A 55,000-nucleotide genomic window follows, 5' to 3' on the forward strand; every position below is an offset into this window, starting at 1 on the left:
TTGGTACAACGAAAAACGTATCAAAGTATCTCTGGGACGTTTAAGTCCTGTGGAATACCGGCACAAGCTTGGCCTAGCCGCATAAAACCAGTCCAAGTTTTTATCCGCACCTCCACCGGGGCTAGTGGGTCACTTCTGGGTGGAAATCAACACAAGGTAGAAGCTCGACAGCCCTGAGCCCACGGCTCAGGCGATATTGCGCGAATTTATTTGTGACAGACAGCGCAGGAGCCGTTGCCTTCGTCGACGCCATAAATGTCGTCGATGTCGTCAGGGCATGCCTTCACAGGCCGCAATGGATTGATGGGAATAGCCTTGCGCATGCGTTCACGGCGAATCTTGTATTCCGCCTCAATCTCGGCCACGCGTTCGGGCTGTTCCATATCAACAAGCGATTCGCCCTTGGACCAAGTGAAAGGCGAGCCGTGCTCCAAGGCGTCCTTCTCGAGTGCCTTGGCCGCCTCGTAGGCGTCTGGGTGCTTCTCGCGCAGGCGCACCCACTCGATTTTCTGTTGGAAGAAGCAGAAAGTGCAGCCGCTGCGCGAACGCCATTCGTAATACTTAGGGTAGCCGACGCCGGAGTTCTCCAAGATGTCTATGACGCCAGCCTTGTCGATGCCGGCCTCACGGAAGGGCAGCTTAACGAAGAGGTTGTCGGCCTTTGACGCATAGCCCTCGCGGTAGTCCTCATCGGCGCGGATGGCCACATAGGACGTGACCTTGTCGCCGGCCGCGAGCATTGGTTTGACCCACTCCTCGAACGGGGCGAGCTTCAACTTCCGAGTGCACCAGCGCGAATTGGGGTTGGGCAGGAAGTGGTTGTATTGGCGCAACCAAAACTTGAAGTCGCGGTTGGGGTTTAGCCGCAGGATCGGCTTGTGCAGCTTGCCTTCGAGCTTGGCGAGGAACTCGTAGACCTCAGGCAGCTCTTCGCCGGTGTCGGTGTAGAAGTATTCGATGTCGAGCTCGGGGTGGTTGGCGGCCATGTAGACTGCGAGCGCTGCGCTGTCCTTTCCGCCGGAGATCCCCAGAACATGCCGCTCAGCCATTGGCCGCCTCCTTGTCGATAGACGCCAGCTTCATCCCGGCCTTGGCGAGGATAGCCAGCAATACATCGGTCCCCAAGCCTTGCCCTTCGAGCATCGAGGTGAGCTCGTCGGCCTTGGTCTCCACAGTCTTGCGATGCTTGTCCGGAATCGCGAACGAGCGCGAGATCGTCTTGGTGTCCGAGCCTGCACCGATGATGACCGAGATTGCTTCGCTGTGCGCCTTGCGGCCCTGCACGGCCGCGAAAGCCTCTGACTCGCGGAAGCGCCGGGCGAACTTGGCCAACTCCAACACGGCCGCGTCGATATGGCGGTCCACCCAGTCGCGAGGAGGCCGCTCGGCCGCCAGGGCTAGGATGCCTTCGAGGGAGGCGCGCGATCCGTCGTAGTTGGCCAGGCGCGTGGCGAAGCCATCCATTTGGAAATCGCCCGAGATGCCGGAGACTGACTTCGCGCGCTCGCGCAGCGCTTCGAGGTCGTCGCTGCTCGCGTCGAGGGCGGAGAGCATCTTGCCCTCGACTTCAGAGAGCATCTTGCCGTAGGCGCCGGCGAGCTCCTGCAGCGGCGCGCGCAGCGCCTTCACGTAGGCCTTGCCGTCGGTCGCGCCCAGAAGGGAAGCCAGGTCGACGAACAAGACCTTGTGCGGATCGCTGGCCTTCAAGAGCAGGTCGCGCATGTCCTTGGTAGTCTGCCCCAGCCGCGATGTCCGGCGGGCCCATTCGGGCAGGTTGAAGACCATCGCCACCAGGCCGCGGGCGGCCTCGAGCGGATCGGCTGCGCCGGCGTTCTCGCCGATCTCGGCCAGAAGCTTTGAGATACCTTCGAGGATCCGGTTCTTGTCCTCGTCGATAGCCACCCAACGTAGCGAGAAGCGGTCGGGGTCTTGGAGGCACTCGTCGATGTCGAAGTCAGTAAGCCGTGGCAAGAACATCCCGTCCTTGTAGACGGCGATGTTGGCCTTGTGGGCGAGGAGGAAAGCCGTGAGGACCACAGGCTGGATCCCCAACTTCATGCCGAAGGGGGCCGCGCTCCACAGCGCGTAGATTTCGTGCGCACCCACACGGGCGTCGGAGTCTAAGAAGAGGGCGCGTGTCTCGTCCCACATGGCCTTGAAGCCTGTGGCGAATTGATCGTCCGGCGGCATACAGCGCCAGGCTCCGAAGGCGTCTTGGCGATGCAGCTCTGTGCGTTTGAGCAGCGTTTCGTAGAGGCCGCGCTCAGCCGGGTAGCCCTCGAACCCCAAAGCTTCCTGACCCTCAGTGTTGATCATCGCATGCAGGAGGTCGCGGCGGGCCTTGACGCTATTACTCGACACGCTGTCGCGGTTGACCAGCTCGCTCCATACCAGCGGCGAATCTCCAAATAGCTCTTCGGCCAGCTCCGAGGCCACTGGCGATAGCTTTGCGCCCGGCTCGACGACTTGATCGGATCCGTTGTGCCACTTCGCCAGTGATACTGCAGCTTGCAGCTGATCCTCCAGGTTGGCACGGGTGGCAGCCAATCGAGCGTAGACCTCACGACGGGCGACGGCGTCGCCAGAGAGCTCGTGGCGATCCTTGACTTGCTCCAATGCGACTAGCTCCGCGGAGAGCTCGGCAATGCGGACGTGGTTTTCAGGGATTCCGATCATCACCGGCCAAGGACGAAGCTTGGCGCAGGCCTGAGCGCGTTTTCTCGCGTCCCTAGGCTTCATGCCTTTGCTCGGCAGTGCAAGGATGAAGATACCGAATTCACCCTTCTTGGGGCGGTAGTCTGCAGAAATTTTCTCGGCTTGTTCAATGCTGCACAGCGAGAGTTCCATCCAGCGCATGGAGCCCGTCTCGTGATAGTGGCGCTTGGCCACGACAGGGTGCAGGCCCATGAGCTGTGCGAGCCGGGCGTAGTCGATGCCAGGAGAAGCGGCCAGGGCCTGAGCGATGGCTGCGTCGATGTCGAAGTCGCTGCCTTCGAACACCGACCAAGCGCCGGTGTAGCTCTTGTAAAGGACGACTTTGAGCTCGGAGAGTTTTTGCAGAGCGGCTTCGAGCTCTTCAGCCGGCCTTAGATAGAACAGCGAGGAGATTACAGCAGCATCGGCTGCCAGGCCTGAGCCGTTGCGGAAGAGGTCAATGACCGCGATGTTCTTGATCATCGCCACGAGCAAGTCGTCACCCGTCTTGGCCTCGGCCCGTTCGACCGCTTCGACGGCCTGCGACCAGCGATGTCCATCGGGTGAAGCAAGGATCGCAGGCTCCAAGTTCGAGCGCAGATAGTCCCAATAGTCGCTTGGCCGATACCAACTTGCTTGCTCGACGAGCGTGGAGTTCAAGTAAGAGCGGAAGCCATGGGGCTCCACAGACGACAGGAAGCCGAAGGTGCTACGTTCATTTTGGCCGAACTGCCGCTTGGAGATCGGGCCGAGCAGCGCGGCCATGGCCGGATGCAGTGGCCAGCAGGCCTTCAGGCTATTGGCGAAGTCCTTGCCCACGGCAGGGCGACGCGCGCGGATCGCATCGGCGATAGCATGGGACGCATCGGCTATCCAGTCGGGGTACCGCTTGACCTCGATCGCGCGGCCAATTAGCTCGACTACCTCGTCGCTAGCGGCTACGAAAGGGAGGTCAACATACCGACCCTGAACCTTGGCCCAATCATCGCGGGTGTCGATGCCCAGGCGAGCAGAATATTGCGCGAAGGACTGATGCAGAACGCCCACGACCACTAGGCGGCCCTCGGAGCGCGCGGCCGCTTCGGCCAACTCTTGGAAAAAGTAGACATCGTCGCCAGAGCTTAGGGCGGAGGCCTCCAGAAACTTGCCCATCTCGTCGATGATGACCAACACGCCATCCTGCTGCCGACTCTTGGCTTCTTCAAGAAGCTCAGAAATCAAGGATTGGGAGGAGGGCTTGCTGCGGCCGTCGATGTTGCGGCCCTGCGCACGGCGCAGCGACGCATGGAGTTCGGAGACCACACTTCCGCGCCGGCCCACGGCCGGTACAAGCAGCCATCCCTTGTGCACCGGGAAGGCCTTGTCGAAGGCGGGTTTGGAGTCCAGGTTCAAGGTCTCGCGGGCCTTGATTCTCAGGTTCTTGTCAGAATGCAGCGCGCTTGCCAAGGCGACAGCCAGCGAGCTCTTACCGCCTCCGAAGGGGCCGGTCCACGTAAAGCTGCGTTGGTTGGTGTGGGCAAGCTGCTTACACATGCCATCGATTACGGCGTTGGCCGTCGCATGACAGATGTAGCCGGAGAGGGCATCGGCTCTGCCGATGTCCGCATCAACGCGGATGGAGCGCTGGTAATGCCGCGAAATTTGGACGATGTCGGACAGCGCCAGTTGCTTCTTATCAGTCATAAGCGCGCCTAATCATGTTCTTGATTTCTTCCTTTGAAAGCTCTTTGCGATGGACTTGCCTAAGGCCCGCGGAGTCGGTCCATTCGAGTTTGCGCTCAGTGAAGTCGGAGAGAGCGATGAGTCGTTGGGCGATCGACTCTTCGTCGAGCTTGAAGACCCTACCCGGCGACCCCTCGGCGTAGGCGATGGTTTCGAAGGCGAGCGAGCTTTGACCTTCGGCCTCGCGATCCCAGAAGTCGACGAGGGCATAGGCAAAGATGCCATCGTGTAGTGAGGTCTTCGGGCCACGGCGGAAGATGTATTGGCCTTTATGGGGTTCCTGCAAGAGACCTAACTCACCAAGCAGAGGCTCGGCAAAATCTTCTGGTGAGTTTCCCGCTGCACGAGGTGCATAGCTCCGAAGGCAAGTCTCCAAGTCGCGCGAGATTGTTGAAGCAGAGAGCCTGTGTTTCGGGTTGAGCTCACGGGCATGTCGTGCAAGCGGCTCTTCAAGCTCTTGACGGGTGAACGATGGTGCCGTCACATGGTTGAAAAGCCAATACCATGTGGTTGAGCGAAAGCAATGACCCGCAAGTTGCCAATGGACAAACCACGCTGTCGAAGAGCTCTCTGCGTAAGGGTCAAGACCACTGTCGTCGAAAATTTCACGGGCAATACCACCAACACGGAATTCGCCACTTGCTTCATCTTCATACATAAGACCGCATGCCAAGGCCCAATGTCGGATTGAGGCGACCATGTTTTTGCCGACGCCGAACTCAGCGATTGCATTCGCATCGGTGAAGACGGATTTGTGGATCAAATCACCTTCGATCGCTTGATCAAAGGCCTTCTTGAGCCACATTTGGCGCAGAGGAAATGTCTCGTGCCCCGAAAAGTGGGCGACTCTCCCTCCGCTGACGTTTGATGTGGTTTTCATAGCGGTGATTCTAGCGTGCCATCAGATCTCACTACTCCAACTGGTGAAGATCACCAGTTCAACTTGTTGGATTGTACTGTAAATAATAACAGTATTTTGAGGTGGGTAGTCGTGCGCAGTGAGGTCGTATGTAACTTGAGCTGTGATCTCAGTACGGATTGCCCGCCGTAGGGCACTTGCTGCTCAGCACAGTGCTAGATGAGATGTGGGTGGGAAACGGGTAATTGCACGCACATCGAACTGGTGGGGTAGCATGGCCGGGACTCAGGCATGCCTGCGGGGGCTGCCAATTGATACTGCGAGACTGGTCTCAAGAAGGAGGGTGTTCAGATTCCCACGCCTTCCTGCTGCCAAATTTTTACGGGGGCTGGGCACAGCGCGTTTGGTGATTGCAATGCATATTCGACTATGCCGTTGCTTCATGTCACCTTAGAGGCTGTGAGCTAGGTGTGTCTTTCGGATACCGCGCGGTTCGGTTCGGGGATCTCGGGCTGTAGTTTCGAAGGCATGAGATGTGCGTGAAAGAATTCAAGTGAGCCCGAAATCGAACCATTCATTTCAAAGCAGTCCAGTCTTAGTTGAGCTCAAACGGGGGAACAACATGGGGAACAAAAACATGAGAATTTTTCCTGAAATTGTTGTTTAATGGGCCTTGTGGGAGGTGATTCAATAGACGCCAGCGTTCAATGAAGTTCATTGAACCCCTTTTTCTTTTGAAAAATCAATCACTTAGATTCGATGTTGTCAAGCTGCAGGGGATCGAGGTAGGCAAGCTGGAAAAGCTCTAAATCGACCCGGGTTCAGCAACGTAATCATGTGGTGTGGTGGTTGAGAAAAACAAAAGCCCGCTAGGTTCGCCAGCGGGCTTTGTTGATTTCGCTATGAGCGAGTTGGTTGTGTACTGGATGTGTGTACATGCTGTGAATTTATTCAGATGTGGTAGAATTCGCTTGTCGGGGATAGCAGCAGGCGCCTAGGAATGGTGGCCAGCCCCCCGACGCGAAATATCGCGAGGTGGAGCAGTCTGGTAGCTCGTCGGGCTCATAACCCGAAGGTCGTTGGTTCAAATCCAGCCCTCGCAACCAAAAAGAAGGCCCTGGTCGGAAACGGTCAGGGCTTTTTCATTGTGTTCAGTGTCGAAGTCGCTTTGAGCACTGGAAATTTGCACTACAATCCCGCTCCTCTAGGGGAGTCGCCAAGCTGGTTAAGGCACCGGATTTTGATTCCGGCATGCGAAGGTTCGAATCCTTCTTCCCCTGCCAGTACCGCATACCAAAGCCTCGATTGCTCACGCAGTCGAGGCTTTTGCCATCTGGTTGTCATACTCCGCAGGCAAGATGCAAAGCGCTGGGTCTGGTTGTAGCACTGAAAGATGGCTTAACCCCTGGCGCGAATTTCGAAGCCCTGGCCTAAACTGCCGGGGCTTTTTCGTTGGTCTCCTGTAAGCCGCAAGCTGACCACTGCCGCCCGGGTCCGTTTTTGGCGGCTTTTTTGTTTCTGCCGCCACCGAGCACTCCCGACGATCACAGGTATTGCAACTGGGGCGGATCACTCGGGGCGGCACCTCATTCAAAGCCCCATCTGCCCAAGATCGAGGTGATGCAGCGTCCGGGTGAGGTGAGCAATCCTTCTGTGCCCTAACAAGCCTTGTCTTTATCGTGGCTGCAACACGCTATCGCGTTCGCCGTCGGGGTTCTGCGATGGGTATCAATCCGAAGTCAGTGGGTGGAATCGATGGGGTCGAGGCACTGCCAAAGCGCGGGTCTATGACTATGCTTGGCAAAAAATTCGAGACTGGGTCATGCAGCGAGATTCCGGCTTGTGCTAACCATGCGCTAAGTCAGGCGCTGTGTCAGCGGGCCAAGAGGTCAATCACATCCCAAGTCAAGCGAACGGGCAAGACCCGCGAGTAAATGGATGCAAGAGAAAACCTTCAAGCAATCTGCAGGGCTTGTCACATTGCCAAAACGGCGCGGGAGGCGCGAGGGCTGCTTGCCCGCCTCTGTCCTGATCGCCTCAGCCGTGGACTCAACGCGGGGGCCATGCTTTTACCAAGCGAGGCATTCAGCCTGCAGAGTGCTTCGGAGTGGCGTCGCATTCTGTAAAAACCGTCTTTTGAAGCGAGTCTTCCAACAGTTGAATATCTCTTTGTCAGCTCTCGCTGGCGCGGTAAATGATCATGTTTTTAAACATTGGGTTCACGAAAACGTGATGCCGTTTCAAAGCAGGAGGGTATGTGAATTGGTTTGTCGGTGGAGAAATGGAACATCGACTTACATGTTCTGGTGCTGATAGGACTAGCGTGCGAGGCTCCACTCATTGAAGGAGTTGCTATGAAAGTGCTATTTTTAATTGCTGTAGTTGCTAGTGCGCTGGTGTCGGGATGTGCGATGCCTGCGCGTGATTCAGGGCGTGCACCAGATCAAGGTGCAAGTCAGGCTATGGGCGCAATGGATAGGGATGGCGATCGCTGGATGTATGACGGTCAGGGAGGAATGCGCTCTTGGGCTGGAGGGGATGGTCCCTTTTTCGGTGCCCGCAACAGGTAGGCGCACATCTGCGCAGTCGAGCGGCATGCCACTGCTACATGCTGCAGGCCATCAAGGATTTACCTTGAGGCATTGGACAGCCTTTTCATCCAGCCATTCTGCGTGCATGCCGGGACAAGCAAAGGCATCACGTAGAGTGGTGCGTGTGGGAGCCTGGTCTAAGGCCCGTGGGACTAGGCGCATGGCCCGCTGAGCCAGAGCAACAATAGCGATAAGGTGCTGATTGTCGCCGCGCCTTCAAAATGAGCCTCGTGAGGGCATTTCGTGAAATCGGTGCACATGAGGCGCGTCATCCATTGGTTAGCCGCCGATTCAGTCAGTAGCCCATGCTTCTCGCCACAAGGCAAAGCTCAGCCCGCCGAGCGCTCCGGAGTGGCGTCGCATTCTGTAAAAACCGTCTTTTGCAGCGAATTCTTCTACAACTGCAGATGGCCCTGTTCGCTCTCAGCGATGCATTAAAAGATCATGTTATTAACCATCGGGCCTTCAAAAAAACGAAGCCTGCTTTAAAGCGGGCGGATATGCGAATTGGTTCGTCGGTGGCGGAATAGAACATCGATTTACACACTCCTTCCCCGGTAGGGCTAGCGTGCTTGGCTCCACTCATTGAAGGAGTTGCCATGAAAGCGCTACTTTTAATTGCTGCAGTTGCTGGTGCACTGTCGGGGTGTGCAATGTCATCGCATGATCTTGGGCGCAACACAGATCAAAGTGTCAGCCAGGCTATGAGAAACAACGATATGAGCCGTGAATGGGGACGCGGGGTGTATGAAGGTACAGGTGGTGCGCAGTCCTGGGCTGGCGGAGATGACACTTCTGCAGGTCTTGGCTGGCGCCATGATTAAGAAGGAAGAGTCGCATCTGGTGCAGTTAATTGGTCTGCCGAGATTCCATGCTGCAGGTCCTCAGGGCTTTTCATCTGGGCATTGATCTGCTCTGCCGCGCAGTCATGCGGCATGCATGCTGGATCGGTTCGTTCGGTTTTGGCCCAGGCTGAGATGTCAATTTCACGATCCGTTTTATAACGACAGGCTTGTGTACGGGGCTAAAAGGCGGACAGTCTGAAGCTTTTGAGTCAGTCCAGTTCCTGAACTCCGCCGCCTGAGATGGTGAGGATTTGCCCGCTGACCCAACTCGCAGCGGGGGAGCATAAAAACAGTGCTGCATTGGCAATGTCTTGTGGCTCGCCCAGACGCTGGATGGGGGTGTGCAGCAGCATGGCTTTCAGGATGTCATCGTTGAGCACGGATTCCAATGCATCAGTGCGCGTGGCACCGGGGGCGATGCCGTTGACGCGGATACCCATGGGGCCCAGATCAAACGCGATATTGCGGACCAGGTGGTTGGCCGCAGCTTTCGATGAACCATAGGCCGCCATGCGCCGGTTTTTGTTTTCGCCTGCCATGGAGGTAATGGCCAGCATGGCTCCGCCGCCGGCTTTTTCCATCTCAGGGGCTGCCAATTGGGCCAGCCGGAACAGGGAGAACACGTTCAGATCGAAGGCTCGCCGAAACTCCTGCATAGACATGTCAAATGGCTTGGGTCCACCGCCACCGGCATTGCTGACCAAGAGGGTCAGCTTGCCAAAGCGCTTTGTGGTCTGCGCAATTAGCTGCTCCAGCTCTTCTTCGCGCGTTACATCGCAGGCCATGGCTGCTGCGTGTCCGCCCCGGGCTTCGATGTCTTGGGCAACGGCAGTGGCTGCCTCAAGGTTCAAATCGCTGACCATCACGGCGGAGCCGGCGGCGGCAAAGGTTTCAGCGATGGCCCGGCCTATGCCTGCGCCTGCGCCGGTAATGACGGCGACCTGTTTGTCGAGTTGGAAGTGAGCTGGCTCATACATGGTGAAATCCCTTTCAGCACCTGCCGCCTGGATGGGGCGGCATGACAAACATGCATCTGGCTGAAAGATGGTAAAGCAGTTGGAGCAGACCAGCGTGTTTTCAGCAGGCATGGGCATGACAGAAGTTCCGTGAAAAGGTGCGGAGCTCACTCGTTGAGTGGGGCCATGTGCAATCCCATGGGTGCGGTGGACTCAAACGAGATGTCCGGGTAGTGGGTCCCAGCGACATGCACGCGGTCGCGGCCGGCATTCTTTGCGCCGTAGAGGAGCTCGTCTGCCTCTTTCAACACCTTCTCCAGCTGATCTGAATCGGTAATGGGGGCGATGCCGAAGCTCATGCTCAAATCAGGGCCTTGGGGCAGCACAGTTCTGTCGGCGCTGAGTTCACTGCGGATGCGTTGAGCCACGCTTTCTGCATTTTGCAGATCGATGCGCGTCAGCAGCAGAACAAATTCTTCTCCCCCAAAGCGCGCAACCAGATCATGGGTGCGAAGGCAGCGTTGCAGTGTGGAGGAGACCAGCTGCAAAACCTGATCGCCACGATGGTGGCCCCAAGCGTCGTTGATGCGCTTGAAATGATCAATGTCACCCGCCAAAACGACCATGGGATACAGGCGCTTGTCGGCCATGCGCTGCTGGGCTGCTTCATGAAATGCCCGGCGATTGAGGATCTTCGTCAGCGCGTCATGATCACGTTCTCTGCGCAGCTGATTGATGGTTTCTCTGAGGGTGATGGCGCACATCAACACCGTGAAGAGCAGCGCGAAAAGCAGGATGCTCATCAATGTGATCAGCCAATAAGTGGAGTGCACAAAACCCTTGGGATCGGAAAAGCCCAGGAGCGAGATGAGCAGCGGCCGTGTGAAGGTGTAGGCCGTGAAAATCACGCACAGCCAGAAGAATGCCTGGTCTAGCCGTTCTTTAGAGCGCTGCTTTTGAAGAGCTTCCCAAATGGGCAGCAGCAGCACGAGGCCTGTGCCTATGCTGAATGAATTCACGCGGGCCCACATGTTTTGCTCAACTCGGCTGAAATAAAACAGTGCCGACAGGGTCGCAATGCTCACCATCAGTGCGACCCGAGGGTGTATCGACACATTCCAGCGCTCTGCCCAGCTCCTGGTCAGGCACCATGAGCCCAGCAGGTACAGCGCTCCTACCAGTACTGCGTAGCGCTGGAGCACATCGGCGGAAGCGAAGCTTTGAAAGCCCAAGGGAACAGCCGTCAATGAGTATGCCGAGCACTGCCAGAGAAGGAAGCGCTGTTGGCGTTGGACCAGCCAGCAAGTGCCCAGGAGAGCAGCCAAAAAAAGAATGGCTATGGACGGGGCTAGTACAAAGACATGGTCGTTTTCTATGGGCATGTCGTTATTGATGCAGCTGAAGCGGCGATAGATGTCACGGCTTCAAGAAAGGTGCTTGGCTCTAGTCAGTTCCCCAGAAATGGTAGGTTCAGTCTCTTTTCCTATGACATAACAACTGGATGCAATTGTCAGTGCTTTATATTTTTTTATTCTGCTTTTTTTGCAAAAAGAGGCATCGTCTGACTGAGAGATGGTGGCTCGCTAAGTGCCAACCCTTGCTTGAGCCGAGTGACGCACACCCGAGCAAGTGCCTGTTGCGCATCAGACATCTCTGAGGGCTTTGCCAAAGTAGACGATGGTGGAGGGCGCTTGCCTGGTAGTCAGCGCATGAGCAGCTCGCGGCTGTCTATGAACTCACCGAGGCCGACCGGTGCACCAGCACAGGAATGCGGGTGTGGGTCAACACCCGTTGGGTTTCGCTTCCCAGCAAGATGGCGGCTATGCCTCTGCGGCCGTGGGAGGCCATGTATATCAGATCGCACGCGCTTTCTTCTGCCTGGTCGATGATTGCCTGGTAGATGGAAACGCTGGTTACGCGAACGAATTTGCTGCTCACACCTTCCTGTCTGGCGATCCGCTCCATGTACTGCAACGCATTGTCGGCGTCGGTGTTCACGCTATCGGTGAAGTCGGTGTGATTGGCCGACAGCAAAGCATCTGCACCATAGATGACGGTGCGGTAGTCCGGCATCACATACAGGCCCGTAACCCTGGCATTTTGCTCACGGGCAAAGCAGATGCCGGAGCGCACTGCGGCCTCCGATAGTTTGGAGCCATCTGTGGGGATCAGCAGATGTTTGAACATGTTCAATCTCCTCACGCAATACGGAGAGTGCGTTGCTGTCAATCTATTCCAGTCTTTGCACCTTCGCAATACACAGAACGAAATTCACCCGCTTTGCTGCCTGGCGTTACTCTGTGATCTCTAAGGGAATTCGGGTCAGAATTTCGCCGGTATCCTCAATTTCGAACTGTCGCTCATTGAGCCAGTTGACCTTGAGATGATCTGGTGTCAGAAAGAATAGATCCCCTGGCTTGATGGCCATGCCGTAGGGTGTGATGATCTCATCGAAGTTCTGGTGGGCCAGGATCAGGCGCGGTGCGCCGTGGCCGTCTCGCGCGTAGATGTGCCCCAGGAATTTGCTAGATGCGCACATAAACGCTCCCTTCATGGCGGGTGTGAGCGGATGTTTCCATGGCTGACCGTTGAGGCCAATACCCTGTTTGATAGATCCGGCCATATGGCTGGCAAAATTCAAATTTTTATTTGAATGAAAAGTGCCACTCACAAATACATATCAAGCGTTGACAGCTATCAAAATCAATAAACTGAATCCATATAAAGCTTGCCTAGTGGCTGAAGCGAAGCAGGCTGAAAATGCATGTGAGGCATTACTGAAAAATTGAATCGCCTGTAGTGACTAGCGCTCATCGATGCGATGTGAGACGGATGGCTGGGGCTGAGCAAAAAGGCAACGCGCTTGCATGCGTTGCCTTTTTACATTTTGGAGTGACCTTCAGGCTGGATTGGGCTGGCGGGTATCCATGCCGAGTTGATCCTTAGCGGCATGACACATTGCGCCAGCTGAACTTGCCATCGTTAAAGCATTCCGTCCAGATGGCCATGGCGGGCGCTTTGCGCGACGAGAAGGTGATCTGGTTGGGAATTTTGGGCCCCAGGGCGGCCGGTTGACCTACCTTGTCCAGAACCTGTACCACGCACTGGCTGGCTCCCTCACTGTCTTTAGAGTCCAGCACTACGCAGTAGGCCTTGGCGAAATCTTCCCACGCCTGCAGCTTGGTGACGTAGGTGTGCAGGCGCACGTAGGCTCGGTTGGCGTTATTGGTTGTGAGGTTGGGTTTGTTCATGTGCAGACTCCCAAATGTTTGCAACGATGGACTTCAAAATCATTGATTCACAATGTTTTGCATTCGCAACCTAGTTGTATCAAGTGCTTGTTGTAATAGATGTAGGAGTCTGAATCGTGTGAGGATAGGCTGAGTGGAGCCCGGTTGTGAGCTTGGGTGCCGTTCCCCCGTGGTTGCTGGTTTCCAGTGCTCCATGCTATGGAGCGGAGTGTGGACTCGCTTTCCGACTACAGAGTGTTACGTGCTGTGTGTATCGGGGGCTGGTTTTGCCTGTAGGAGTCGTTGCTATCAGCATGCTGGGCGATGGCGATGGGGTCAGAGCCCATTTCCGAAGGTGTGCTCCAGAAATGGGTTGCTTGAGATGTCGTTGCTGATGACGTCCTATACCTAGTCGGCATCTTCCTCAAATACCACCGAGGGCGTCGCAACCACACGTGCAATATCCGAGGTGGTGAGGATGGCTCCCTTGTTCAGGTAGCTATAGGGTGTATCGGGTTCCAGTGCTGCGGTGGCCAGATGGGCCTTGGCCTGATTGAGCGAGATATAGAAGCTGCCCACAGGGGCTTCAATCGCGCCGCGAGTCAACACAGGGCTACCGCCCGTGTTGACGGCTGGCTGGTAGGAGTCGGCCAGTACCTGACCAGCTTCTGCCACCTGCATCACTTGCACGCCCAGCAGGCGCAGGCGCTCAGCGGCCTGGCTGGAGCTTGTCGACAGCCAGTAGCCGCATGGCCGGGAGCGGGTTTTGCTGTTGTTCAGCTGCAAAGCAGAAGTCCAGTTCACGCGCACCTGCTGTTCGGCACCGGATTGAGCCTGCAGCATGTTGATAGTGCGCTGCTCCTGCATGGGCTGCGCTTCCACGACCAGCTGCTTGCGGCAGGCCTGTGAAGCGATGTCGCGGGCTACAAAATCTTCTACCTGATGGAGGTTCTTGGCCTTTTCCGCCGTCATGCGAAGCGCGCTGGTGGCTGCAGTGACCAGGGTGTGCACACGCCGCTGGATATGGAGGGTGCCCAAATCTGCACCCCGGCTGGCGACCATCAGAGCTGCCGCGTTTTTCAGGCTGCTGGAATTGATCAGGGTGTCCGGATTCACGCTGTCCATGGACAGCGATTTATCGTTCATTTGTTCGCTGGTTTGGTAATACCACTCGTTGCTCAGGCCTGCCTGGGTCAGAGCGCTGCGCAGAGCCTGGGTAAACCATTCGCGCGAAGCCTTGGTCACAAACTCGTGCGTGTTGGCGGTATTGGCGTATTGCAGCAGTGCGTCGTAACGCTGAACGGCTTGGTACTTCTGCAAAAAAATGCCAGCAGCCTGGTATTCGCGCAAGTCGACTACGGCCGCAGGGCGGTAATCACGTATCAAGGTGGCCAGGGCGCGGGCCTCGGGAGTGCTCAGTAGCAAGTGGTCCTTGGCAAGATCGGTGCCATCGGCCGTGAGGCGGCTGGCAGTTTCTGCCCCATCGGGGTTGGCGCGCGGCACGATCACCACATTGATTTTCTGCAGCAAAGGCTCCAGCAGGCCGCGTGGGGCCAGCTCGCGGGCAATGATCAGCAGTGCCTCTGCGCTGGCCGGCTCATCCCCATGCTGTTGGCCCACCAGGAGGACCGTGGGGCGAGCGCTATTGTTGAGTGCCGTGGCCTGAGTACTGGTCGCATGCGTGGCGACCAGTGCCTGGATGGGGGTGCCGCGCTGCGTGGTGCCGATATTGGCGACGGCCAGTAAATTGCCTGAGCCTTGTGACTTGCTGGCCAGTGACTGCAGCCAGTCGGAGACCTCCGCTTGAGTCGTGAAGCCTTGGCGCTGGCCGCTCAGTCCGGGAGTCTCATAGCGCACCGCCGGGTCGGGGAATCGCTCTTCAATGGCCGGGTTATAGGGGAGAGACGTCAACGCAGGGCTGGAAGGTACTGCTTGGGCGGTGGCTGCGCCGGCTGCTGGCTGGACCCCGCTGGTGGGTGCAGGGGGGCTTGCCGTGGCCGGCTTGGCGCCCGGGTCAGGCCAGGTTGAAAGCGTGACGTTGGCGCAGGCGGTAAGCATGACGACGGCACCCACAGCGGTCAGCCGCAACATGCCAGACGGCCAATTGCTGGCAGAACGCAAAGCACGGGGTGACATGTGTGTGGGCAAAAAAGTCATAAGTCAAAAATTAGATGAATCTAAAGAGCTTGCCAGAGAGGGCATGGCCAGAGCTTCTCATACTCTGGCTGCATGTTATTCCTGCAGGCTTGCGGGTCGCTGTCAGCGCGTTGCCATGAAGAGGGTGGAAAAAGCAAAAGGGCCGCAATGGGGTGATTGCAGCCCTTTTTCTAAGAGGTTAAGCGCTTGGCTTTGTGTCAGCTATCAGCGGTTGTAACCGCCGCCAGAGCCACCTCGGTTGCCTCCGCGGTTGCCGCCGAAGCCGCCACCACCGCCACCGCTGCGATTGCCGCCAAAACCGCCACGGCGGCCGCGATCAGCCATGCTGTCTACGCTGGTGCGCATGGGGTCTGGCTGTCCGCCAGCGTTGCCACGCGCAGCATTGCTGCGTGCATGGCCTTGTTGGGTGCCCAGGTGAGCATCTGGACGCGGTGGTTGGTCTTCATAACGGCCGCCTCCACGTTCGCGATCGCCAAATTGGCGGGCGCCACCGCGCTTGGGTGCTGCGCGCTGATCGCCTTGAGGGCGGGGAGCGCGATCGCCCTGGCCAAAGTTGCGGTCTCCACCACGATCACCATGGTCGCGATGGCCCAGGGCCTGTCCTTGGCCGGGTTCGCGGTACTCACGGCCGCCTTGCTGGCCGCCGGCGCTGCTGACGCGTCCGCGGGGCTTGTGGTTGCGTGCCGGACGGGACGTGGCGTCATGGGCTTGTTCGCCAAAGCCTTCACCGGCCTGCTTGGCATCGGCGGAGCGGCCATTGGAGCGGCCGCCACGACCGCCGCGATCACCTTGGGTGGTCTTGGTGGTGCGGATGCGTTCCATCATTTCCTGGCGCGCAGCCTTGGCAGCGGCTTGCATCACATCGCGGCTAGGTGGCTTGCCTGCACCGCCCCAGATGGTCTGGCGGCCCATGGCGATGGGTTCGGCCTTCTCGCCTTCTTCAGGGCCAAAACCTTCGAGCACCTGCACAGGGATTTCCTGCTTGGTAAAGCGCTCGATGTCCATCATGAAGCCTTCTTCATCCATGCACACCAGGCTCACGGCATTGCCTTCACGTCCGGCGCGGCCCGTGCGGCCGATGCGGTGCACGTAGTCCTCGGAAACGTTGGGGATTTCGTAGTTCACCACGTTCGGCAATTCGTCGATGTCGATACCGCGTGCAGCGATATCTGTAGCAACCAGTGCACGCAACTCACCGGTCTTGAAGCCTTCAAGTGCCTGGGTACGGGCGCTCTGGCTCTTGTTGCCGTGCAAGGCCATGGCGGATACGCCATTCTTGGTGAGGTAGTCGGCCACATTGTTGGCGCCGAACTTGGTGCGGGTGAACACCAGCACCTGGCTCCAGTTGTTTTCCTGGATGATGTGCAGCAGAACCTGCTTTTTCTTGCCGCGACCCACGGGGTGGATGATCTGCTTGATGCGCTGCACCGTGGTGTTGCGGGGCGTGACCTGGATGGATTGCGGGTTCTTGAGCAGGCCGTTGGCCAGTTCGCGAATCTCATCGCTGAAGGTAGCGGAGAACAGCAGGCTTTGCTTGTTCTTGGGCACCAGGGCCAAAACCTTCTTCACGTCATGGATGAAACCCATGTCCAGCATGCGATCGGCTTCGTCCAGAATCAGCATTTCGACGGTGGACAAGTCCATAAAGCCTTGCTGCGCCAGATCCAGCAGGCGGCCCGGTGTTGCCACCAGCACGTCCACACCTTTTTCGATGCGGGAAATCTGCGGCTTCATGCCCACGCCGCCAAAGATGACGGTGGAGTTGATGTCCAGATGCTTGGCGTAGTTGCGCACGTTTTCTTCAACCTGCGCAGCCAGTTCGCGGGTTGGGGTCAGCACCAGAGCGCGAATGCCCTTGCCGCCGAATTTGTTGCGAGGTGCCGTGCCGTTGGACAGGCGCTGCAGCATGGGCAGCGTGAAGGCTGCAGTCTTGCCGGTGCCGGTCTGGGCGCCGGCCAGCAGGTCGTGGCCTGCAAGTACCAGAGGAATGGCCTGGGCCTGGATGGGCGTGGGGTTCTCGTAACCCTGCTCTTGCACGGCCTTGAGGATGGCGGGAGCCAGATTCAGTTCTTCAAATGTCATTGTGATCAGTTGCGCCAATCCTGGGCGCGGGGTATCAGCCTGTCATGGCGGCCCGTAGGGGGTCGCCCGACCAGTCTTAGGCAGATAAAGTTGCGTGTTGGGAGCCCGGACCGCAAGCCCTTTGTCCCCAGCTGAAGTGCTGCTGCAATAGGCAACTGGAAGCCTGTTGCGAAGGGTATTGTCGCATGCACCGATAATCATGGCTTGCTTGCTGTCATAAGCAGCACATTTTTTTGCATAAAACCAAGCAACTCTAAGAGTCATACATGGCCCAATACGTCTTTTCGATGAACCATGTCACCAAGACGGTGCCTCCCAAGCGCCAGATCTTGAAGGACATTTCTCTCAGCTTTTTCCCCGGCGCCAAGATCGGCGTGCTGGGCTTGAACGGCTCCGGCAAGTCTTCGCTCTTGAAGATCATGGCTGGCGTCGATAAGGAGTACGAGGGCGAAGCCATTCCCATGGCTGGCCTGTCGATTGGCTACCTGCCCCAGGAGCCCCAGCTCAACCCCGAGCACACGGTGCGCCAAGCGGTGGAAGAAGCCATGGCCGAGGTGAACAACGCCAAGGCACGCCTGGAAGAGGTGTACGCCGCCTACGCGGAAGAGGACGCCGACTTCGATGCCCTGGCTGCCGAGCAAGGCGAGCTGGAGTCCATCATTGCCGCCGCCGGCACCGACTCCGAGCACCAGCTGGAAATTGCCGCCGACGCTCTGCGCCTGCCTGCCTGGGATGCCAAGGTCGGCCTGCTGTCCGGCGGTGAAAAGCGCCGCGTGGCGCTGTGCAAGCTGCTGTTGTCTAAACCCGACATGTTGCTGCTCGACGAACCCACCAATCACTTGGATGCCGAATCCGTGGATTGGCTGGAGCAATTCCTGCACCGTTTCAGCGGCACCGTGGTGGCCATTACCCACGATCGCTATTTCCTCGACAATGCTGCCGAGTGGATTCTGGAACTGGACCGTGGCCACGGCATTCCCTACAAGGGCAATTACTCCGACTGGCTGGTGCAAAAGGGCAACCGCCTGGAAGCCGAACAAAAGGGTGAAGAAGCCCGTGCCAAGGCCTTGAAGAAGGAGCTGGAATGGGTGCGCCAGAACGCCAAGGGCCGCCAGGCCAAGTCCAAGGCCCGTATCGCCCGCTTTGAAGAGCTGAGCGATTACGAATACCAGCAGCGCAACGAAACACAGGAAATCTTTATTCCTGTGGCTGAGCGTCTGGGTAGCAAAGTCATTGAGTTCAACAATGTCTCCAAGGCTTTTGGCGACCGCCTGCTGATCGACAACCTGTCCATGAACGTGCCTGCCGGCGCCATCGTCGGCATCATCGGCCCCAACGGCGCCGGTAAGTCGACACTGTTCAAGCTGATTGCCGGCAGGGAACAACCCGATTCGGGTACTGTGGATATTGGCTCCACCGTGAAGATGGCTTTTGTGGACCAGCACCGCGATGCGCTGGCCGACGAGAAGACCGTGTGGGAAGACATTTCCGGCGGCCTCGACATCATCACCGTGGGCAAGTTCCAGATGGCCTCGCGTGCCTACGCCGGCCGCTTCAACTTCAATGGTCAGGACCAGCAAAAGAAGGTCGGCAACCTCTCCGGTGGTGAGCGTGGCCGTCTGCACCTGGCCAAGACCCTGATCCAGGGCGGCAACGTGCTGATGCTGGACGAACCGTCGAACGACTTGGACGTGGAAACACTGCGTGCCCTGGAAGACGCGCTGCTGGAATACGCCGGCACCGTGATGGTGATCTCCCACGATCGCTGGTTCCTGGACCGTATCGCCACGCACATTCTGGCTGCCGAAGGAGATTCGCAGTGGGTGTTCTTTGACGGTAACTACCAAGAGTACGAAGCCGATAAGAAGAAGCGTCTGGGCGAAGAGGGCGCTGCACCCAAACGCATGCGTTACAAGGCGTTAAAGTAAGCTGGTAAATGTCTCCTGGCTGAGTCAGGAGAGGGTATTCTTGCGGCCATGAATTTCGCAAAAGTACCCGTTTCCGTGTTGCGCACCTGCCTGGTTCAGGCAGTGCGCAATGCGCAAGCGCTCGCTTTGCGGTTCGTGCAGCGTGCACAAGTGGCTTTGCAGCCGCTGGATTCCGTGCCGCAGCTATCTGGCGAAACGGCTTTGCGTGCCGCCGCCTATCAAGACCTGCTGAAGCACCACCACAGCCTCGTCAATGGCTACCCACAGGCCCTGCTTGAGACCTTGCTTCAGGCTGCGCGCCAACCTTTTTCTTCCTTCGCAACGAATGGCGGAGCCGACCACCTGGCTTCTTGTGCCCCGCTTGATGACGCCGCGCACAGACAATCGCTGCTGAGAAGGCAGCTGCAGCAGGAGCTGGCTTCTCAGGTCGAACTGGCCTTGGCCGATCTGGACTCACTGGTCAGTGCCGCACAGGGCATGGCCCGCGTGCAGCCCGAGAGCAACCCCCTCAGACCCGAAAACTATCTGCGCGCTCTGGCTCAGGTCATTGGCTCCATACCGGTCGATGAGGCCGTGGCCGAATGCTGGTTGCAGTGCATGGGGCGTTCGCTGGGGAGCTTGCTGGCTTCCGAATATGCACGGACAGCGGCTTATCTCAGAGAGCAGGGCGTTGTGCCCGCTCTTTATGGCCAACCTACACAGACCACCGATGCTTTGCTGCGCCGCCGCAGCGACAGGACCGCCTTGCAGCGGCCCGGCTGGCAGGCGCCGCCGCAGTATGGCGACGCCATGAGCCAGAGTCGTGCCTATGCTGCCCAGCACGAGGATTTGCTGACTCTGCGCGTCTTGCAGGAGCTGATTTCCGATCCCCGCTGGATAGACGACAACCTGCATTCCATCCCCCAGGCATTGACCGATTCCATGCTGCACGGGTTGGGTGCGCCGTCGCAAGCTGACTGGTTTGGTCTCAACAGAACAGATCTGGGCGTGCTGTCCCCTTTGCTGGCCGAACCCGATGTGCTGCAGGCGGGCTGGACCTCCTATTCCGCGACGGCCCTGGAGACCATACAGCACCATCCCAGCCAGGTCGCTCAGCTATTCAAGGCGGTAGAGCCTGCACCCACGGTATCGCCCCAGGTTCGTACCTTGCTGCGCATGATGGTGCACATGACCGGGGATGTGCGCCTGCAGCCTGCCGTGCAGCGTGTTTTGCGCAGCCTCGAGCCGGTGCTGATACAGCTGGTCGAGTTCGATGGCCGATTTTTCGAAGACAGCCAGCACCCCGCGCGCCTGCTGCTGGACGAGCTGACCGCGCGCAGCTTGTGGTTCCCCAATGAGGCCGCACCGGGCTTTGCCCATTTCATGCAGATCACGCAAGCGGCAGCCGTGCAGCTGGCATCTCTGCCGACGGTGGATGCCCAGGGCTTTGCTTACGTGTTGCAGCATATGCGCGAAGGTTGGAGCCGCGCCGGAGAGCATGTTTCGCTGCGGCAGCCAGGCGCAGCTCCGGCAGCAGCGGCGGCGGCAGGTTTGAACAGAGCCCCGCAGCAGAGCAGCTATCACGGGCCGCTGAGTGCAGCTCTCAAGTTTGCCGATGAGCACCGTCGTTCGGCGCATGAGGCACAAGCCGCCATGCCGGACTCTGCGCATATCGCCCAGGCCATTGCCCGCCTGCCCAGCGCCCAGGGGGTGCCTGAGGACATACTGGATTTTGTGACCGGTCCCTGGGCCCAGGTCATTGCAAGCACACAGCAACAACTGGCCCCGCAAGCAGGCCAGTCCGAAAATGACCCGGGGGGATATATGGCCCTGGTGCCCAGCCTGTTGTGGAGCGTATCCGCCCATGCCTGCACCGATACCCGACGCCTGGCCATGCTCGCGCCCAGGCTGCAGACCCGCCTGGCCAACGGCTTGCGCAGCGTGGGCCGAACCGAAGCCGAGATCCAGGCCTTGGCTGCCCGCTTGGCAGGATTGCATCAGGACGCGCTGGATGCGGGTCTGGCCCAGGCCTCGTCCAGGCCGGATATCACCACTGAAGCCGGCGTGCTGGACATGCTTCCCAGCATGCTTGGCTCGCTGGACGGCGCAGATGAAACCCTGCAGGCACCGTTGCAGGAAGCAGCGGTCTTGAACTTGCCGAGCTCTGGCGCCGGTGTCAAAGAGAGGTTTGACCTCAGCTGGCAAACCAGGCCAATCGGCGTGCTGGAGTCCGCATTTGCTGGCTCGCCTTCTGCGCCTGCTGAATTGCCAGAATCATGGAAGAAAAGTGCTGTAGCCCAATTACATAAAGCGCAAGGTGCTACTGATTTTGGTGTGCGGGCGGTGAGTAATTCAGACCCTCAAACCCTGTTTTCCAGGGCCGAACTGACTTCGCAGCAGTCCGAAGAGGAGTGGGCTTTGGGCTGCTGGGTTGAATTGAGCAACGAACGTCAGCAGTTGCGCACGCGGCTGACCTGGGTGAGTCCCCAGCAAACCCTGTTTCTGTTTACCGCCGCCGACGGCAGCACGCAATCCATGACCCGCCGCATGCGGGACAAGTTGCTGGCGCAAGGGCAGCTGCAGCGGATTAAGCGGTAATGAGTGCCATTGGAAATCGTGCACTCAAAACGACGTTGTTGCAGAAATCCGTTTGAGAGTGGCTTTCTTCTGAACCTGGATTCAGCCATGCCACGGCCGCTGTCTGCAGGCAGCCCGACTCAGTGCATCGATTGAGAATGGGGTTTGCCGCTGGTAGCGGCAAACCCTGGGCATGGTCTTGTTCAGCCGCAGCGTCAATGCCCCAGTACCTTGAATGCAGTGTTGCACTGCTTGCCGTGGTGCGATAGCAGGGCATTGACTACCGGGCCCTGAGTATCAGGGCCGATGAATGTGGTGTTTTAAATCCATGGAACGCCGTAATAGTCATAGACGCGGCGGCCATAGTCTTCTGTATATTCTGGCGCGGTGTCTTGCGCGTACTTTGGCGCATTTTCCAACTGCTCCTTGGATAGTGAAACCACATAGCCGCCCATGCTGGTTTCATATTTGAGCGTGTCCCAGGGCAGTGGATAGCGGTCCGTGCCTATGCCCAGAAAGCCGCCGAACTCCATGACCGCATACCGAACCTTGCCCGATAGCTTGTCGATCATGAGCGAATCTATGGAGCCCAGCTTATCGCCTGCCGGGTTGTATACATGAGTGCCTTCAACTTTCGACGAAGAAATGATGCTGGATGCTGTATTCATGGTGTCCTCCAGGAATGAGTGAATGTGAGAGATGGACGGGCGCTGCGAGTCGGAGCGCGCAGTCGCTGTGGTTGGGTTGCGAATTGATGCCTTGCTTAGCGTCGGCTCAGCATGAAACCCAGGAGTGCGCCCACGGCCAGCGCACCGCCAACTGCCTGCCAGGGCGACTCATGCAGATAGTCATCCGCATCGTGTGCCAGAGCCCTGGATTGCTCGACGGCATGGGTAGATGTATCGCGCACCTTGCACAACGCCGTCTCGATCTTGTGGCATATCTGGGTCAGTGCCGGATCGGCTGTCTTATCCGTCGAGGACAGCAACGCGCGCAAGTCCTCCAGCAGTTGCTCAAGATCTCGTTGAAGATCAGGAGTCTTGTTTTTTCCAAATCTCATGGCAAACCTTTGCTTGAACTCAGGACGACCCAGATTAAGCGCCTGACTCCCTCAACCATGTAGGCCAAGCCCCGTCACGGCCTCTTGAATTGTCACCACACGCTACGCACGTTCACATCGGAGATCGTCAGTTGCACTTTTGACTGCTGGCGTGTTGATGAAAACCGTCTTTCTCCACCTGGGAGGCAGGGTTGCGTGGCGTAAGTAATGGACCGCATCCGGCCCATATACCTGCCATATGGCAAGCGTATTTCGTGATTTCAGTGCCCGATATGGACACAAAAAAACGCCGTATCTCACATACAAAAACAGCGCTGCTCATATGGCCTACAGCGACCTGAGGGTGTGAACCTCAGACTGAATTCACGAAAGGAGGCCTATATGAACGCAAAGACCAAAGCCAAAGACCAGCGCCGCGTGGCCAATCCGGATGAAGTCAAGGTCAACCTGGCCCACAAAAGCGCTGCAAGCGCTCCCGGCAACCAAGCGCAGTTGCCGCATGAGCGCGATCAGTCTCTTCATGCAACCGGCGACCATGTGCACCCCGAGATGCAGCAAGCCCATCAAGACCTCAAGAAAGGCCTGGTCGATACCGATGCGCGGGCCAAGGACGGTCGCCCTCTGGGCAGCAGACGGCGCACAGAGTAGTTCTCACCACCGGCTTACTCTCACTAAAGGAGTCTCCCATGCCCTATATTGAAATTTCTCAATCGAGTGCACCTGCGGTGCAACTGCACTACCAGGATTTTGGCCAGGGGCCGCCGATTGTTCTTATCCACGGCTGGCCGCTGAGTGGGCGAACCTGGGAAGCGCAGGTCGGCCACTTGGTTGATGCCGGCTATCGCGTCATTGCCTATGATCGCCGTGGTTTCGGAGCCTCTTCCCAGCCCTGGAGCGGCTATGACTACGACACTCTGGCCGGCGACCTGCACGAACTGATCACGGTGTTGAAACTTGAGGATGTCACGCTACTGGGTTTCTCCATGGGCGGCGGCGAGGTGGCGCGCTATGTGGGCCTTTACGGCACGAAAACCGTTAGACGAGCCATCTTCGCGGCTGCCGTGACGCCTTATCTGTACCAAACCAAAGACAACCCCGAAGGCGCTGTCACGGACCAGGACATCCGAGCCAAGGAAGATGCTGTGCTGACGGACAGGCTGGCTTTTCTGGAGGGGTTTTCCAAAAAATTCTTCACCGATACCGCAGGTCACCAATGGGTGAGCGAGCCCCAGCGCGAATACGCCAGAATGATTGGCGCGTGGGCTTCGGCCAAAGGCTCGCACGATTGCATAGGCGCTTTCTCCAGAACAGACTTTCGCGCCGATCTGCAGAAGTTCGATATTCCCACCCTGGTCATTCATGGGGACAGCGACCAGATTGTTCCGCTGGAAGTCAGTGGCGCCAGAACCCACAAAGCCATCCAAGGCAGCCGCCTGCATGTGATCAAGAACGGCCCGCACGGCTGCAATCTCTCGCATGCCGAGGAATTCAACAAGGCCGTGCTTGATTTCCTGAAAGCCAGCTGAACCGCGGCACTTTATTGCGCATCCATCGCAGACCTTGAGTTCTTGCGCGCGGTCTTGAGTCTTCAAGCTAGCTGTGCAAATCCCTGGCTGCCGGCAGCGTGGGCTGGTCTGCAATCTCCACGGCGCAGGCCAGCAAGATGGCTCTGGCCGTTGCCACGGCCACAGCTTCTGCGGCCAGGGTGCACAGCGTCATCATGCCCAGGCTTTTTCCGGCTTGGGCTGTGCCCAGTGCAAACAGGCTGTCGCCGTCGCTCATGGTGTGTACGGGATTGATGGCACGGGCCAGGCCGTCATGGGCCACCACGGCCAGTCTATGGGCCTGGGCCTTGGTGATTTGCGCATCGGTGGCTACCACGCCAATCGTGGTGTTGCTGCCTGCCAGCACGGGGCGGGGCTCGGCGCCGGCCAGCACCGCATCGCGGGTATTGAGCAGTGCTGCGCCGTCTTCCGTGCGGGCGCCGGCCAGCAACTGGCCGGTATAAGGGTGGTAGACATCGCCCAAAGCGTTGCAGGCGACGATGGCACCCACAGTCACGCCGTCTACCGTGAAGCTGGCCGTGCCTATGCCGCCTTTCATGGCGCGGTCGTGTCCAAACACCTTGCCGATCACCGCGCCCCTGCCTGCGCCCACGCTGCCCTCGGCGGGGCGCTGCATGCCGGCTGTCTGGCACGCGGCATAGCCTGCGGCGGCATCGGGGCGTATGCGCATATCGCCCATCATCACGTCAAACAGCACGGCGGCAGGCACCAGCGGAATCCTGCCCACGCCTATGTCCAGCCCCGCGCCTTGTTCTTCCAGCCAGCGCACGGCGCCGGTGGCGGAATCCAGTCCCCAGGCGCTGCCGCCCGCCAGCATGATGCCGTGCACCTGCTGCACCAGGTTGCTGGGGTGCAGCAAATCGGTCTCGCGGGTGCCCGGGGCCGCGCCGCGTACGTCCACGCCGGCGACTGCGCCTTCCGGGCAGAGCACGGCGGTGCAGCCTGTCGGGCGGCGCGAATCGGTGAAGTGGCCAATGCTGATGCCCTGCACCTGGGCTATGTGGCCGGTGTGGGCGAGAAGGTCTGGGGCTGAATCGATCAAAGCGGCTCTCTTTTCTTTATATCTATTCGAAGATAAACAGATGGATTTTTATTCTTTGGGGTTAACCCGCAAACAGTTCATACTCGCTGCATTCTGACAGTGACTCGCATGAACGCGACTTGTGCTGTCCACCGTTTTTCAGATTCAGGAGTCTTGATGTCCGCCACTTATTCTTTTGCTGCCAGCCGCCGCGCAGTTCTGGCCACCGCAGCCGCTGCCTTGCTGGTGACGGTGGGCGCTTCAGCCCTGGCGCAAGATTCTGCCAAGAAGAACCTGCTGATCGGTGCCACAGCGGGCTCCAACTATGACCTGCTGCAAAAAGGCATCCTGCCCCAGCTGCAGAAAAAGGGCTACAAGATCAAGCTGATCGAGTTCAATGACTATGTCCAGCCCAATCTGGCCCTGTCCGACGGTTCACTAGATGCCAATTTCTTCCAGCATCGAGCCTATTTCGAACAGTTCACCGCCGACCGCAAGCTGGCGCTGAGCGCCATTGCCCAGGGCCCTGTGGCTCCGATGGGCGTGTACAGCAAAAAGCACAAAAGCCTGACCGACGTGAAGAGCGGCGCCAAGGTTGCCCTGCCCAACGACCCCAGCAATCTGGCCCGTGCGCTGCTGGTGTTGCAGCAGGCCGGCCTTGTCCAGATCAAGGAAGGTGTGAATCCGGCCCGTATCTCCGAACTGGACCTGGCTGCCAATCCCCACAAGCTCAAGTTTGTGGCGCTGGAAGCGGCTCAATTGCCCCGCGTGCTTGAAGATGCCGACTTTGTCGTGGTCAACGGCAACTTTGCCGTTTCCTCGGGGCTGAAGCTGACGGAAGCCGTGGTGCTGGAAAAAACGCCCGATCTGTACCTGAACGTGGTGGCCGTGAAGACCGGCAACGAAAAGTCGCAATGGGCGCAGGATCTGGCGGCAGCCTACCGCTCGCCTGAATTCAAGACCGTGGTGGACACGCAGTTCCCCGGCTATTCCAAGCCTGCATTCCTGAAATAAGCAGGGCTGCGCAAGGCCGTTGGCTTGAAAAAAGGGACCGGATCTGCCGGTCCCTTTTTTTCATGGGCGCTCAGATGGCTCAAGCGTCTGGCTCCTGGTTCAGCGCGGTCTCGAAGCGGGCCAGCTCTTGCGCTAGCGTGCCGCGCTGTCTAAAGCGCTTTGCTGCGCGCTCATACCAGTTTTCGGCATCCTCCAGATCGCCCTCCTGCAAATGCAAAATGCCGTGCAGCCAGGCGGCAAGCAGGCCCTCGAGGTGTTGTACACGGTCGTGTGCGGTATTCCATTGGTCTGCGCGCAGCAGCCCAAGGATGTCTTGCAGCTCGGCGGTGCTGTGGCTCATGGCAGCTTGGGCAGCAGGGCTTGCTGTACCGGATGGCTGTCCACGAACTGTTCCATGCTCACGATTTTTCCGTCTTCAAGATGGTAGAAGTGGGCAAAGCTGGCGGTCATGGCCTTGCCGGTCTGGCGATAGGTTCCCGAGTAGATGCCGAAGGCGGCCACATGCTTGCCATCGGCCAGATAGGTGTGGACGCGGGCCCGGTAGTTTTCCCATTCCGTGGCCAGGCGCTGGAACACGCCGGCCAGGATCTGCTCGGCGCCGACATAGGTGCCCGCATAGGGGAAACCGGCGGCTTCCGTCCAGCGGGTATCCGGGGTCAGCACGGCCAGCAGATGCTTGCCATTTTCCTGCGACGAGCCTTCATAGGTTGCGCGGATGATGTCCAGATTTGTCGTCATGTTCAGCCCCACTTCATCTCGCCCTTGGCAACCTTGGCTCCGATCTGCAGCGCAGCAGCCAGGCCCGCGTTCGGGTAGCGCTGGGTCATGGCAGCAATCAGCGCCTCGCTGTTGACGGTCCGGGCCAGTTCCTGCTCGAAGGCCAGCAGATATTCGCGGGTGTAGTGAATGGCCGAGACATCCAGCGCGCCCTGGGCTGCCATGTGGCCGGGCACGACCACGGCGGGCTGGCGTGCGGCGATGGCGTCCAGATTTTTGATCCAGGCGGCACGAGCGGCTGGAGTCGGCGTATCGGCTGTCCAGACATGCAGACCCGAGAAGATCAGCACGCCGCCGAACACCGCATTCAGCGAGGGCACCCACAGATAGCGGCGGTTGTCCATGCCCTGGGCTTTCACGATCTCTATGGTCTTGCCTTCCAGCGTCAGCGATGGGCCGTCGAAGGCTTCGGGAAAGACGATGTCGGCCAGCTTCTGCGGGCCGTTTTCCTTGAGCTGGGGCGCCCAGGTGTCGATCTTCTTTTGCACATTGGCACGAATGGCGGCCAGCGTGTCGGATGCGGCAATCACGCGGGCCTGCGGAAATGCGGCCTTGACCGGGCCCAGGCTGAAGTAATAGTCGGGGTCGCTCTGGCTGATGTAGATGGTGGTCAGTGTCTTGCCGGAGGATTTGATCGCTTGCACCACGGCATGGCCGTCGGGCAGGGAGAAACCTCCGTCGATCAGCACCGCTTCTCGCTCGCCGGACAGCAGCACCGGGGCGCGGAAAAAGCCTTTTTCACCAGCGGGCAGGTGCTTCCACTGCAGGGGTGCGCTGCCGGTGTTCGATGGGGTGGCACAGCCTGCCAAAGCGGTGGCTGCGCCAGCGGCGGTGGCAGTGAGAACGAAGTGGCGGCGAGTCAGCATGGTGGTTTCCTGTCAAGGTTGAGGAGAGCAGAGGAGAGAGGATCGATTCCAGAACGCGTCACGCAGGATTTGCAGGTGCCGGGCTTGGTTTCAGGCCATGCAGCAATGGTAGGTAGAAGACATTGACAAATAAATAGCGATGAAATAGATAGACCGTATGCAAATAGCAAACAATCTCAAGGAGGCAAGCTCGGGCAACTTCGCCAATCTCAAGCGGCTGGCGTATTTCGCGGCCGTGGTGGAGACGGGCAGCTTTACGGCCGCAGCCGATCGTCTGGGCATCACCAAGGCCGTGGTCAGCCAGCAGGTGGCGCGGCTGGAGCGCGAGTTCAGAGCCACCTTGCTCACGCGCACGACGCGCAAGGTCGCGCCCACGGACGCCGGCAGAGCGTTCTACCAGCGCTGCGCGCTGATCCTCAAGGAGGCGGGCGAGGCCTTTGACGAATTGGCCGAAGTGGCGGCCGAGCCCTCGGGCACGCTGCGGCTGACGGCGGCGCTGGACTATGGCATCACGGCCGTGGTGCCCGCCATCGCAGAGTTCACCCGTCGCTATCCCCAATGCAAGGTGGATGCCGTGCTCAGCGATCAGTCGCTAGATCTGATGTCGGGACAGGTGGAGTTGGCAATTCGTGTGGGCTGGCTGACCGAACTGAATCTGCAAGCCAGGCAGATCGGCAGCTTTCAGCAATTGCTGGTGGCAGCGCCTTCCTGGGCTGCCCAGGTGCTGGGGCTGACGCAGCCCCAGGAGATAGCGGCCCTGCCATTCGTCGCCAATACCGCGCTGCGTGACCCTGTGCACTGGCGTTTTTCCCATCAGACTTTGGGCGTCCAGAGCGTGCTTGTTCATCCTGTGGTCTCGCTGGATGCGACGCTGGCTGTGCGAGAGGCGGTTCGCCAAGGCGCGGGCCTGTCGGTGTTGCCCGACTATGCGGTTGCCGAGGATTTGCAGGCCGGGCGGCTGCTTCAGGTGCTGGCACGGTGGAGTCTGCCGTCGGGCGGCATTCATGCGGTATTTCCGGCGGCTCGCTTTCGGCCGGCCAAGGTAAAGGCTTTTGTGGACTTGCTCATGGAGCGAGAAGAACGGGTACTCGGTCAAATGCAACCTTCTCCCCCGGAATGAGGGGCATTGTCACGGAGGCACGGCATACTTAGTCTTTATATTGTTTTGCAGATAAAGAGATAGATTCTTATTGTTTTGAGAATATTCCAATTGTCTTGATACTGCCTTGAGCCGGTGTTTTTAGCCGTCGTTTTCAAGGCCCAAGCCTCAAGAGATTTCCTTCAAGAAACAACAGGAGCATTTCATGAACTTTCCCTTCTCCGCAGTGCGTGCGCGTCGCGGTTTTCTGGCAGCCGCTGCGCTGGCCGTGGCCGGTAGTGCCGCGCTTGTGACGGCCCTGCCGGCTGCGGCTCAGGACGCCAGCAAAAAGCAGCTGGTGATTGGCGGTACGGCGGGCTCGAACATCGACCAGTTGCAGGCGGGCATTGTCCCCATCCTGCAAAAGAAGGGCTACAAGGTCAAACTGGTAGAGTTCAACGACTATGTGCAGCCCAATCTGGCGCTGGCCGACGGCTCGCTGGATGCGAACTTCTTCCAGCACGAGGTGTACTTCAACCAGTTCAAGGGCGACCGCAAGCTCGATTTGACGGCTTTGGTCCAGGGCCCGATCGCCCCCATGGGCGTGTACAGCAAGCAGCGCAAAAGCCTGGCGGACCTCAAGGAAGGGGATCGCGTGGCCTTGCCCAATGACGCCAGCAATCTGGCGCGCGGCATTTTGCTGCTGCAGCAGGCCGGTCTGGTCAAGCTCAAGGAAGGCGTGAACCCCTTGCGCGTCTCGGAGCTGGATCTGGCCGCCAACCCCAAGAAGATCAAGCTGGTGCCGCTGGATGCCGCTCATCTGCCCCGGGCCCTCGATGATGCGCAGTACGCCATCATCAACGGCAATTTCGCTATCTCCTCGGGCCTGAAACTCTCGGATTCCGTGCTGCTGGAGAAAACACCCGAGCAGTATCTGAACATCGTGGCTGTCAAGACCAAGGACAAGAACGCAGTCTGGGCCAAGGATCTGGCCGAGGCCTACAAATCCCAGGAATTCAAGGCCGTGGTGGACAGCAAGTTTGCCGGCTATGCCAAGCCAGGTTTTCTGCAATAAGGCGCTGGTTCAGGCCATACGGGCCTGAACTTCGGCTTCCAAGTAGCGCAGTGCACGCAGTTCCATCTGCTGCAGCTGCGCTTTTTGCTTGGCTGGCAAATCGTGGAGCAAAGCGGCCGCGCCCAGATCGCTGAGTACCGCATCGCCCGTGGCGGGGTTCCAGAGAATGTTGTGGGCATAGACATCGCCATGCAGCAGGCCGCGTCCATGCAGATGTTGCACTGCAGCGCCAATGCCTTGCAGCATGCGGCTGGCAGCGCCGGGCTGCAGGCACAGCCCGTCGGCATAGACATCGCGGGTGCAGCTTGCCAGGCTGGGCGGCCCGGCCAGCGCCAGCATGCTGGCCGGCAGCAAGGGCAGAGCCATGGCCAGTTGCGCCTGGGGCAGGCCGCGCACGGCGGCAAGTGGCGTGAGCAGCTGGGGATGCTGGCCGGCAGCCAGACCGGCGGCCAGTTCGGACTGAGGCGTGCCGTCGCTGGTCTGCCCGGCCTTGAAGCGCTTGAGCGCCAGCGGCTGACCGGATGCGGTGTGCGCGGCGCGGTAAACATGGCCGCTGGCGCCTTCGCCCAGCAGCTCATGCAGCTCATGCAGCTCATGCAGCTGCAGATCTTGATAGAAATAGGCCTTTTCCCCATGCTCCGCAAGCGCTAGCTGCTCGCTTTTTTGCGTCATGGGGTTGCCGGCCAGCGCCAGCCAGGCCAGCTGGGGCAAGTCCAGCACCGGCTCTGGAAGCGCTTCGAACTGGTTGCTGGCAATGCGCAGCAGCTCCAGGCGCTGGCATTGGGCCAGACTGGCAGGTAGCGTGCGCAGCTGGTTGCAGGCCAGCATCAGCTTTTGCAGGCGTGGGCGCTGGCCCAGGGCCTCGGGCAGCTGGCGAATCTGGTTGTCGGTCAGGATCAGCCAGCGTAGCCGGGGCGGCAGGCTTTGCGCCGGCACTTCGGTAATCTGGCAGGCCTTGAAACCCACCATCTCCAACTGGGGCATGCGGCCCAGCACGGGCGGTAGCTCGGTGAACGCGTTGTTGGAGGCGAAAAGAATGCGCAGCTTTTTCAGGCGCGTGAAGTCCTCGGGCAAGGTGCTGAGCTGGTTGCCCGAGAGGTCCAGGCTTTCCAGCGAATCTGCCAGCTGGTAGATGGCCGAGGGGAATTCAGTCAGGCCGCAGCACAGCTTGAGCTGGCGCGCCCCCCCTGAGTGTGCCGCTTTGCAGCTGTTGGTGAAAATGGTCAAGGCTTTGCATGCAGGGCGCAGTGTAGTGCGGCCCTGCATGCACCAAGCCCGGGCTGCGATCAGAAAGCGATCAGGACGCGGGCTGGATGTGGGTGATGGTCAGCGTGCCGCCTTCATCTTCGGCTGCAAACAACACCTTGTCGCCGGGCTTGAAGGCGGCAGTTTTTTGCGCATTCTTCAGCGCAAACACCATGGTCATGGCGGGCATGTCCAGGTTTTTGATGTCTTCATGGCGAATGGTGAGCTTGCCGGTGCGGGCATCGATGCGGGTGATTTCGCCGGCGGTCAGGGCTGCCTGGGCGCCGCCAGCAGCAGGCGTTGCTGCCGCCGCGCCGTGGTGGGCATGAGCGGAATGGTCGGAGTGGTCTTGCGCCAGGGCGGGCAGGGCCAGCGCGAAGCTGGCGCCCAGTGCCAGCAAGGCCGTCTTGGCCGTGTGAATGGTTTTGTTCATGGAGCTGTCTTTCATTGGAATCGGCTTAACTGCGGTAGCTGCTGAAGACGCTGGTGCTGACGCCGCTGCCCATCAGGTTCTTGCTGACCAGCAGCACGTCGAATGGATCTTTGCGGCCGCCGTATTCGGGGCCGTCCATGCCGGGGCTGCCCACGGGCATGCCGGGCACGGTGATGCCCAGAGCCTTGGGCTTTTCTTTCAAGAGCTTGTGCACATCGGCGGCTGGCACATGGCCTTCAATCAGGTAGCCGCCGACCAGGGCCGTGTGGCAAGAACCCAGATTGCTGGGCAGGCCCAGCTTGGCACGCACGGCGTTGTTGCCCGTGTCGTGCACGGTGACGGCAAAGCCGGACTTTTCCATGATGGCGACCCAGTCCTTGCAGCAGCCGCAGTTCGGATCCTTCCAGACTTCCATGGGAGTCTGTGCGGATTTGCCCGCCAGTGCGGGCAGGGCGATGGTGCTTGCGGCGGCGGCCAGCAGATGCAGGGCGTGGCGGCGGGTGGTGATCGTGGTTTGCATGGTGCGGTTTCCTTTCACATCAGTGCTTTAACAAGAGAGAAATCGGCTGCTTGCGAATGCGGGGTAAGCGCAAGCAGCTATGGTTTTGAGAATTTCAGTGCGAGCCATGATCGGCCGCTTGTCCGGGCTTGTGCACCGTGGCCGCTCCCGGTGCGGTGCCGGGCGCGGTCTGGCGCGGCGCCTGGGCTGCCAGCGGCGCGCCTTGCCATTCATGGGCCACCGTGCCCTTGGGGTGCTGATACCAGCCCGGATCCCGGTAGTCGTTGGCCCCCAGGCTTTTGCGCACCTTGAAGGTTGTGAACATGCCGCCCATTTCTATGGGACCGAACGGGCCCTTGCCCGTCATCATGGGGAAGGTGTTGTCGGGCAGCGGCATCTGCATGCTGCCCATATCGCCCATGCCGCGCTCGCCCATCAGCATGTAGTCGGGCACGATCTTCTGAATCTTGCCCACCAGGCCGCGGTGGTCGATGCCGATCATGGTCGGTACGTCATGCCCCATGGCACCCATGGTGTGGTGGCTTTTGTGGCAGTGAAACGACCAGTCGCCCAGCTCGTCGGCAATCAGCTCCACCTGGCGCATCTGGCCCACGGCCACGTCGGTGGTCACCTCGGGCCAGCGCGCGGTCTTGGGCACGGGGCCGCCATCGGTGCCCGTGACTTCGAACTCATGGCCGTGGATGTGGATGGGGTGGTTGGTCATGGTCAGATTGCCCACGCGTATGCGCACCTTGTCGCCCTGTTTGGCCACCATGGGTGTGATGGCTGGAAAGGCGCGGCTGTTGAACGTCCAGATATTGAAATCCGTCATCTCGTTGACGCGCGGCGTCATGGTGCCGGGCTCCACGGCAAATGCGCCTAGCAAAAAGGCATAGTCGCGCTGCACCTTGTCGATCAGCGGGTGCTTGTCCTTGGGATGGGTGATCCACAAGCCCATCATGCCCATGGCCATCTGCACCATCTCGTCCGAGTGCGGGTGGTACATAAAGGTGCCGGGCCGGCGGGCCTCGAACTCATAGACAAAGGTCTTGCCGGGCGGAATGTGCGGCTGGTTCAACCCGCCCACGCCGTCCATGCCGTTGGGCAGACGCTGGCCGTGCCAGTGGATGGTGGTGTTCTCGGGCAGGCGGTTGGTGACGAAAATGCGCACCTTGTCGCCTTCCACCACTTCGATGGTCGGGCCCGGGCTCTGGCCGTTATAGCCCCACATGTTGACGAAAAAGCCGGGGGCGACTTCGCGCACCACGGGCTCGGCCACCAGATGGAATTCCTTGACGCCGGCATTCATGCGCCAGGGTGTGGTCCAGCCGTTGAGCGTGACCACGGGCTGGTAAGGCCGGCCGTTGGGCGGCGACAAAGGCGCTGCCGTATCGGCGCTGGCTTGCGAGACGGGCTCGGGCAGGGCCGCCATGGCGACCTTGCTGATGGCCGCAGAAGTTGTGGCGGCGGCGACTGCTGCTGCAGCACCGCTAAAGAAGGATCGGCGTTGCATATCAGTGGCCTGGTTCGGGAGCTGCAGCGGGTGCTGCGGAGGTGGCGATGACGGCGGTGGCGCCGGGTGAGATCCCCGGTGATGTGCCGGTGAGGGCCAGCTGCAGATCGGTCTCGGCCAGCCAGAAGTCGCGCTGGGCCTCGGTGGCGGTGACCACGGCCTGGGTCGTGGCGCGGGCCTGGGCCAGCAGCTGCCACACGCTCATGAACATGCCGTTGTAGCGGTACACGGTTTCTTCCTGCATCAGCCGGGCCAGGGGCAGGACTTCGGCCTGTTGCTGCTGGGCCAGGTCATAGGCCGTGCGGTAACTCAGCCAGCTGCTGCGGGCCTCGCTGCGCGCGCGAATGGTGTTGTCGCGCAGCAGGGCGGCGCTGCGCAGCACCTGATTGCGCGCCAGGCCGCGTGCGGCAAAGCCCCAGTCGAATAGCGGCAGGGGCACATCGAACTCCCAGCCCTGGGTCTTGTCGCTATGGCCGCTCGCCCGGTCGGTGCTGGTGTTGTTGCTATAGCTGGCGCCAATGTCGCCAAAGATGGAACCTATCGTGGCCCAACCCTGGCGTCCGGCGGTCACATCCAGATCGCGACGCAGCGCGCCCAGGTCCAGGCGCTGGCGCAGGGCCGTGGCCTCGGCATCGTCTCCGCTGCGCAGGGCGGCGGAATTGGCGGGAATGGCAGGCAGCTGATCGGGCAGCTTGAAGTTCAGCTGTTGACCCCACAGCCCCATGCGGCGGGCCAGTTGCTCGCGCTCGAGCTGGGCATTGAGCCGCACCCGCGCCAGCTGGGCGGCAGCTTGCTGCTGCTGGGCCAGTTCACGGGCCTGGTCCATTTTGCTGAAGTTGCCCACCTGGGCCATGCGCTGGGCCAGCTCGCCGCCCACGGCAGCAGCTTCGTGCATGCGCTCATGGGCGGCCAGGGCCTGCTCGGCGGCCACGGCGCGCAGCCAGGCGCGGCGCGTGTCGGCTGCCAGCAACAGCACCTGCTGGGCGGCGGTCAGCGTGGCTTGCTCCAGCTGCCAGCCCTGCCAGCGGCTGCGCCAGGGCAGGGTGATGAGCTGGACCAGGCCAAAGCTCAGCTGGCGCTCAATCTCGCGCTCGTGGCCGTTGCGAAAGCGGCCAAAAGTAAAGCTGGGGTTGGGCAGGGTCAGCGCCTGCACGCGCTGGGCGTCGGCAATGCCGAGCTGTGCCAGCTGGGCCTGCAGGCCGGGATTGTTGAGCAGGGCGATGCGTACGGCAGCATCGACGTCAACCGGCTGTTGCAACCAGTCTGCGATCTGGGCCTGAGCGCTTTGCTGTGCCTGGGTGTCGACGGACGGTAGCTGCGCGCCTTGCGGCAAGCGGCCCTCGGTCAGTTGGGCCACATTGCCGCGCAGGCCATCGGGCGAGACGCTGGCGCAGCCTGCCAGTACCAGAGCAGCAAGTAGCGGCGCAGCTTTGAGTGCCAGGTGCTTCATGGCTGGCCTCCATGCTGGTGCCGGCCATGGGCGGGCATGGCCTGGTCGGCAGATTGACCGGTGGCACCCGCCTGTGCTTTTTCCCACTTGAGCACATCGGCATGGCCGCGTGGAAACTCGGCGACGGTCGCATTGGCGGCCTTCCAGTCGCCGGGTTGGGCCACTATGGCCGCGCCGGCTTGCAGTGGCTGGTGCTGCAGCGCTGCTGTGGGGGCGTTGGGGTCAAAAACTGCAGGCCGGGCAGGTACGGCCGAGGATGGAGAGGGGGCGGCTGCCTGAGCGGGCAGGCTGGCGCCCAGCAAAGCCGTGGCCAGCAGAGGAAAGAACAATGAGTGCGCTTGGCGCATGAGCGATTCCAGAAGTCGAGACCAGATTCACGACCGCAGGGCTTTGATGTGTTTTTGCCATCAAGCCCAGACAGCATGCGCGCAGGCAGCTATCAAAATTGCGGACGCACCTTGGGTGTCAGACGGCAGGAATCGGTGGCTTGACGACTTGGGCAGGCGCAGCGCTGGCAAAGTGCGCGGCCTGGTGGCGGGGCTGCGCCGCCGTGGGCAGGAAAGAGGGCAGTGCAGCCAGCCGGGGCTGGCCCATGGCTGTGTGACACAGGCCGCAGCTGCTGCAATGGGCTTCATGCTGGCCGCAATCGCTGGCGGGACCGGCTTCATGGCTGCACATGGCGCTGTTGCTGTCGTTGTCGCTATTGCTATTAACGCTGCCGGTGGCGTGCGCGGCATGCTCCGTGCCATGGCCGGTCGCAGCGGGCTGGCCGTGGTGGGCATGCTCCATGGGCGCATCCTCGTGCATCTCATGTGCCGCCGAAAGCATAGAGGCGGTGGCCGCTGTGGCTGCAAAAGCTGCCACAGCCTGGGCCGGGTCATGGCCTGCCGGATGGTCCATGGCCATGGCGTCGCCTGCCAGCCCGCGCAGGGCCAGCAGCATCACCATGAAGATGGACAGAATGCGGCGCATGAAGGCAATGATACCGGCCAGGGTTTCAAAGTTCCCCAGGCATGGGAATTACTTCAAAAACAAGAGCTATTGACGCTTGCCAATCAAGGGCTGGATGGCGATTCATAGTGAATCGCGCTTCCAGTGCCTCAGGCGCAGGCCGTTGCCAACCACCAGCAGGCTTACGCCCATATCGGCCAGCACGGCCAGCCACATGCTGGCATTGCCGCTGACAGCCAGGGCAAAGAATACAAACTTGATGCCCAGGGACAGACCGATGTTCTGCCACAGCACGCTGTGAGCGCGCTTTGAGAGATCGACCACATCGGGAATGCGGCGCAGGTCGTCATTCATCAGCACCACGTCGGCGGTTTCCATGGCCATGCCGGTGGCATGCATGCCGCCCATGGCAAAGCCGATATCGGCCTGGGCCAGCGCCGGAGCGTCATTGATGCCGTCGCCCGTCATGCCCGTGGGGCCCATGTCGCGCTGCATCTGGGCCAGGGTCTTGAGCTTGTCCTCGGGCAGCATATTGCCTCGTGCATCGTCAATGCCGGCTTCGGCCGCCACGGTGCGCACGGTGGCGCTGTTGTCGCCGCTGAGCACCACGGGGGTGACGCCTGCGGCTCGCAGTTGCTGCACGGCCTCGCGGGCCTGGGGGCGCAGCGGGTCGGCCACGGCAAACAGGGCTTGCACACTCTGGCTGTTGGCCAGCAGGGTGACGGTACGGCCTTGCTGCTCCTGTATCTCAAGCGCTGCTTCCAGTTCGGGGTTGCTCCAGCCTTGCTCCTTGACCCAGCGCAGATTGGCCAGGGTCCAGAGTTGGCCGGCGATCTGGGCTTGCACGCCGCGGCCGGGCAAGGCCTTCAGTTGCTGGGCTTGTTCAAAGTCATTGCCGGCCTGGGCTTGCAGGCTTTGCGCTATCGCCCGCGATACCGGGTGGTCGGAGCGCGATGCCAGCGCATAGGCATGCTCGGCGATGGCCTCGTCTGCCGCAGCGTTCCAGGTCTGCCAGTCCACCAGCTTGGGCGAGCCCGTGGTCAGCGTGCCGGTCTTGTCCAGTGCAATGGCTTTGAGCTTGCGGGCGGATTCCAGCGCGCTGCCACCCTTGATCAGAATGCCGCGCTTGGCAGCGGCGGTGAGGGCGCTGACCACGGTGACTGGAGTGGACAGCACCAGCGCGCAAGGGCAGGCAATCACCAGCAGGGCCAGAGCCTGGTAGGCGGCCTGCTGCCAGCTCCAGTCCATGACCCAAGGTGCGAGCAGGCCCAGCGCAATGGCCAGCACCAGGACGATGGGGGTGTAGACCTCGGCAAAGCGGTCGACAAAGCGCTGGGTCGGTGCCTTGCTGGCCTGGGCTTGCTCCACGGCGTGGACGATGCGGGCAATCAGGCTGTCGGAGGCGGGAGCGGTGACGCGCACCTGCAACTCGCCGTCCTGGTTGATGGAGCCCGCATACACCTTGTCGCCCGGGCCTTTGTGGGCCAGGGCGCTCTCGCCGGTGATGGGGGCCTGATCCACCGAGCTTTCGCCGGCGCTGACTTCTCCGTCCAGCGGCATGCGTGCGCCGGGTGTCACGCGCAACACCGCACCCAGGGGCACGTCCTTGGCGGCCATGCGCAGGGTGCCGCCGCCGGGCTGCAGCACGTCGGCCGTCTCGGGGGCCAACTGCAGCAGGCCGCGAATGGCGGCGCGGGCCTTGTCCATGGCCTGGTCTTCGATGCGCTCGGCGGCGGCATACAGCGCCATCACCATGGCGGCCTCGGGCCACTGGCCGATGATGAAGGCGCCGGTGACGGCCACGGCCATCAGGGCGTGAATGCCCAGCTTCAGGCGCAGCACATCCTTGATACCGACCTTGTACACGCCCAGACCCGCAAGCGCGATGGCCGCCACGGCCAGTGCCATGCCCAGGTATTGCAGCATGCTGGAGCTGCCGTCGCCACCACCAAACCAGTGGGCAGCTTCTGCGCCCAGGGCTGCGGCCAAAGCGGCAAAAATGCGCGGCCAGCCGGGCAGCACGCCGTGGTCGTGGCCCGCGTGGTCGCCCTCGCCGTGCTCGTGACCATCATGGGCCTGGGACTTGACCGGCTCGCTGATGGAAAACGGGGCGCAGCAGCCGGTACCGCAACTGGATGCTGCGGGAGCCGCTATGGCTTTTGATTTTCTGTGAGCGTGCTCATGGTCGTGACCATGGGTGTTGTCATGAGCATGCTCATGGGCGTGGGTGGACAGGTTTTCTGGTTTCATGGCAGCATTGAAAACAATAAAGTCACTTCAAGGTCAAGCATGGCAGTCAATGCAGCACAGATTCCACGCTGGCGTATAGGAGATGCGGCCAAACGCAGCGCGATTGCGGCGGCCAATATCCGCTATTACGAAAAAGAGCGGCTGCTCTCGCCCGGTGTGCGCGAGGACAACCAGTACCGCCTGTACAGCGATGAAGATGTGCACCGCCTGCGCTTTATCCGTCTGTGCCGGGCCATGAATATGTCGCTAGACGAAGTGCGCACCCTGCTGGCGCTTGATGGCGCGCGCAAGGCCGATTGCCTGGCCGCTCGCGACACGCTGGACGCGCATCTGGGCCATGTGCGCGAGCGTCTGGCCGAGCTGCAGGCGCTGGAGCGGGAGCTGGTCCATTTGCGCAATCAGTGCGACGGCTGCGACAGCTACTGCCACATCATCGAAGCCCTGCATGCCCAGGCCGATGAGCCCCTGCCCGAAGGATTGCAGGGCGGCGCAGCGGCCAAGCGCCATGTTTAACAGGGTTTGCCAAGGGCTGTTGGCGATTCTTGTGTGCGTGAAGTCAGAAGTGGGCGCTATCATTCCTGCATGAGCTGGAGCGAAACCACCCTGAATCTGCCTGGGCGTCTGTGGTCCGCGCTGGGCGCGCAGGCGCTGGCGTGGTGGCGCAGCATTTACCTCACGGCCGTGCTGCTGGTGCTGCAGCTGTCGCCATCGAGCTACCGCAAGGGCGCGCGCGCCTTGCTGGCGCACCAGATGTATGTGCAGACGGTGCCCATACTGACGGGCTTTACTGCGCTGGCCGCCTTGCTGTGCGCCGTGATTGCGCGCATCGTGATCGTCACGGCGCAAAGCTATGGCCTGTCGCGCTATGCGCTGGATCTGGTGGTGCGCGTCATGGTGATCGAGCTGATTCCTTTGACCGCTGCGCTGTTTGTGGCCATGCGCTGCACCATTCCGGCTGGAGTGGAAGTGGTGCAGCTGCGCATGCGCGGCCATCTGGCGGCATGGAAAAAGCAGGGCGTCGATCCGCTGCGCGTGGCCGTGTTGCCGCGCACGGCAGCCGGCGTGTTTGCCGCCATCACGTTGGCGGCGCTCAGCTGCCTGGTGGCGTTGATCACCGTGTATTTCAGCGTATACGGCTTCACGCTGGCGGGTTTTGGTGGCTACACGCGGGTGTTCGGGCAGGTTTTCACGCCCTCGCTTACGCTGGTGTTTGTGCTCAAGACCTGGTTTTTCAGCCTGACCGTGGCCATCATGCCCATGGCCTCGGCCCTGTACACCCCGTTGGCCCGTCACCGCCGTGGCGGGGCTGAGCTGGGCGGTTTTGCCCGCATGTTTGCCGTGTTGCTGCTGATCGAGATCATCTCGCTGATGGGCAATTACTACTGATGAAAGCATTCGCATGACGGATACCCGCGAGGAGCATGAGATCCGGCGCCAGACACTGGAATCCCAGCTGGCCGAGGAGGAATTGCTGGGCCTCAAACCTGTGGCGCATCTGCGCACCAAGGCCGCCGCGCTACTGAGCCTGACGCTGGCGCTGATACTCGCGGCCGCCATTTACCTGCTGTATGCGCGCGGCGTGTTCGAGCCCACGCAGCGGCTGGTGCTGACGGCTGAAGACTCGCAAGGCGTGGTCGTGGGCATGGACATGACCTTCTCCGGTTTTCCCATAGGCCGGGTCAGCAAGATTGAATTGGCACCTGATGGCTCGGTGCGCATTCTGGTCGACGTGCCAGAAAAAGACGCCCACTGGCTGCGCCAGTCCAGCGTGTTCACCCTGGTCAAGGGCATTGTGGGCGGCACCACCATCAAGGCCTATAGCGGCATGCTGGACGACGCACCGTTGCCGCCCGATTCCGTGCGCCCCGTGCTCAGCGGCGATGCCACGGCCGAGCTGCCGCAAATCATCAATTCGGCCAAGGAAGTACTGGCCAATGTGGCGGCGCTGACGGCCACGGATTCGGCCCTGGGCGGCTCGCTGGCCGAGGTGCGCAAGCTGGCCGAACGTCTGCAGGGCCAGGGCGGAGCATTGGGAGTGGTGCTGGGCAGCGACGAAGAAGCTCGAAAAGTGACGCTGCTGATCGATCGCGCCAACTCCGTGCTGGGTCGTATGGACCGTATGGTGGCCCGGGCCGACAGCCAGGTGTTTGATGCCAACGGCGTGATGCCCGAGGTACGCGCTACCGTGGCCCAGCTCAACGGACTGCTGGCCGATACGCGCAAAAGCATGCTCAAGGTCGATGCCGTACTGGCAGACATGAAGGTGGTGGGCAGCAACGCACGCGAAGCCAGCACCGATCTGGGAGCGCTGCGCGCAGAAGTAGAAAGCAATCTGCTGCGCCTGGAATCCGTTCTGAATGATTTGCAGCGCAAATGGCCGTTTGCGCACAAGCCGGAGCTCAAGCTGCCATGACCAGTGCTGAAAAAAATCAGTCAAAAATGGCTGCAGCCCTTGTACCTAAAGCGGTATCAGCTATTGCTTTGGTAGTTCTGGTCGGCTGCGGCAACCAACCTCCGGCCCCTGACTGGGCTTTGAGCGCCGAAGCTGCGGCGCAAAGGGCCAACAGCGCCTATCTGCAAGGCCAGCAGCGGGTAGAGGCGCTGCAGTGGCAAAAAGCGCGTGAGGCCGTGGCCGGCACCGCCCGTCCGGATCTGGCGGCCCGTGTAGAGCTGATGCGCTGCGCGGCCCAGGTGGCCAGTCTGCAATGGGATAGCTGCCCCGGCTATGAAAAGCTGGCGCAGGACGCTGCCGCGCCGGAGCAGGCTTATGCCCGCTATCTGCAAGGTCGGCCTCTGGCCGCAGATGTGGCGCTCTTGCCCGAGGCACAGCGGGCCGTGGCGGCACAGCTTGCCGGTTTGGCAAATTCTGCTGCCGCTGAGCAGGTGGTACAGGCTGTGGCTGGCATCAAGGACCCGCTGCCGCGTCTGGTGGCCGCTGGTGTGGCGCTCAGGGCCGGCGCTGCCTCGCCTCAATTGTTGCAGCTGGGCGTGGATACCGCATCGGCCCAAGGCTGGCGCCGGGCTGTGATGGCCTGGCTGCTGCTGCAGGCCAAGGCGGCGGAGCAGGGCGGAGATGCGGCCGGTGCGGCAGCCATCGAGCGCCGAATCCAGCTGCTGCAAAAACCGGTGCCTGAAAGCGCTGCGCCATAAAAAAAGCGAGGCCAAAGCCTCGCTTGTCGGATCCAGGCGATAAAGCCTTGGTCTGTCCTGCTTAGAAGCGGTGACGGATACCGGCGATCAGGCCGGTGCCGCTCTTGGGCGTGGCATCGGTCACGCGGTCATACATCAAAGCGGTGTACACATCGGTGCGCTTGGACAGGAAGTGGTCGTAGCCCAGCGTTGCCGTGGTGCGGGTGGCATCGGCGCCAGTCCATTCCGCCTTGGTGCGAGCCACGGCCGCCTTGACGGTTCCAGGGGTTCCGGTGACAGGAACGTCCAGGCCCAGCGAGTAGGTCTTGCTCTTGCTATCCGTGTTCTTGACCTTGGCCTGGCCGTAGGTCGCATACAGCTTCACCACATTGAAGTTGTAGCTGCCGCCAACCATCCAGTCGGTCTTGGTGGGCATGACGGTGCCGCTGCCGGGGTTGGTGATCTGGTCGCGCTCATAGAAGGCGGTCAGGCTCAGAGGGCCGTTGAAGTACAGCGCATTCACGCCCACGTTCTTCTTGCTTTTGTCGCCGGGCGTGGTTTGCTCGCCAAACTGGTAGTACACATTGGCTGTCAGGCCGCCAAAACTAGGCGTCGTGTAGACCAGCATATTGCTCCAGCCGGTGTCGGCTGGCGTAGTCAGACGGGCGCCGCCCCAGGCCGAGGTGGGTGTATTGGCATGCAGCACCAGAGGCGAGATGGTGAACGAGTCGCCAAAGGGGTTGGTCAGAATGGTGGGCAGGAAGTTGGGGGCCTTGTCGCGGCCCAGGCCGATACGGCCGAAACCACCGTTCAAGCCGATATTCGCATCGCGCGAGAAGAAAGTGTCGCCAGGAAAACGACCGGTTTCACCGGTATCCATGCGCATGAAGGCCGTGATGTTGAAGTCAACCTTCAGGCCGCCGCCCAGGTCTTCCGTGCCCTTGATGCCCCACCAGGAGGTGGTCATGCCGCCGGAGCCCACGACCGACTTGCGATCCTGACCGGCCATCTTCATCGAACCCGCATACATATCGGCCAGACCCGTCAGCTGCACATTGCTCTGGGCATAGGCCGCACCGGTGCAAGCCAGTGCTGCCGCGACGGCGATCAAAGAATTCTTCATGGCGTTATCTCTCTTCTCTCTTTAGATGTTGAATTTGCGTTTGGAAATATAGCGGCGCTTTGTATACAGACCGCGAGGCTCGGCCGCAGAAGGCGATGAAATCACTATTTCCGCTTTGTGACAGTGGTTTTTTTGCATCAGAGCCTCAGGGATGTACCGGATTGAAGACGCACAAAAAAGCGAAGGCGGCGCTCGAAATCTGCTCTTTTCCCAGCTGGGGCAAGGCTGTAGGCCAAAGCGCGCAAATTTTTGGGAATAACAGTCATTCGACAGGCCGCAGCTGCTGGCGCTGGCCGGCAAGGCGTTTGCCTGGGGCTTATGCAGCAGGCTTGCGCTGGGTGCATAGACTGATAATGTCCGGCAATCTCTGCGGAAACGTCACAGTGCGTCTGTGCTGAAAGCGCCTGAGAGTTTTTTTAAGAGCGACTTGCAGAAAATATGAGCGACAAGATCCTGGACCCTATTGCGCGCGAAGACATCACCGGCCTGGTGCTTGCGGGGGGGCGGGGCAGTCGCATGGGCGGTGTGGACAAAGGACTGCAGCACCATCGCGGCCTGCCACTGGCCTTGCATGCCTTGCAGCGCCTGCAGCCGCAGGTGGGTCCGGCCATGATCAGCGCCAACCGCAATCTGCCTGTCTATGCCGCCATGGGTGTGCCGGTGTGGCCCGACTCCATAGATGGCTATGCCGGCCCGCTGGCCGGGCTGCTGACGGGGATGCAGCATGCCGGAACGCCCTGGCTGGTCACCGTGCCTTGCGATACGCCAGAATTTCCCAAGGACTTCGTAGAGCGTCTGGCCGCCACTGCGCTCGAGCAGGGTGCCGATATCGCCATGGTTGCCACGCATGAAGGCGGTCAGCTACGTTCCCAGCCGGTTTTCTGCCTGTTGCGCACCTGTTTGATAGCAAGCCTGCTCGCTTTTCTGCAAGCGGGCGAGCGCAAGTTCGACAAGTGGACGGCTCAGCATCGTGTGGTGGAAGTGGTATTTGACGAGGCCCAGGCCTTCTTCAATGCCAACACTGCGGACGAGCTCCAGCAGTTGCAGGCTTGAACGGGCGTACGAGGGGGAGCCTGAATTAAAGAGCGCTTGGCCCTCTGATCCGGCAAGCCGATTTCGATTGGCGCTGTTGCACAAATCGGTATGAAGCCGAGCCTCCCCAAACCCCGGGCGCAGCTATGCCTCTGTCGCGATCGAAGCGCACAGCTCGTCCCGGACCCGCTCCTCATCTCCCGCAGAAAATATGCCGATGAAGACCAGCACGGACTCCGTCAGTGAGTCCCGCTCTGCATCTGTGATCCGCATGCGACCACCCACTACATGCAGCTCCTGAGGACGCATTTTGCCCTGCATGCAAACGACGCCCTTGGCACGCAGCGTTCCAGCGGGAAGACTGCGCAGGGCCTGCTTGAGGCGCAGCTTGTCGAACTGTTCGCCCTGCATGCGAATCGAAAAGCTCGTGATTGCACGATGCACTAGCGCATCCGACGCGCGGTTGCTCCAGCGTCTACCTGGCTGCGGACTCAGCAGTGATGGAATGGATTGTTCGGGCCTGCTTTCCACATCGAGAAAGAGGGACATCGGAAGCATGCCGTGATCGGCTCTGAATCGCACGGCGCGTGGTGCCATACCCGACAGCAATTCGCCAGCAGCTGCAATGTCGCTCTCGCGGGCGAGATCGCATTTGGATAGCACCAATGCGGTAGCACCAGCCATCTGCTGGCGCACCATGTCACCGATCAGCGGGTCCGCCAGATGTTGCTGCAACCCGAGGACATCGGCGAGCACCACGATGGAATTCAAACGGAATGCGCGGTCGAGCATTCCGACCTGCGCGATGCGCAGTGGATCGGAAACACCGCTGGCCTCGATCACGAGCAGGTCCGGTCGGTCCGCGCGTTCACTGATCTCGGCGAGCGCCTGCACCAGCTTGTCGCCAATCGAGCAGCAGACGCAACCGTTTTCCAGCTGAATCACATCGTCATTTCGCGTGCGAATGAGCGCCGCATCGATGTTGATCTCGCCAAAGTCGTTCACCAGCACCGCCACACGCAGATCACCGGATTGCGTGAGCAAGCGGTTGAGCATGGTGGTTTTGCCTGCGCCAAGATAGCCGCCGACGACGACCATCGGAATGGGTGCATATTGATTGGCCTGCATCATCGTCGAGCAGTCAAATCCGGTCAGCAGCGTGGTGCCGCAAAGGCCTTACCGCCGAGCACCGTGCCCCACACCTGAATGTCTTTAAGACGCTCGGCTGGCATGCTGCTTGGATCGTCTTCCAGCACCGCAAAGTCCGCCAACTTGCCCTGCTCGATGCTGCCAATCATGTGCTCCAGCTTCAGCGTTTTGGCCGCGCCAAGCGTCACGGCATGCAGTGCATCACGAACAGACAGGCGCTCGCTTTCACCGAGAATCTTGCCGCTTGCACTGGCGCGATGTGCCGCACACCATGCAGTGAACAGCGGGTTGAGCGGCGTGATCGGCGCATCGGAGTGCAGCGAGAACGTGATGCCCAATTGCCGCGCCGTCTCCGCCGGATTCATGCGTGCAGCCCACTGTGGGCCCACGGTCTGACTGGCATGCGCGTCGCCCCAGTAGTAGAGATGGTTGGAGAAGAAGTTGATGCACATGCCCAGCTTCGCTGCACGTTCGAGTTGCGCCCGGTCGGCCAGTTGGCAATGCTGCAGCGTGTGGCGATGATCGTCGCGCGGATGCGCTGCAAGCATCTTCTCGATCACGTCGAGCACCACTTCCGTGGCCTCGTCGCCATTGGTGTGGATGTGCAGTTGCAAACCTGCGGTGTGAAAAGGCGTGAACAAATCCTGCAGTTGAGACGGCGGAATCAGCCACAGACCATTGGGCTGGTCGCCGAAATAACCCGGCTCGCGCAGCCGCGCGGTGAAGCCCTGGATCGAGCCATCGACGATGAACTTGACTGGGCCAAAGCGCAGCTTGTCGGTCTGATCCCCGATGGCCTGCAACACGCGCGCTGCGCCACCATCAGGATTGCGCTGCGGTGCAAATGCGGGCACCACGCGCATGGGATATTGGGGGGCTGCCGTCACCTGGTGCAGCGTTTCAAGACCTGCCTGCGTCAGATCGCTCACCAGATCGGTCGCGGTGGTCACGCCCGCGAGTTGCGCGACGCGGCCGAACTTCCACACGGCCTCAGCCTGCTCGGCCGCAGCCAGCGTCATCGACTTGCCGAGCAGCTTCTGCACCGGGAACATCGCGGCAAACTCCTGTAGCTCGCCCGTGGGCTGGCCGTCCGCATCCTTGTGCACTCCGTCGATGTCGGTGTCTTCATCGATGCCCGCCTGCGCCAGCATCACGGAGTTTACGTTCATCAGATGCACGCTCGCATGCATGATGACGATGGAGCGCGTGGCGGACACGGTGTCAAGTTCCTTGACCGACAGACGTTCGGTGCCGAACAGAATCGGATCAAAGCCCCAGCCCAGCAGCGGCGTATCGGCATCGCTCATGTGCACCTCGGCCTCTCTGAGGCGCGCAAGCACCGCTTCCAGCGTGCGCAGGCCTGTCCACAGTTTGCCATCCGGATCACGCCGATCGAAGTAGCCCAGATAGATGGCATCCCACATCGCGCCTTCCATCAGATGGCAGTGGGCTTCGATCAGACCGGGCATCAGCACTTTGTCGCGGAAGGTGTCCACGGGCTGTGCATCGGGCCATGCCGCCATGTCGGCGGCGCTGCCGACCGCCAGGATCCTTCCGTTCTGCACGGCCACATGCGTGGCCTCGGGCTGCTGCACGTTCATGGTGAGCACCTTGCGCGCGGCAAACACCTGCACCGTATCGTTGTGGTTTGAATGGCCTGTCTCTGTTTTCATTTGCATATCCAACTCTTGCGGTTCTCTGATTCGATCAAGCCATTCCCACACGCACCACGGGGCGCGGCAGGGCTACGTGCATAGCGAACATCACCGCCACGTTGGCCGCGAGGCTGATGAGGCCCAGATTGAAGCCGCCGAAATCGGGCTGCACCACATACATCGCGATGGCCGACACCTGCCCGACCAGAATGCCCATGGCCACGGCAGCCGGACGCACCTTGCGCTTGAACAGGATCACCAGCATGCCGGGGAAGAACTGCGTGACGCCGTAGTACGCCGTGTTGATCAGCGTGAGCATCAGGTTGGGCGTGAAGAGCGTCATCACGATGGACATCATGAGATAGATGGCGATCACGATCTTGGAAGCGAACTTCTGCTTTTGCTCAGGCATGGATGGAATCAGGTTGCGTGTGACGATCGGGCCGATCGCCAGGCAGATGCCCGCGAGCACCAACAGCCCGGACAGCGCCGCTCCTGCCGCCACCAAGCCCAGCAACCAACCCGGAAGCAGGCGGATGGCCGCAGCAAAGAAGGCTTCGTTGGGCGATGCGAGCTGCAGGTTCTGGCTGATGGCGTAGTACGACGCAAGCACCAGGAATGGGTACATCAGCATGTACAGCGGCATCACGATCTGCGTGCGGCGAATGGTGTTCGCGCTCTTGGCCGTGAAGAAGTTCTGGATTGCGAACGGCATCATGTAGAAGCCCATCGCCTGAAAGAAGATGGTGCTCATCGAGAACCGCAACTCGGTCGGATTCATGTGGTTGCTTACCTGCTTGCTGGCCGCTTCGAACACGTCGGCGACGCCTGCATGCATGGCCACCGCAAGACCGACGACGATGATCGCCACCAGCATCACGATGTCCTTGAGGATGGCGATGTATGACGTGGCCCGAACGCCCGAAATGGCGATGTAGGTGAACGCAAGCGCAGCGGAGATCAGCACCAGATGCAGTGGCGTGAAGTTCCAGCCCAGTCCCTTGAGTGCAGCCACGAGGCCCGTGAACTGCAGCTGCCCCCACGGCAACAGAAACAGAATCGCCGAACCCGCAACGATCAGTTCCAGCGCGCGGCTCTTGTAGTGGCCCTTGAACAGATCGGGCAAGGTGATCGCGTTGAAGCGCGCACCCGCCTCCCAGATCTTCGGGCCAAGAAAGTAGCCAAGCGGATAGGCCAGCAGGATGTAGCCGAGGAACCAGACGCCGTAAGTTGGGCCCTTGGCGTAGATGCCGCCTGGAAATCCCACCATGGTGCCGATGCTGTAGACCTCTCCGGCCGCCAGAAAGAACACCAGCCACGCGCCAAACTGCCGCGAAGCCACAAAGAAGTCATGCACGCTCTGTGATTCGCCACCGCCCTTGCGTGAGCGGATGGCCAGATAGAGGGAGTAAAGAATGACGCCGAGAAAAACAAGTGAAGCCATCATGATGCTGCTCCCTGACTTCAGTGCTGGTCAACGGCCACATCGGGCTCGTGACGATCGAACAGATGCCACACCGCGTACATGCACCCGGAGGTGAGCACGAACCAGATGAAGATCCACATGTAGATGAACGGCACGCCGAACACGAAACGGTCGACCGAAGCGACCCACGGAAGCAGCCCGACTACCGCAAGGTACGGTATCCCGAGCCCAATGAACACCTTGAGCATGTGTTGTCTCCTGATTTACTTGTCTGTCCACTAGCGAAAAAGCCGCATGGCGGTTCTTTGCCGCCTTGTGAAATCAGATGGTAGAAACAACGTTCATATAATTCAAATGCAAATATTAATTAAAAAGCATGAGAAAAAATTATGGATTCGCAAAAGCTCAAGCACCTGCTGGCCATCGTCGACCATGGAACCTTCTCTGACGCAGCGCGAGCGGTCCACCTCACCCAGCCTGCGTTAAGTCGCAGCATCCGGTCGCTGGAAGACGAACTCAAGGCGCAACTCTTCGATCGCGGCGCAAGGCGCGCAAGGCTCACGGCCTTCGGCGAGCTGGTGGCCGAGCGTGCGAGACGCATCCGCCTTGAAATGACGCAATTGCAGCGCGACATAGAACTGCTGCGCGGCGCTCAGGAAGGCCAGCTCAACGTCGGCTTCGCGCCCGGCCCGGCCGCGTTGCTACTCACGCCGTTTCTCATCCACATGGCGCAGAAGCACCCACGCATCAAGGTACGCACCGAAGTCAGCTCCACCCAAGCACTGCTAAAAAGCCTTGACCACGAAAGCATCGATGCCATCGTCGGCGACGGCTATATCCTTCGCGCTGCGGGGAACGACGTGGAATTCGAGCCGTTGGGTGACCTGCACGCCGGCCTCGTCTGCCGCGCCAGCCACCCCATCCTGAGCGAGTCCGTCATCGACTTCGACACCATTCGCCGCTACCCACTGGCGACCACCACGCTGAGCACGGCCATCACCCGCCGCCTTACCTACCTATGGGGCCCCGAAGCCGAGCAGGACAGGCTCTTCACCCTACACTGCAACGATCTGGAAACCTTGCGCCAAGTCACCCTTGCCAGCGACACAATGCTCTTCGGCATCCTCGCAGTCACCAGGCAGGAGCGAGCCAACGGCACCATCATCGAAGTCCCCATCACCCCAGACCCTGGCCGCTACGGCCACTATGGCATCGCACGCACCACAGGCCGCACACTCTCGCCTGCGCTGGAGTTGCTGTACTCATTCACACGACAATACTGGGCTGCGATGTAGGCCTTCATGCCAGAACCTTCAACGTCATTGATGAGTTCAACCGGGAGTGCCTGCGCATCGAGCTTGCCTGCCGCTCGAGCGGTGCGGGCATGGGAAGAGCTTGCCGAGGTCCGCAGGTGCCGCAGTCCATCCGCCTGGACAACGAACCGGAGTTCATCGCCCAGGCTTTAAAGCAATGGGCACAGCGCAAAGGCGTAGAGCTGCGCCACATTCAGCCGGACAAGCCGACGCAGAACGCTGCTTCAACAGAACTTACAGAACGAAGGTGCTTGACTGCTGTGTCTTTGAATCGCTGCAGGAAGTGCGCTCGATGACCAAGGACTGGTTGCATCGCTATAACCACCCTAGTCCACATGAATCGCTACGCCGGATTCCGCCGGCCGCGTATCGTGCCAAACGTTTCCCCAACCTCTACTTTTAGGTGGCGCAGGAAAGCGAGGATGCGTCTCCCTTTTTTTGGGGTAATTTCGTGGCAATAGAAAAAGGGTTCCTAACTTTGCAGTTAGGAACCCTTATCTATTTTGGTCGGAATGGCGGGATTCGAACTCGCGACCCCTTGCACCCCATGCAAGTGCGCTACCAGGCTGCGCTACATTCCGTGTTGATGGGTTGAATTATAGGGACAAAAAACAGCCTCTCCGGGCAAAACACCCACTTTCTTCAAATTAGCTGAAAAAACCTTTTCAGCCGGGTAAGCGCAAGCTGTCCATCACTCTAGCGTCATCAGCGTCGCATTGCCGCCAGCTGCCGCGGTGTTTATTGACAAGGCCCGCTCATGCCAGAGCCTTGCCATGTCCAGACTCTGGCCTGTTTTGCAGCGTATGGGCAGCAGCAGTGGGCCGGGGCGCAGGGCAAGGCGCTGGCTCCATTGCAGCCACTGCGCATCCTCGGCTTCGATCAGTGCGGCATCGATGGCGGCCAGATCGTCCGGGTTGCCGAGCAACTGCACATGGGGGCGTAGCTCTGCGGGCAGGCTGGCGTGCAGGGTCTGGGTCGAGCCATCTGGCTGATCTGCCGGCCATACCACCGTGCCGCCGCAGGCCAGCACATAAGCCAGTTGCAACCAGCGCATGGCAGCGCTTTGCGCCACGCACAGGGTGCGGCCGCGGGCTACAAGGGTGTAACGATTGCTTTCCCCCGTGGGGCCGGGCAGCTGGCGCGGCGCATGCAGTGCCGGCAATTCGGCCAGCAACTGCTGCAGCGTGGTTTGCAGATCGCCATCCGCGCCTGCCCAGTTGCCCAAAGCCGTCAGCAAGTTCCTGGCCTGCTGCAAGGCAGGTGAGGGCGTTTGCTCGGTAGCAGGTCCGGCCTCAATCAGTGCTTGCAGCAGCGGCTGCAGCTGTTGAGACTCGCCGCTTTGCAGCCGGGGCAGGTACAGCGGGCCACCGGCCTTGGGCCCGGTGCCCGACAGGCCCTCGCCGCCAAAAGGCTGCACGCCCACCACGGCGCCCACCATATTGCGGTTGACATAGAGATTGCCCACATGGGCGCTGGCCGCCACCTGCTGCACGGTTTCGTCTATGCGGGTATGCAGGCCCATGGTCAGGCCATAGCCCAGAGCATTGATGCGCTGCAGCAGTTGCGGCAGATCGCTGCGCCGGTAGCGCAGCACATGGAGCACCGGGCCGAAGACTTCGCGTTGCAGCCGGCTCAGGCTATCAAGTTCGATCAGGGTGGGCGGCACAAAGTGACCGTGGGCGGTCGACGCCGCCTGCATGGGCGCTTGATAAATGCGCAGGCCCCGGGCTTCGAGCTGATGGATATGCTGCTCGATCATGTGCCTAGCCTCGGCATCGATGACCGGGCCCACGTCGGTGGCCAGCGCTGCGGGGTTGCCTATATGGAGTTCTTGCATGGCACCGCGCAGCATGGCCAGCAGTCTTTCTGCGCAATCCTCCTGCACACAAAGCAGGCGCAATGCCGAGCAGCGCTGGCCGGCGCTGTCAAAAGCCGAGGCCAGGATATCCGCCACCGCCTGCTCGACCAGGGCGGATGAGTCCACGATCATGGCGTTCTGGCCGCCGGTTTCGGCCACCAGCACCACAGGCTCGCCATTGGGACGCAGACGGCTGGCGGCTTGGCGGTGAAGCAGGCGGGCCACGTCGGTGGAGCCGGTAAACAGCACCCCGGCCACGCGCGCGTCGGCCACCAGGGCCGCACCCACGGTTTCGCCCGGGCCGGGCACCAGCTGCAGCACGTCTGGCGCAATGCCTGCCGCGTGCAGCAGTTCAACGGCTTGCCGGGCAATCAGCGGAGTCTGCTCGGCGGGTTTGGCCAACACCACATTGCCGGCGGCAAGTGCTGCTGCAATCTGGCCGGTGAAGATGGCCAGCGGAAAATTCCAGGGGCTGATGCAGGCAACAGGGCCTATGGGCTGGGCGATGATGCCTGCACTCTCCTGGCGCTGGATCTGCGCCGCGTAATAGCGCAAAAAGTCGATGGCTTCGCGTACCTCGGCCACGGCGTTGGCGGCGGTTTTGCCGGCTTCGTGCATCAGCTGGGTCATCAGCACCGGCATGCTGGCTTGAAACAGTTCGGCTGCGCGATGCAGAATAGCCGTGCGCTCTGCGGCGCCGGTGGCGCCCCAAAAGAGCTGTGCCTGTTCGGCCGCAGCCAGTGCCTGGGCCACCTGTTCCGGGCCGCTGTCTGCCACCTGGCCCAGTATCTGCCGCGTATCTGCAGGGTTGCGTACCAGGCCGGCTTCCCCTGCGATGTCGGGTGTGGTCAGGGCCGAGAGCGCGTCCGACAGGGCTTGCAGCGTGCGCTCGTTGCTCAGATCCAGCCCCTGAGAATTGGCGCGCTGGGCGCCCAGCAGATTGGCGGGCAGAGGGATGCGCGGATGTGGCAAGCCCAGACAATGAGAGCTGCTTTGGGCTTCAGCCTTTGTCTGATCTGAGGGAGCTGCTATCAAATCAGAGAGCGGCCATTCAGGGTCGGCTATGCGATGCACAAAAGAGGAGTTGGCGCCGTTTTCCAGCAGACGGCGCACCAGATAGGCCAGCAGCGTCTCATGCGTGCCCACGGGAGCGTAGATGCGGCAGGGGCGGCGGGCGGCGGGGTTTTCGTTTTCCACCACGTGGCGGTACAACGGTTCGCCCATGCCGTGCAGGCATTGAAATTCATAGCGGTCAGCGCTGTATTCATAGTCACTGGCCAGTGCTTCTATGCTGGCCACCGTCTGCGCATTGTGGGTGGCGAATTGGGGGTAGACGGCCTCGCGCGCGGCCAGCAGCTGGCGGGCACAGGCGATATAGGCCACATCGGTATGGTGCTTGCGGGTGTAGACCGGGTAGTCGGCCAGGCCATCGACCTGCGCGCGTTTGATCTCGCTATCCCAATACGCGCCCTTGACCAGCCGAACCATGAGGCGACGCTGGCTGCGCTCGGCCAGATCGATCAGATAGTCGATCACATAAGGGCAGCGCTTTTGGTAGGCCTGCACCACAAAGCCCAGGCCGTTCCAGCCCGCCAGACTGGGTGCGTGGGCCAGTTGCTCCAGCAAGTCCAGCGACAGCTCCAGCCGGTCGGCCTCCTCGGCATCGATGTTGAGGCCCATGTCATAGCTGCGCGCTAGCTCGCACAGCTGCAGCACGCGGGGTAGCAGCTCGCTCATCACGCGCCGGTATTGGGAGCGGCTGTAGCGCGGGTGCAGGGCGCTGAGCTTGATGGAAATGCCCGGCCCCGCGTACACGCCCATGCCTTGGCCGGCGCGGCCTATGGCATGAATGGCGTCCACATAGGCTTGCATATAGCGCCGGGCGTCGTCCGCAGTGAGGGCGGCCTCGCCCAGCATGTCGTAGGAGTAGCGAAAGCCCTTGTCTTGCAGCTCGCGGGCGCGCTGCAAGGCTTGTTCTATGGTCTCGCCCATCACGAATTGCTCGCCCATCAGGCGCATGGCCATGTCCACGCCTTTGCGCAGTAGCGGCTCGCCGCCCTTGGCCGTGAGGCGATGCAAGGCGGACAGCAGGCCGGCTTCGCTGTGCGTAGCTACCAGCTTGCCGGTAATCACGAGGCCCCAGGCCGCCGCATTGACAAACAACGACGGGCTTTTGCCCAGATGGGCTTGCCAGTCGCCGCCGCGCAACTTGTCGCGTATCAGTGCATTGCGGGTGGCGGCATCGGGTATGCGCAGCAGGGCTTCGGCCAGGCACATCAGGGCCACGCCCTCTTGCGACGAGAGTGAGAACTCCTGCAGCAGGCCCTGTACCAGACCTTGCCGGCCTTGGCTGGCCGGCTGGGCCCGCAGCTTCTCTATCAGCTGGCTGGCTTGGGCCGCCACAGCCTTGGCTTGCGCTGGCGCCAGCGTGGCCAGCGGCAGCAGGCGGGTGACGGCATCGGACTCCGCCATGCGCGTGGCGGCCGTAATTGCCTGGCGCAAGGCCTGGGCCGGGCAATTACGGCCGGGCAGGGGGGTGAATTCCAGGCTGGTAGATGTCGGCAGATCGGGCATGTCCAGTCTCATCCGGTGACAGCGGGCAGGTGCGCTGTGTTCACCGCTGGCATGCCTGATGTCTTAGCCGCAGCCAGCTAAGGAAATCATCTCTGGATGCGACAAGAATGAATCACTATATTTTGATGATTCTTTAAAGGAATTCACTAATGGGTGCTGAATTAGAAGAGAGTATCGACAGGATTGATCGCAAAATCTTGGCAATACTGCAAGCGGATGGGCGTATTTCCAATCTGCGCTTGGCCGATCAGGTGGCGCTGTCGCCTACGGCCGTGCAGGCCCGCGTAGCGCGGCTGACGCGTGAGGGTTACATCCTGGGTTATGAAGCCCGGCTCAACCCCCAGAAGCTGGGCGTGGGCATGACGGTGTTTGTGGAAGTGCTGCTGGACCGCACCACGCCCCATGTGTTTGATGAGTTCAAGGCTGCGGTGCAGGCCCACCCGGCCATCATGGAGTGCCATATGGTGGCCGGCGGCTTTGACTATCTGCTAAAGACCCGTATGGCCGATATGGCGGCCTACCGCGAATTTGCCGGCCGCGTGCTGTGGCAGCTGCCCGGCGTGCGTGAAACGCGTACCTATGCAGTGATGGAAGAGATCAAGGAAGGTGCACGCTTGCCGCTGAATTAAATCAAGTTCGATAGCGTATACCGTTTGTTGATAAAGGGTTGCGGGCTGTTTTTCTTCCAATCAAGCACTGGCTCGCCTGAGCATCAGCTCCACAAGGCGGGCTTGTTGACCATCAGAAAATACGTCGCAGCCATGGCCACAAACGCCGGGTAGCCCAGCAACTCCCAGCGGCGCTGGTAATGGAGGTAAAGCGCGGGCAAGGTGTTGGTGCCGGTCTGCGCGCCATGGGCCAGCGCCGCCATGCGCATTTGCAGCCAAACCACGGGCAGCCAGCACAGGCCGGCCAGTGCATACAGCCCCAGCGACAAGGCCAGCCATGGCGTGGAAAGCGGCCAGCCCGCCATATGGGCCATGGCGATGCCGGTGGCCGGTTGAATGAAGATGCAGGGCGTGGTGAACCACCAGTCCGCCCGTACCACCAGACGGCTGACCACGGCCTGAGCCTCCACCGAGCCGCTGCGGTTGGCAAAGAACATGTAAAAAGCCGATCCCAGGCCCGTGCCCACCAGCAGCACGCTGGAGAGTATGTGCAGGGTTTTGAGCAGCAGATAGGTGTTCATGGCAAGGCTTTGTTTGAGCTGGGAAGGGTGGTCTGCAGCAGAAACCACAGCATGGCGGCGATGGGCAGGTTCTTGAGCAGAGGGCCCAGGGGATGCAGCCACAGCGTGGGCTGCAAGGCCGTGCCAACCACGGTC

The 55,000-nt window shown here is 60.6% G+C and carries 49 protein-coding genes and 3 tRNA genes (1 of these 52 cut by a window edge); 19 read left to right on the forward strand and 33 right to left on the reverse strand.

The annotated features are described in order from the left end of the window. On the forward strand, nt 1-85 hold an 85-nt coding region (locus ACNAZA_RS11625), incomplete at its 5' end, for an IS3 family transposase (RefSeq protein ID WP_415796868.1). A gap of 121 nt (nt 86-206) precedes the next feature. Here ACNAZA_RS11625 and ACNAZA_RS11630 read toward each other — a convergent pair. From ACNAZA_RS11630 to ACNAZA_RS11640, 3 genes are read right to left on the reverse strand one after another with little or no spacing between them, the layout of a single operon-like run. Next, nucleotides 207-1,049: a phosphoadenosine phosphosulfate reductase domain-containing protein gene (locus ACNAZA_RS11630; RefSeq protein WP_415796738.1), complete on the reverse strand. Its 843-nt coding sequence runs from the start codon at nt 1,047-1,049 to the stop codon at nt 207-209. Continuing rightward, on the reverse strand, nt 1,042-4,377 hold the full coding sequence (locus ACNAZA_RS11635; protein ID WP_415796739.1) for an ATP-binding protein: 3,336 nt from the start codon (nt 4,375-4,377) through the stop codon (nt 1,042-1,044). The genes ACNAZA_RS11630 and ACNAZA_RS11635 overlap by 8 nt, the downstream gene beginning before the upstream one ends. Beyond that, the gene (locus tag ACNAZA_RS11640; RefSeq protein ID WP_415796741.1) at nt 4,370-5,296 is read right to left on the reverse strand and encodes a DUF4007 family protein; all 927 of its coding nucleotides are present in this window, start codon (nt 5,294-5,296) and stop codon (nt 4,370-4,372) included. The genes ACNAZA_RS11635 and ACNAZA_RS11640 overlap by 8 nt, the downstream gene beginning before the upstream one ends. Before the next feature lie 1,008 nt (nt 5,297-6,304). On the opposite strand from ACNAZA_RS11640, the gene ACNAZA_RS11645 reads away from it, so the two are divergent. The 3 genes from ACNAZA_RS11645 (at nt 6,305) to ACNAZA_RS11655 (ending at nt 8,690) form a co-directional block, all read left to right on the forward strand. Continuing rightward, nucleotides 6,305-6,381 (forward strand) — tRNA-Met (locus ACNAZA_RS11645). A gap of 100 nt (nt 6,382-6,481) precedes the next feature. Next, nucleotides 6,482-6,558, forward strand: a tRNA-Gln gene (locus ACNAZA_RS11650). A 1,907-nt stretch (nt 6,559-8,465) separates the two neighbouring features. Further along, nucleotides 8,466-8,690 (forward strand): hypothetical protein, encoded by a 225-nt coding sequence (locus tag ACNAZA_RS11655; RefSeq protein WP_415796742.1) that lies wholly within the window; start codon nt 8,466-8,468, stop codon nt 8,688-8,690. 230 nt (nt 8,691-8,920) lie between these two features. Here the strand turns inward: ACNAZA_RS11655 and hdhA are convergent, their stop codons facing one another. The 7 genes from hdhA to ACNAZA_RS11690 form a co-directional block, all read right to left on the reverse strand. Then, a complete protein-coding gene (hdhA, locus tag ACNAZA_RS11660; protein ID WP_415796743.1) occupies nt 8,921-9,688 on the reverse strand; it encodes a 7-alpha-hydroxysteroid dehydrogenase in 768 nt (255 codons plus the stop codon). A 146-nt stretch (nt 9,689-9,834) separates the two neighbouring features. Continuing rightward, nucleotides 9,835-11,049, reverse strand: coding sequence for a GGDEF domain-containing protein (locus tag ACNAZA_RS11665; protein ID WP_415796744.1), 1,215 nt, complete (start codon nt 11,047-11,049; stop codon nt 9,835-9,837). A 346-nt stretch (nt 11,050-11,395) separates the two neighbouring features. Beyond that, nucleotides 11,396-11,854: a universal stress protein gene (locus ACNAZA_RS11670; RefSeq protein WP_415796746.1), complete on the reverse strand. Its 459-nt coding sequence runs from the start codon at nt 11,852-11,854 to the stop codon at nt 11,396-11,398. A gap of 106 nt (nt 11,855-11,960) precedes the next feature. After that, a complete protein-coding gene (locus ACNAZA_RS11675; RefSeq protein ID WP_415796747.1) occupies nt 11,961-12,338 on the reverse strand; it encodes a hypothetical protein in 378 nt (125 codons plus the stop codon). A gap of 271 nt (nt 12,339-12,609) precedes the next feature. Further along, the gene (locus ACNAZA_RS11680) at nt 12,610-12,918 is read right to left on the reverse strand and encodes a hypothetical protein (RefSeq protein ID WP_415796748.1); all 309 of its coding nucleotides are present in this window, start codon (nt 12,916-12,918) and stop codon (nt 12,610-12,612) included. Between the two features lie 387 nt (nt 12,919-13,305). Continuing rightward, nucleotides 13,306-15,054 carry a M14 family metallopeptidase gene (locus ACNAZA_RS11685; protein WP_415796749.1) on the reverse strand — a complete coding sequence of 583 codons (1,749 nt, stop codon included), beginning with the start codon at nt 15,052-15,054 and terminating at the stop codon, nt 13,306-13,308. A 204-nt stretch (nt 15,055-15,258) separates the two neighbouring features. Continuing rightward, the gene (locus ACNAZA_RS11690) at nt 15,259-17,136 is read right to left on the reverse strand and encodes a DEAD/DEAH box helicase (protein WP_415796750.1); all 1,878 of its coding nucleotides are present in this window, start codon (nt 17,134-17,136) and stop codon (nt 15,259-15,261) included. A 266-nt stretch (nt 17,137-17,402) separates the two neighbouring features. Here ACNAZA_RS11690 and ettA point away from each other — a divergent pair, with 266 nt between their 5' ends. Next, nucleotides 17,403-19,064 carry an energy-dependent translational throttle protein EttA gene (gene ettA, locus ACNAZA_RS11695; protein ID WP_120967080.1) on the forward strand — a complete coding sequence of 554 codons (1,662 nt, stop codon included), beginning with the start codon at nt 17,403-17,405 and terminating at the stop codon, nt 19,062-19,064. Between the two features lie 48 nt (nt 19,065-19,112). Beyond that, nucleotides 19,113-21,641 carry a DUF1631 family protein gene (locus tag ACNAZA_RS11700; RefSeq protein ID WP_415796752.1) on the forward strand — a complete coding sequence of 843 codons (2,529 nt, stop codon included), beginning with the start codon at nt 19,113-19,115 and terminating at the stop codon, nt 21,639-21,641. A 299-nt stretch (nt 21,642-21,940) separates the two neighbouring features. Here the strand turns inward: ACNAZA_RS11700 and ACNAZA_RS11705 are convergent, their stop codons facing one another. Together ACNAZA_RS11705 and ACNAZA_RS11710 are read right to left on the reverse strand one after the other, a co-directional pair. Further along, nucleotides 21,941-22,288: a PRC-barrel domain-containing protein gene (locus ACNAZA_RS11705; RefSeq protein ID WP_415796753.1), complete on the reverse strand. Its 348-nt coding sequence runs from the start codon at nt 22,286-22,288 to the stop codon at nt 21,941-21,943. Between the two features lie 95 nt (nt 22,289-22,383). Continuing rightward, complete coding sequence (locus ACNAZA_RS11710; protein WP_415796754.1) at nt 22,384-22,680, reverse strand: ElaB/YgaM/YqjD family protein; 297 nt, start codon at nt 22,678-22,680, stop codon at nt 22,384-22,386. 381 nt (nt 22,681-23,061) lie between these two features. Between ACNAZA_RS11710 and ACNAZA_RS11715 the strand changes: the two genes are divergently transcribed. Beyond that, nucleotides 23,062-23,328, forward strand: coding sequence for a hypothetical protein (locus tag ACNAZA_RS11715; RefSeq protein ID WP_415796756.1), 267 nt, complete (start codon nt 23,062-23,064; stop codon nt 23,326-23,328). Nucleotides 23,329-23,366: 38 nt separating this feature from the next. Then, nucleotides 23,367-24,206: an alpha/beta fold hydrolase gene (locus tag ACNAZA_RS11720; RefSeq protein WP_415796758.1), complete on the forward strand. Its 840-nt coding sequence runs from the start codon at nt 23,367-23,369 to the stop codon at nt 24,204-24,206. A 67-nt stretch (nt 24,207-24,273) separates the two neighbouring features. Here ACNAZA_RS11720 and ACNAZA_RS11725 read toward each other — a convergent pair whose 3' ends face one another. After that, nucleotides 24,274-25,287: a P1 family peptidase gene (locus ACNAZA_RS11725; RefSeq protein WP_415796759.1), complete on the reverse strand. Its 1,014-nt coding sequence runs from the start codon at nt 25,285-25,287 to the stop codon at nt 24,274-24,276. Nucleotides 25,288-25,443: 156 nt separating this feature from the next. Here ACNAZA_RS11725 and ACNAZA_RS11730 point away from each other — a divergent pair, with 156 nt between their 5' ends. Continuing rightward, nucleotides 25,444-26,280, forward strand: a complete 837-nt coding sequence (locus ACNAZA_RS11730; RefSeq protein WP_415796760.1) for a MetQ/NlpA family ABC transporter substrate-binding protein — start codon at nt 25,444-25,446, stop codon at nt 26,278-26,280. Between the two features lie 79 nt (nt 26,281-26,359). On the opposite strand, the gene ACNAZA_RS11735 is transcribed toward ACNAZA_RS11730, so the two are convergent. From ACNAZA_RS11735 to ACNAZA_RS11745, 3 genes are read right to left on the reverse strand one after another with little or no spacing between them, the layout of a single operon-like run. Further along, complete coding sequence (locus tag ACNAZA_RS11735; RefSeq protein ID WP_415796761.1) at nt 26,360-26,620, reverse strand: hypothetical protein; 261 nt, start codon at nt 26,618-26,620, stop codon at nt 26,360-26,362. After that, the gene (locus tag ACNAZA_RS11740) at nt 26,617-27,018 is read right to left on the reverse strand and encodes a nuclear transport factor 2 family protein (protein WP_415796762.1); all 402 of its coding nucleotides are present in this window, start codon (nt 27,016-27,018) and stop codon (nt 26,617-26,619) included. Before ACNAZA_RS11740 ends, ACNAZA_RS11735 begins: the two co-directional genes overlap by 4 nt. A 2-nt stretch (nt 27,019-27,020) precedes the next feature. Beyond that, nucleotides 27,021-27,923, reverse strand: a complete 903-nt coding sequence (locus ACNAZA_RS11745) for an MBL fold metallo-hydrolase (RefSeq protein WP_415796763.1) — start codon at nt 27,921-27,923, stop codon at nt 27,021-27,023. A 157-nt stretch (nt 27,924-28,080) separates the two neighbouring features. Between ACNAZA_RS11745 and ACNAZA_RS11750 the strand changes: the two genes are divergently transcribed. Both ACNAZA_RS11750 and ACNAZA_RS11755 read left to right on the forward strand, forming a co-directional pair. Beyond that, complete coding sequence (locus tag ACNAZA_RS11750) at nt 28,081-29,043, forward strand: LysR family transcriptional regulator (protein ID WP_415796764.1); 963 nt, start codon at nt 28,081-28,083, stop codon at nt 29,041-29,043. A 184-nt stretch (nt 29,044-29,227) separates the two neighbouring features. Then, a complete protein-coding gene (locus ACNAZA_RS11755) occupies nt 29,228-30,076 on the forward strand; it encodes a MetQ/NlpA family ABC transporter substrate-binding protein (RefSeq protein ID WP_415796765.1) in 849 nt (282 codons plus the stop codon). A 9-nt stretch (nt 30,077-30,085) separates the two neighbouring features. On the opposite strand, the gene ACNAZA_RS11760 is transcribed toward ACNAZA_RS11755, so the two are convergent. From ACNAZA_RS11760 to ACNAZA_RS11795, 8 genes are all read right to left on the reverse strand, one after another. After that, nucleotides 30,086-31,303, reverse strand: a complete 1,218-nt coding sequence (locus ACNAZA_RS11760; RefSeq protein ID WP_415796766.1) for a leucine-rich repeat-containing protein kinase family protein — start codon at nt 31,301-31,303, stop codon at nt 30,086-30,088. Nucleotides 31,304-31,373: 70 nt separating this feature from the next. Continuing rightward, a complete protein-coding gene (locus ACNAZA_RS11765) occupies nt 31,374-31,754 on the reverse strand; it encodes a copper-binding protein (protein WP_415796767.1) in 381 nt (126 codons plus the stop codon). A gap of 25 nt (nt 31,755-31,779) precedes the next feature. Beyond that, nucleotides 31,780-32,274, reverse strand: coding sequence for a DUF411 domain-containing protein (locus ACNAZA_RS11770; protein WP_415796768.1), 495 nt, complete (start codon nt 32,272-32,274; stop codon nt 31,780-31,782). A 94-nt stretch (nt 32,275-32,368) separates the two neighbouring features. After that, nucleotides 32,369-33,766: a multicopper oxidase family protein gene (locus tag ACNAZA_RS11775; protein WP_415796769.1), complete on the reverse strand. Its 1,398-nt coding sequence runs from the start codon at nt 33,764-33,766 to the stop codon at nt 32,369-32,371. A 1-nt stretch (nt 33,767) separates the two neighbouring features. After that, on the reverse strand, nt 33,768-35,216 hold the full coding sequence (locus ACNAZA_RS11780) for a TolC family protein (protein ID WP_415796771.1): 1,449 nt from the start codon (nt 35,214-35,216) through the stop codon (nt 33,768-33,770). After that, nucleotides 35,213-35,563, reverse strand: coding sequence for a hypothetical protein (locus ACNAZA_RS11785; protein ID WP_415796772.1), 351 nt, complete (start codon nt 35,561-35,563; stop codon nt 35,213-35,215). Before ACNAZA_RS11785 ends, ACNAZA_RS11780 begins: the two co-directional genes overlap by 4 nt. Nucleotides 35,564-35,681: 118 nt before the next feature. Then, a complete protein-coding gene (locus ACNAZA_RS11790) occupies nt 35,682-36,188 on the reverse strand; it encodes a hypothetical protein (RefSeq protein WP_415796773.1) in 507 nt (168 codons plus the stop codon). Nucleotides 36,189-36,290: 102 nt separating this feature from the next. Next, nucleotides 36,291-38,417, reverse strand: coding sequence for a heavy metal translocating P-type ATPase (locus tag ACNAZA_RS11795; RefSeq protein WP_415796774.1), 2,127 nt, complete (start codon nt 38,415-38,417; stop codon nt 36,291-36,293). Between the two features lie 39 nt (nt 38,418-38,456). Between ACNAZA_RS11795 and ACNAZA_RS11800 the strand changes: the two genes are divergently transcribed. The 4 genes from ACNAZA_RS11800 to ACNAZA_RS11815 all read left to right on the forward strand — a co-directional run bounded on the left by ACNAZA_RS11800 (nt 38,457) and on the right by ACNAZA_RS11815 (nt 41,567). Further along, nucleotides 38,457-38,930, forward strand: a complete 474-nt coding sequence (locus ACNAZA_RS11800) for a MerR family transcriptional regulator (RefSeq protein ID WP_120967099.1) — start codon at nt 38,457-38,459, stop codon at nt 38,928-38,930. Between the two features lie 69 nt (nt 38,931-38,999). Next, complete coding sequence (locus ACNAZA_RS11805; RefSeq protein WP_415796776.1) at nt 39,000-39,803, forward strand: MlaE family ABC transporter permease; 804 nt, start codon at nt 39,000-39,002, stop codon at nt 39,801-39,803. A 13-nt stretch (nt 39,804-39,816) separates the two neighbouring features. Then, nucleotides 39,817-40,830: an MlaD family protein gene (locus ACNAZA_RS11810; protein WP_415796777.1), complete on the forward strand. Its 1,014-nt coding sequence runs from the start codon at nt 39,817-39,819 to the stop codon at nt 40,828-40,830. Between the two features lie 26 nt (nt 40,831-40,856). After that, entirely contained in the window at nt 40,857-41,567 is a 711-nt protein-coding gene (locus ACNAZA_RS11815; protein ID WP_415796778.1) for a hypothetical protein, read from the forward strand. Nucleotides 41,568-41,628: 61 nt separating this feature from the next. Here the strand turns inward: ACNAZA_RS11815 and ACNAZA_RS11820 are convergent, their stop codons facing one another. Further along, on the reverse strand, nt 41,629-42,669 hold the full coding sequence (locus ACNAZA_RS11820) for a porin (RefSeq protein WP_415796779.1): 1,041 nt from the start codon (nt 42,667-42,669) through the stop codon (nt 41,629-41,631). Between the two features lie 438 nt (nt 42,670-43,107). Here ACNAZA_RS11820 and mobA point away from each other — a divergent pair, with 438 nt between their 5' ends. After that, nucleotides 43,108-43,722 (forward strand): molybdenum cofactor guanylyltransferase MobA, encoded by a 615-nt coding sequence (gene mobA, locus ACNAZA_RS11825; protein WP_415796780.1) that lies wholly within the window; start codon nt 43,108-43,110, stop codon nt 43,720-43,722. Nucleotides 43,723-43,845: 123 nt separating this feature from the next. Here the strand turns inward: mobA and ACNAZA_RS11830 are convergent, their stop codons facing one another. Genes ACNAZA_RS11830 through ACNAZA_RS11845 form a run of 4 tightly spaced genes read right to left on the reverse strand, consistent with a single transcriptional unit; the run spans nt 43,846 to nt 48,179 of the window. Continuing rightward, entirely contained in the window at nt 43,846-44,832 is a 987-nt protein-coding gene (locus ACNAZA_RS11830; protein WP_415796781.1) for a CobW family GTP-binding protein, read from the reverse strand. A gap of 20 nt (nt 44,833-44,852) precedes the next feature. Continuing rightward, entirely contained in the window at nt 44,853-46,523 is a 1,671-nt protein-coding gene (locus ACNAZA_RS11835) for an amidohydrolase (protein WP_415796782.1), read from the reverse strand. A gap of 34 nt (nt 46,524-46,557) precedes the next feature. After that, nucleotides 46,558-47,949, reverse strand: a complete 1,392-nt coding sequence (locus tag ACNAZA_RS11840; RefSeq protein ID WP_415796869.1) for a sodium:solute symporter family protein — start codon at nt 47,947-47,949, stop codon at nt 46,558-46,560. Nucleotides 47,950-47,969: 20 nt separating this feature from the next. Beyond that, nucleotides 47,970-48,179 (reverse strand): DUF3311 domain-containing protein, encoded by a 210-nt coding sequence (locus ACNAZA_RS11845; RefSeq protein ID WP_120967143.1) that lies wholly within the window; start codon nt 48,177-48,179, stop codon nt 47,970-47,972. A gap of 141 nt (nt 48,180-48,320) precedes the next feature. Between ACNAZA_RS11845 and ACNAZA_RS11850 the strand changes: the two genes are divergently transcribed. Both ACNAZA_RS11850 and ACNAZA_RS11855 read left to right on the forward strand, forming a co-directional pair. Further along, the gene (locus tag ACNAZA_RS11850; RefSeq protein WP_415796783.1) at nt 48,321-49,226 is read left to right on the forward strand and encodes a LysR family transcriptional regulator; all 906 of its coding nucleotides are present in this window, start codon (nt 48,321-48,323) and stop codon (nt 49,224-49,226) included. Between the two features lie 175 nt (nt 49,227-49,401). Next, on the forward strand, nt 49,402-49,647 hold the full coding sequence (locus ACNAZA_RS11855) for an integrase core domain-containing protein (protein ID WP_415796784.1): 246 nt from the start codon (nt 49,402-49,404) through the stop codon (nt 49,645-49,647). Between the two features lie 101 nt (nt 49,648-49,748). Here ACNAZA_RS11855 and ACNAZA_RS11860 read toward each other — a convergent pair. After that, nucleotides 49,749-49,825 (reverse strand) — tRNA-Pro (locus tag ACNAZA_RS11860). Nucleotides 49,826-49,935: 110 nt separating this feature from the next. Continuing rightward, a complete protein-coding gene (putA, locus tag ACNAZA_RS11865; protein WP_415796785.1) occupies nt 49,936-53,676 on the reverse strand; it encodes a trifunctional transcriptional regulator/proline dehydrogenase/L-glutamate gamma-semialdehyde dehydrogenase in 3,741 nt (1,246 codons plus the stop codon). A gap of 149 nt (nt 53,677-53,825) precedes the next feature. Between putA and ACNAZA_RS11870 the strand changes: the two genes are divergently transcribed. Next, the gene (locus tag ACNAZA_RS11870; RefSeq protein ID WP_415796786.1) at nt 53,826-54,305 is read left to right on the forward strand and encodes an Lrp/AsnC ligand binding domain-containing protein; all 480 of its coding nucleotides are present in this window, start codon (nt 53,826-53,828) and stop codon (nt 54,303-54,305) included. An 83-nt stretch (nt 54,306-54,388) separates the two neighbouring features. Here the strand turns inward: ACNAZA_RS11870 and ACNAZA_RS11875 are convergent, their stop codons facing one another. Then, entirely contained in the window at nt 54,389-54,865 is a 477-nt protein-coding gene (locus ACNAZA_RS11875; RefSeq protein ID WP_415796787.1) for a DUF2269 family protein, read from the reverse strand. Further along, nucleotides 54,862-55,000 carry the 3' end of a DoxX-like family protein gene (locus ACNAZA_RS11880; protein ID WP_415796788.1) on the reverse strand. Its footprint extends 281 nt past the window's final position, so only the last 139 of its 420 coding nucleotides appear in the window; its start codon lies beyond the right edge, outside the window — the gene reads right to left on this strand; it ends in the stop codon at nt 54,862-54,864. Before ACNAZA_RS11880 ends, ACNAZA_RS11875 begins: the two co-directional genes overlap by 4 nt.

It is taken from the genome of Comamonas aquatilis, assembly GCF_965139575.1.
Lineage (GTDB): Bacteria > Pseudomonadota > Gammaproteobacteria > Burkholderiales > Burkholderiaceae_C > Comamonas > Comamonas aquatilis.

What these genes read in the sequence shown, in the direction of transcription:
- ACNAZA_RS11820 (WP_415796779.1), bottom strand. Translation starts at nt 42,669, where the DNA reads ATGAAGAATTCTTTGATCGCCGTCGCGGCAGCACTGGCTTGCACCGGT.
- ACNAZA_RS11780 (WP_415796771.1), bottom strand. Translation starts at nt 35,216, where the DNA reads ATGAAGCACCTGGCACTCAAAGCTGCGCCGCTACTTGCTGCTCTGGTA.
- ACNAZA_RS11810 (WP_415796777.1), top strand. Translation starts at nt 39,817, where the DNA reads ATGACGGATACCCGCGAGGAGCATGAGATCCGGCGCCAGACACTGGAA.
- ACNAZA_RS11840 (WP_415796869.1), bottom strand. Translation starts at nt 47,949, where the DNA reads ATGGCTTCACTTGTTTTTCTCGGCGTCATTCTTTACTCCCTCTATCTG.
- ACNAZA_RS11785 (WP_415796772.1), bottom strand. Translation starts at nt 35,563, where the DNA reads ATGCGCCAAGCGCACTCATTGTTCTTTCCTCTGCTGGCCACGGCTTTG.
- ACNAZA_RS11755 (WP_415796765.1), top strand. Translation starts at nt 29,228, where the DNA reads ATGAACTTTCCCTTCTCCGCAGTGCGTGCGCGTCGCGGTTTTCTGGCA.
- ACNAZA_RS11775 (WP_415796769.1), bottom strand. Translation starts at nt 33,766, where the DNA reads ATGCAACGCCGATCCTTCTTTAGCGGTGCTGCAGCAGCAGTCGCCGCC.
- ACNAZA_RS11730 (WP_415796760.1), top strand. Translation starts at nt 25,444, where the DNA reads ATGTCCGCCACTTATTCTTTTGCTGCCAGCCGCCGCGCAGTTCTGGCC.
- ettA (WP_120967080.1), top strand. Translation starts at nt 17,403, where the DNA reads ATGGCCCAATACGTCTTTTCGATGAACCATGTCACCAAGACGGTGCCT.
- ACNAZA_RS11720 (WP_415796758.1), top strand. Translation starts at nt 23,367, where the DNA reads ATGCCCTATATTGAAATTTCTCAATCGAGTGCACCTGCGGTGCAACTG.
- ACNAZA_RS11665 (WP_415796744.1), bottom strand. Translation starts at nt 11,049, where the DNA reads ATGCCCATAGAAAACGACCATGTCTTTGTACTAGCCCCGTCCATAGCC.
- ACNAZA_RS11875 (WP_415796787.1), bottom strand. Translation starts at nt 54,865, where the DNA reads ATGAACACCTATCTGCTGCTCAAAACCCTGCACATACTCTCCAGCGTG.
- ACNAZA_RS11680 (WP_415796748.1), bottom strand. Translation starts at nt 12,918, where the DNA reads ATGAACAAACCCAACCTCACAACCAATAACGCCAACCGAGCCTACGTG.
- ACNAZA_RS11710 (WP_415796754.1), bottom strand. Translation starts at nt 22,680, where the DNA reads ATGAGATTTGGAAAAAACAAGACTCCTGATCTTCAACGAGATCTTGAG.
- ACNAZA_RS11835 (WP_415796782.1), bottom strand. Translation starts at nt 46,523, where the DNA reads ATGAAAACAGAGACAGGCCATTCAAACCACAACGATACGGTGCAGGTG.
- ACNAZA_RS11635 (WP_415796739.1), bottom strand. Translation starts at nt 4,377, where the DNA reads ATGACTGATAAGAAGCAACTGGCGCTGTCCGACATCGTCCAAATTTCG.
- hdhA (WP_415796743.1), bottom strand. Translation starts at nt 9,688, where the DNA reads ATGTATGAGCCAGCTCACTTCCAACTCGACAAACAGGTCGCCGTCATT.
- ACNAZA_RS11815 (WP_415796778.1), top strand. Translation starts at nt 40,857, where the DNA reads ATGGCTGCAGCCCTTGTACCTAAAGCGGTATCAGCTATTGCTTTGGTA.
- ACNAZA_RS11705 (WP_415796753.1), bottom strand. Translation starts at nt 22,288, where the DNA reads ATGAATACAGCATCCAGCATCATTTCTTCGTCGAAAGTTGAAGGCACT.
- ACNAZA_RS11830 (WP_415796781.1), bottom strand. Translation starts at nt 44,832, where the DNA reads ATGATGCAGGCCAATCAATATGCACCCATTCCGATGGTCGTCGTCGGC.
- ACNAZA_RS11670 (WP_415796746.1), bottom strand. Translation starts at nt 11,854, where the DNA reads ATGTTCAAACATCTGCTGATCCCCACAGATGGCTCCAAACTATCGGAG.
- ACNAZA_RS11735 (WP_415796761.1), bottom strand. Translation starts at nt 26,620, where the DNA reads ATGAGCCACAGCACCGCCGAGCTGCAAGACATCCTTGGGCTGCTGCGC.
- ACNAZA_RS11765 (WP_415796767.1), bottom strand. Translation starts at nt 31,754, where the DNA reads ATGAACAAAACCATTCACACGGCCAAGACGGCCTTGCTGGCACTGGGC.
- ACNAZA_RS11805 (WP_415796776.1), top strand. Translation starts at nt 39,000, where the DNA reads ATGAGCTGGAGCGAAACCACCCTGAATCTGCCTGGGCGTCTGTGGTCC.
- ACNAZA_RS11790 (WP_415796773.1), bottom strand. Translation starts at nt 36,188, where the DNA reads ATGCGCCGCATTCTGTCCATCTTCATGGTGATGCTGCTGGCCCTGCGC.
- ACNAZA_RS11745 (WP_415796763.1), bottom strand. Translation starts at nt 27,923, where the DNA reads ATGCTGACTCGCCGCCACTTCGTTCTCACTGCCACCGCCGCTGGCGCA.
- ACNAZA_RS11715 (WP_415796756.1), top strand. Translation starts at nt 23,062, where the DNA reads ATGAACGCAAAGACCAAAGCCAAAGACCAGCGCCGCGTGGCCAATCCG.
- ACNAZA_RS11845 (WP_120967143.1), bottom strand. Translation starts at nt 48,179, where the DNA reads ATGCTCAAGGTGTTCATTGGGCTCGGGATACCGTACCTTGCGGTAGTC.
- ACNAZA_RS11655 (WP_415796742.1), top strand. Translation starts at nt 8,466, where the DNA reads ATGAAAGCGCTACTTTTAATTGCTGCAGTTGCTGGTGCACTGTCGGGG.
- ACNAZA_RS11750 (WP_415796764.1), top strand. Translation starts at nt 28,081, where the DNA reads ATGCAAATAGCAAACAATCTCAAGGAGGCAAGCTCGGGCAACTTCGCC.
- ACNAZA_RS11870 (WP_415796786.1), top strand. Translation starts at nt 53,826, where the DNA reads ATGGGTGCTGAATTAGAAGAGAGTATCGACAGGATTGATCGCAAAATC.
- ACNAZA_RS11795 (WP_415796774.1), bottom strand. Translation starts at nt 38,417, where the DNA reads ATGAAACCAGAAAACCTGTCCACCCACGCCCATGAGCATGCTCATGAC.
- ACNAZA_RS11640 (WP_415796741.1), bottom strand. Translation starts at nt 5,296, where the DNA reads ATGAAAACCACATCAAACGTCAGCGGAGGGAGAGTCGCCCACTTTTCG.
- ACNAZA_RS11630 (WP_415796738.1), bottom strand. Translation starts at nt 1,049, where the DNA reads ATGGCTGAGCGGCATGTTCTGGGGATCTCCGGCGGAAAGGACAGCGCA.
- ACNAZA_RS11800 (WP_120967099.1), top strand. Translation starts at nt 38,457, where the DNA reads ATGGCAGTCAATGCAGCACAGATTCCACGCTGGCGTATAGGAGATGCG.
- ACNAZA_RS11690 (WP_415796750.1), bottom strand. Translation starts at nt 17,136, where the DNA reads ATGACATTTGAAGAACTGAATCTGGCTCCCGCCATCCTCAAGGCCGTG.
- mobA (WP_415796780.1), top strand. Translation starts at nt 43,108, where the DNA reads ATGAGCGACAAGATCCTGGACCCTATTGCGCGCGAAGACATCACCGGC.
- ACNAZA_RS11850 (WP_415796783.1), top strand. Translation starts at nt 48,321, where the DNA reads ATGGATTCGCAAAAGCTCAAGCACCTGCTGGCCATCGTCGACCATGGA.
- ACNAZA_RS11740 (WP_415796762.1), bottom strand. Translation starts at nt 27,018, where the DNA reads ATGACGACAAATCTGGACATCATCCGCGCAACCTATGAAGGCTCGTCG.
- ACNAZA_RS11700 (WP_415796752.1), top strand. Translation starts at nt 19,113, where the DNA reads ATGAATTTCGCAAAAGTACCCGTTTCCGTGTTGCGCACCTGCCTGGTT.
- putA (WP_415796785.1), bottom strand. Translation starts at nt 53,676, where the DNA reads ATGCCCGATCTGCCGACATCTACCAGCCTGGAATTCACCCCCCTGCCC.
- ACNAZA_RS11855 (WP_415796784.1), top strand. Translation starts at nt 49,402, where the DNA reads ATGGGCACAGCGCAAAGGCGTAGAGCTGCGCCACATTCAGCCGGACAA.
- ACNAZA_RS11685 (WP_415796749.1), bottom strand. Translation starts at nt 15,054, where the DNA reads ATGACTTTTTTGCCCACACACATGTCACCCCGTGCTTTGCGTTCTGCC.
- ACNAZA_RS11770 (WP_415796768.1), bottom strand. Translation starts at nt 32,274, where the DNA reads ATGCAAACCACGATCACCACCCGCCGCCACGCCCTGCATCTGCTGGCC.